Origin of the sequence: Hymenobacter nitidus (genome assembly GCF_020447315.1) — a bacterium.
In the GTDB taxonomy this organism is placed as follows: domain Bacteria; phylum Bacteroidota; class Bacteroidia; order Cytophagales; family Hymenobacteraceae; genus Hymenobacter; species Hymenobacter nitidus.
On the sequence record NZ_JAJADQ010000017.1, the window covers coordinates 1 to 57,671 of the forward strand.

The following is a 57,671-nucleotide window of genomic DNA, read 5'->3' on the forward strand; positions in this document are numbered from 1 at the left end:
GCCCTAAGCCGCTTGAGGCTTCTGTACAATGCATCCCAGCTCCGTCAACCAGCTGTGTAGATCTGTACCCTTGGCATTATGATAGCAGATCCATTCCCAAAGCAGACGCTTGCGACAATTGTTCAAGATCGTTTCGGCCAATGGATGATCTACAGGCCATCCCCGCCGCAGCTGCTTGGCAAAGGAGTCCTGCTGGCCTCGTTTCGCCGACGAGGCTTCACGTGTCTGGCTTATTCGCAGCGACTCTTTCCGCTGCAGCTCTACATACTGCGCTGGCGTTTTAAAGCCCTTGAAGGCGCCTATCTGCTTTAACCAGCCATAGAGCACACTACCTGGATCCAGAATATGGGGAAAACAGCCTGTCACCTTCACTGAGGCCGCTAATGATGTAATCATTGCTATGAAGTCAACCTCACTATTCGGCACGGGCACGTCTTGGGCAGCGGCCTGCCGGAGCTGTATAGCCGCTGCTCGGCACTGCTGCTGATAGCTTTGAAGCCAGTGGCGGATGCTAGGCAAGCTGAGCAGCACAACTTCTTCTACGCGCGTTTTCCATTCTCCCGAAGCACCCCGCCGGAGAGCGAAGCAAATCTCAGGAAACCGAAATGCGGGATACTGCATCAGTATCATCTCGGCAGTAGCCTGGGCTAAGAAGACAATATCTTCCGCAGCGGTGAGCGTGTTGGTATGACCCAGCAACAAAGGCAACCCTGCCAGCGGCTCGACGAGCAGGTAAGTAAGCTTTTCAGCTCCCAGCTCCCGCACCTGGGGCTGGTCATGCTGAGATAGCAATGCTACTGCCTGCTGTACGGCAGGGGAAAGGGGTGTAGGATGTGAAGAAAAAGACGTAGCGGGTAGAAAAGGAGTCACCATATCTTAAATCGGATAGGCTTGAAGGAGCAGCCGGGCATCATGAACATTGCCTTGACGCTTAGCCACCTGTGATATTTTATTGTGTGTTCCGTCGGGGTGGCATGTAATCAGGCCTGTCCTGCTTTTGGCGTCGTTCTGCAAGTAGCGCTGAACGAAGTTGCGCCAACCCGCGGGGGTGCGCAGCGGCATCCCTTCTGTCTGGGTTTTTATCTGTGACAGGTAATAAGGCGCGTAGGCTTGAGGCATCATGAGCTTATGAGCCAAGGCTGTAAAGCCCGCTGTCGTTGCGAACTCCGAATCGGCAAACGCCACCAGGTGTGCCGCGCCCCCCCTAGTGTGCGAAGCCGACGCGTCAGAACTGATATTCAGCGTACTATCCTTTTTTTCTACTGCCTTACCATTCCTCCATTTTTCTTGACTAGCCGAGGAGGAAGGCGTAGCTTCTTCCTCTTTGTTTTTATTCTCTGAACGAGTTTTGTTTTCTTTCTTATAGATGGTGGTGTCAGAAACTGCTCCCTTTACCGCCCCCTTTATCACTTGAAAGAGAGCAGAATCTGCCTCCTTTCTACTTCTGAGAGCAGGCGTAAAGGGAGCAGAATCTACTCCCTTTTCAGAAGCCGTAGGGATCGTGGTCCTCAACTGATAGCAGGTAGCGTCCCCACGACCGTTTCCTCCTCCTTGAAACGAGATGAGACCAGCATTGACAAGCTCCGCTCGGGCTGGCTTCATGGTATTCTTGACCATGCCCAACGCCAAGCAGAGATAGGCATCGGCGAGCGTAAAAGGATTCGTCCACCTCTGGCGGTTACATTCCTGCAGCAGAAAGAAGTACAGACGCGTAGCGCTTGCTCCAAAGTGGCGCTGGGTGTCATACTGCCAGAAGCTGTTGAGAAGAATTATGTAGTTCAGCTTAGGCGGCCCCTGACCAGGCTCTATTGGTGCTCGGGCATTCTGCGAGTGAGATGACATTGTATTTGAGAGGGTTAGTGATAAATAGTTTGAGGCGTTTTCTTGCTGAGGTTGCCTAGCAGCAAAGCGAGTCACGACTCTCAAGAGGGATACCAGCAGCAGTAGAGGCTGTCGGGTATACTGATTTGCGCTTAGCAACGACACAAATGTATTACAAATATCAACAAGTCAACAAAAGTTTTTAGTACATTTGTTTTATGCAACACTTACATGAGAAAGTACGAGCTATCCGTCTGCGTAAAGGCATTACACAAGAGCAGGCAGGCAGCCACCTAAACACGACTAAATCCAATTATAATCGCATGGAAAAGGGGCACGTTGAGGTGAGCCCCTCTAAGCTGATTAAGCTGGCCGAGCTATTTGAGATGACACCAGAGGCCATTGCTTCCTTTCAGACGGAGGAGGCTCAATCAGCGGCGCGCTCTGAGCTTGAACAGCTTCGCGAGCGCGTAGCTCGTCTTGAAGGCTATGTGGCTCAAACCGATCAGCTGCTCACGGAATCGGCCACCTTTTTCCGCTATTTCGAGCGGCTGCTGAATGAGGTCTTTTATCAGGGGAAAGACCAGCCCGCTTCTTTGGAAGACCTAAATCGGGAGTGGGCTAGGCTGGTGAGCTATTCCGGTGAAAACACTGAAGCGGCTCAGAGGGAACGTGCTCAACACCAGATGGAGTCACCTCTCATGGCTGCTAAGCTGAGCCAGCTAGAGATGGTAGTCCAAGCCATGCAATCTGTCTTTCGCTTTTATGAGGCTGGCAAAGCTCAGACGACTTTCCGCCTCTAAGAATATAGATATAGGGTCCCTATAGAACAGGAATAATAGGCGAGGCCACAAGCCCACAAGGACTAGCCAGACGACCTGCTGAGGCTTTGTGCACGCGAGACGGTGCCAGAGAAGCGCTTCTTACCCTAGCAAGCGCCACGACCTGATAACCTGCAAAGCCCTCAATTTGGAAATCGACACCACGATGTCCAAGTTGAGGGCTTCTCTATACTATTTGAATATCTTTCACCAAGAAGAGCTTCTTAACTAGCATCAGCATTTTGCTATAAGCAGCAGGTGGGTCGATACCAGTGATTAATATCCGTTTTACATGTCTCACCCCGTAGACAAGATGATGTACGCCTACTTGACTAGCTCTCAAGATGCAGCGACCAGTGCCTCCCCTAATACCGCTGAGTCAACGACTTCATTCCTTTCTACTAAAAACCCTTATGTCAACTAATAGCCTGCCTTTGATGACGGTGGAAGAGCTCTGGCAGTACCCGGGCTGTGCCGCCTACTCGCGGCCAGAAGCGGAGGGAATCATCCAAAGCTTGTCCCAGTTTGCTCAACTGGCCTATACGGTGCACGCAGATAGCAATCTAACGCTTCCTCCCGCTGAAATTGTAGAGAAAGTCCAAAACGCGCATCAGGTGCTTGCTGATGACCAATAGTGCTTCCTTGTCTATGCTTCCCGTTTCAGGTGACCAGCTGATTGCCACCATCCTGAAGCATGATGCGAAGATCACCAGTTACAAGATAGCCCTATTACGTGCCCTCAACGACGTGGTGCTGCTGTATCCGGGAGTGGCGCAGCGGGGCCAGAGCGTGGCGATTCCATTAGCGCGATTAGCGGAGCTGTGGCTCGCCTATTACTGGCCCTTTGCTGATGCGGAGCGGCCGATCTACCAGGGTGCCCGAGCCCAGCGCGGCGGTGTCGTGCGCAATGACGTCAGCTTCCGGCCTGCGTTGACCCAACTACGCAGCGAGTGGCAACGGACCGTGCAGCTGCCAGCGCAGGCTGCCGATGGCGGAGATGCGAACACCCCGCCGGCGGACCAGCTATGCTCCCTCCCTGCAGCAGGCCTATGATAGAGCCATCGGAGCCATGGTCACAGCCCTGAGAATGCCTATCCAGCATGCGGGTCCAGAAAATGTATTTGCGCTCCCTACAGTATTCGCTCAACTGCCTGATTCAGTCTTGTCGCTACCGGGCACCCGCCCACAGGACACCTGCCTTGTCATTTCTGCCGCACTGTGGGAGTCTTTCCATCGCTTATCGCTTTACGTGGAAGCTTTGTGCCTGCACGAATGGAGCCTATTCACGGAAAGCGTTACCCAAGATCCGGGCGTAGCAGCTACTAGAGGGGCCATCTACGCGCTGCTCACCGCGCGACCAGACAATCGCCGACCCCTGTCCTGGGAACGCAACCAAATTGATCTGCTACTGCTCGAAAACGTGTCCTTCACCTGTCCTTGGACGCAAAAGCAGCTCACTCAACCGCAGCACTACGATTTGGACCATTTGCTGCCGCTGGCCGTCTACCCCATCAACGAGTTGTGGAACTTGCTGCCCGTGGATCGGGCATTCAACCAACAGGTTAAACGTGACAGATTACCCTCGCCGCAGCGCTTGCTGGCCGCTCAGCCATTGGTGCAGGCGGCTTATACGAACTATAGCCATTCTGCCTCCTTATAGAAGGCATTGCACAAGGATCCCTCCCTATGCTTCATAGGTTTAACGAAGTCCTCTTTCTCGGCAGACCTAGCCCTGCAAACGGTTCTTCTTCTGCAGCAAGTCGCCGATGCCCGCTATGGGACGCGCTTTTAGCACTCACGATGCGCACTATAGTGCACGATAACGCTTATACCGCGGTGGATTCGATGCTGGCACTGACATGGAGAAGCATGGGAACGTTGTAGAGTGTTTTTGTTTCACCTTCAGCCCTTCACGTATGGAACTGCTCATCACCACCCTACCCCAACTTGAACAACTACTCTCGCATCTATTAGACAAGCAGCTTCTTGCATTTGAGCAACTCCTTCGCACAAGCTCTAGAGCTACTCCTGCGTTTCCAATTGTCGAGGCGGAGTACTTGTCGACGACCCAGGCCCTCGAATTCCTACATCTTTCGAAGCCGACACTCAATAAGCTGCGTAGGCAAGGCTTAGTGCACAGCTACGCCGCGAGCAATAAACGGGTGCTGTACGCCCGGCAAGAATTGGTGCAGTATCTCCAGAGCCGTGCTCGCTAGCAACTCGTCGTAGGCACCCCTTGGGAGTCAGCCTGGCGGCTGCTTTTATCATCCGCTTTTTTGGCGTAGGAAAACAGTACACGCTACGGAATGTGTGTTTATGGTCGTTTCTCCGTGTGAATGAGCGATTTTTCGGCCCTTTACAACGTTGTTGAGCGCTTTTTTCTATGAAATCGGCCGGTGGAGTCACCGGTGCTCCCACCGGTGGAGTCACCGGTGGAGTCACCGGTTGCTCTCACTTTTCAAGGCGAAAAAGCGAAAACGGCGTTTCCAGCAAACTGACCGGTCTGGCCTAGTGGCCCACGACCTTGATTTATGGCCTAAAAATGCTGTTTCCATTCAACTGGCCGGTGCCGCACCGGTGGTCTGAGCAAACAAGGCTTTTACAGTGCTTCACTTACCTAATCGTACTAATGCAGCTTCTAGTAACCAGCGGCATCTGCGGGAAGCAGATTTTGCTTTTCCAGATGTATAGACCCCAATAGTTAGAAGCTAATTATATTGGCATAATTTATACTAATACAATTAGCATATCGTATACTTGTGGGCACACCTCACTGAGCCCCTATATGCGCAACATCGAATTAATCCAGGTTACGCCCACCCAGACCCCCTTTTTACTGCCTCTGTTCAGCTGTCGGATTCCCGCGGGCTTTCCTTCCCCGGCGGCCGACCATGTTGAGGAGCTGTTTGACTTGAACCGCCTACTGCTACGCCACCCCGATGCGACCTACCTGGTGCGCGTCAGCGGCGAGAGCATGCGCGACGCGGAGATTCACGAAGGCGACCTGTTGGGCGTCGACAAGCAACTCGAAGCCGACCATGGGCATATCGTGGTCGCCATTGTCGAAGGTGAGTGCACCGTCAAGCGCTTGGTCTGCGAGCACGGCACCTGGTGGCTCAAGCCGGAGAACCCCGACTACAAGCCCTGGGAGATTGTCGACGCTGGCGCCATCAAGATCTGGGGCGTGGTCACCCACGTGCTACATGAGATTGTGCCCGGTAAACTCGCGGCCCTGCTGCGCACGCGCGACTAGCCTATGTACGCTTTAGTCGACTGTAACAACTTTTATGTGTCCTGCGAGCGGGTTTTCCAGCCCCGGCTCGAGGGCCGGCCCGTGGTGGTGCTGAGCAACAATGACGGGTGCCTGATTTCCCGCAGTAACGAAGCGAAGGCTTTGGGCCTGCAAATGGGTGACCCCTACTTTCAGGTCAAGCCCTTGCTCGAGCAGCACCAGGTGGCGGTCTTCTCCAGTAACTACGCGCTGTACGGGGATATGTCGCGGCGGGTAATGTGGTATTTAAGCCAGGTGGCGCCCGCGGTGGAAATCTACTCCATCGATGAAGCCTTCCTGGACCTGCACGGGATGGAGCGATTCGTGGTCCGCAGCCTGGACACGTTTGCCCGCACCGTACGTGCCAACGTGCTGGCGCGCACCGGCATCCCTACCTGCGTGGGGGTGGCCCCGACCAAGACACTGGCCAAGCTGGCCAACCGGCTGGCCAAGAAGAACCCGGCGCTGGGGGGCGTGTGCTACCTGGACACGGACGAGCGCCGGCAGTGGGCCCTGGAGCAGGTGGCGGTAGAAGATGTGTGGGGTATTGGCCGGCAGTATGCGCAGAAGCTCTACGTGGTGGGCATCACCACGGCCGCGGGCCTTGCCGGCTGCTCGGAGGCCTACGCGCGCCAACACTTGGGCGGGGTGGTGGGCGCGCGCCTGGTGCGTGAACTGCAGGGCTATCCCTGTCAGGGCCTAGCCCCGAGTGAAGACGGCACGCTGGCGCGCCGCAGCTTATGCTACTCGCGCACGTTTGGACAGCCGCTGAGCGCCTTCCCCGATGTGGTCGGGGCCGTGAGTGCTTTTACCAGCCGCGCGGCCGAGAAGCTACGCCGGCAGGGCGATGCGGCCCATTTGCTGACCGTGTTTGTCAGCAAGAGTCGCTACGGGCTGGAGCCTCCCCCCTACTCGAGTTCGATCGTACTCAGCCTGCCCGTGGCCACCAGCGACACGGTGGAACTGGTGCGCATGGCCCGCGTGGCGCTCAAGCGCCTGTGGCAGCCCAGGCAGCGCTACACCAAAGCCGGGGTGACCCTAGAGGGCTTGGAGCCCGCGGGGCAGGCCCAACTCTCGCTGTTTGAGCCGGGGCCCGAGTCGGAGAAGCGCACGAAGCTGATGGCCGAGCTGGATCAGCTGAACCGCCGTTTTGGCAAAGGCACCGTGCAGCTAGCCGCCTTGCTGCTCCCCGTGGGGCAGTCTGCGCCCTGGCAGGGACAGGCGCAGTGGCGTACACCGCAGTACACCACTCGGCTGGAGGATTTGCTCCTAGTAAGCTAAGTCCCCTTTCCCTACCCTAAGTCACTCTGCTTCTCGGGGAAGCCAAGCAGCCCTAGCTCAACTTTACTAGCCACTCCTCCCCTCCGCGTTGTTCGATTACAAACCCATCTTTCAGATAAACTTGCTGTAGATGCTCCTCAAAAGTTGCTGCTGGTTTAAGATGTTGAGCGTAGGGACCTGGATTCTCATACATGGTGCGAACCTCACTCAGTTTAAAGACGACTGACGGCTGTTGATTACTTAGAGGAGCAAGCGCTTTCTTGAGAGTAGGCTTAGGCTTCTTAGCCAACTGGTAATCTTCCAACAAGTATTTCTCTACCAAAGCTTTATAAATAGCTCCAGCTGGTTTCTTGATTTTACCTTTGCGGAACTGTGCCTCCACAATGCGGACGACAAAGGCAATATAGCCCACATCATATTCCTCATTTTCCAATTGGCGAGCAATAGCAGTTATGCTTCGTTGACTAACCCCCACTTGAGCTAATGCCTCAGCCCATTCCAATGCTCCTGGCAACGTCTTTTTTGTAGCAGATGCGGCCAGTTGCTGAAAGAGAAACTTGATTCTAGCTACCGTTTTGCCTTCTCGTTCCAGCTCATAAGTGAAAGGAATGTCCGTTTCTCCTATCTCGCTTTGGGCCTTGTCTAGTACTCGAGCCTTAAAATTTGAAAAGCGAGGATACTCGTGCTCTTCTATACCTAAGACAAACCGCAGATCCTCTACGCTTATAGTTCGGCGCCCAAAGCCAGCGTATTCCTTCAGTAGCCAATAGATGCGTAGTGATTGGGGGCTTTTGAGCTTAAGCACCTGTTGCATATCCGCAATGGTGAAATTGCCACTCTCCCGCAACTGTAGCAGGTAGGGCATAATCTTCGGGTTGAAACTGGCTGATACGCCTCCCAAATCAGCTCTGTAGCCCGCTTCAGCCATAAGCGGAATATAAGTGTAGCTCGGCTTACGACGACGTTTCCTAGTGTTCTCTTCAAGCTCTTCAATGTAAAGCGTGAATGAGGCTAGACCTTTGCACATCTCATCTACTTGCTCGTAGGCCGACCCCCCTCGACGATCGAAAACCAGTTCTTCTAAGGGGATGAAATGCTCTTTAAAGTCGACATCCTCAAAGTCGATACGTGACAGTAGAGCTACAAATAGCCGCATCTGTAAGGGTACGAAGCTGAATCGAGCATTGATTAAGGCGTTATGCTGGGCAACTCGCTTCTCTGGAATGGCATCCATAAGGGTCAACGTCTTTTTTGTAGCAGATGGCCTCTACTACTCCCTATGAGTCAGCATGATACGGCGCCTGTAATACTCTTATAATGTTAGTAATTAAAAAAAAGACTAGTAGAGTTTTTTTGAACGTCTCTTTTGTAGCAGATAAGGAAGGTCTCAAGAGTCCAAAAAAGTCCATTTTCGCTTCAAAATCGCCGTTTTTATACTTTTTTATACTTTAATTATTAGTGTCGATTATTCGCATCCTCCGAACTTGAACTTACCCCTTTTTTGTAGTCATATGCTTTTGGGTAGCTAACCTATTACTGCTCTTGTATTACTGCTCTTGATTCGCCTTCAATCGGATCTTGAGAGCATATGACTACAAAAAAGGGGTCGTGGTCACACAGTTTAGACTTACCCTTGCATGCGAATCCTTTGTTTACAGCTCGGAAAGCAATTTCCACGAGGCATATGACTACAAAAAAGGGGTCACCCTTTGATGCTTGTTTATCACTCAATGAGCCTTTACAGCGATTATAGGATACTTTCTTTTCTTTTTTCAAAAAAAACGACTCAAGAAACTAGTAGTTTTCTTTGTTTATAAGGTTTACTTAGTTTACAGCTGCTGTAACTGACTGAAAATATGATATATACAAGCACATATGACTACAAAAAAGGGGTTATATGACTACAGAAAAGGGGTGAGTTGCTACAAAAAAGGGGTTATATAACTACAAAAAAGGGGTGTCGATAGCTTTATAGAACTACAAAAAAGGGGTTGTATGACTACATATTAAAAAATATGTAGCATAATATGAGACAGCCGTTTACATTAGCCCTATGAAACATGATGCTTTGGTAAAGGGGGATAACTTGGTCCATCCCCTCGTAGTGCAGCACAATGCCCTGATTAATGCCCGGTTCGAGCTCAATACCACTGAGTCACGTCTGTTTCTAGCGCTGCTCAGTCGAATCGGGCGTGATGACACACAGTTTCAAGTGTGCCAGATCCCGGTTCGGGAGCTGATGGGCCACAGTTCTAGCAATTCCACCTACGACTTGGTTCGCAAAACACTTAAGCATTTTGCTTCACGCACCTTACTGATTGAAAAACTAGATACTTCTGCTCGCCGCAGTAGCAAACCCGATTTTTCCATTCTCCCACTGTTGGCCTTTGCCGAATACAAGCATCGAGATGGCATCGTTGAAGCGCGCTTTAACGATTTGCTCATGCCCTACTTGCTCCAGTTGCGAGAAAATTTCACCAAGGCGCAACTTACCGAGCTATTGAAGCTAAAGAGCAGTAACGCCTATCGCATCTACTTGCTGCTTCGGGAATACGCTGCCTTTGGCAAACGAGTGATGGCAGTAGCCGATTTGAAAGCCATCTTGGGTGTGGAGGAAGAGTATGACCGGTTTACCAACTTTAAAGCCCGCATCCTTGACCGAGCCAAGGCTGAGTTAGCCCAAACTGACATGGCCTTCACTTACGAGTTGGAAAAGCAAGGTCGCACGATTACCCACATCTGTTTTCTATTTAAGCCCACTGGCAGTGCGCTGCCAACTCATCCAGTCCCGGAATCTGACTGGGAAGCTACATTGCTGGAAGTAGGCATTGCCGCTAAAAGCATTGTAGGTATCAAGTCCCAGTTGGAAAGCGGGTACTACGACGAAGGATATGTGTATTTCGTCGTGGCATATGTCCGTCGTCAAGCGGCAGCCGGAAAGGTGAAAAAAGTTGGTGGAGCTATCTATAAGTCCTTGGTAGAGGGATATCTATTAGAAGATTACAGACGGCAGGTACGGAAAGGCGAAGCCAAGGAGTCTAAACGTGTACCCGCAACCCCAGTATTATCGCTGCAAGAACGGCATACACTCGACGATGTACGCGCTATGTATGAGACCATGCGTCAACGCCAGCTCATCTCAGATGAGACGTTTGAGGAAAATCTAGCCCGGGTTTGGCTCTCTGCGGGCTTTCGTCAGGAAATTGACTCACAGGGAGGCCAATGGCTGATTAAACCTTGACCTAACGTTTAGGCTTCACCAGAGTTTATAGCTGTCCTCTCCTCCCGTTTGTGGTTCAACTTACAAATGGGTAGCCATATGGTCACCACTGTTATAATTCCCAAAATTATAACAGTGGTTAGTATTACTGAAATTCCATAAATTATAACAATTGTCACTATAGCAACTGTGGTAAAAGTTGTTTAAATATCTAAAAATTTATACATTGTAACCATGCAAACAATAGTATTCGCTAACCACAAGGGTGGTACTGGCAAAACGACTTCCTGTCTCAATGTCGCCTATGCTTTGGTACAGCAGGGAAAAACGGTCTTACTCATTGATTGCGACTCCCAATGCAATCTGAGTCAGAGCTTCATGCTCGAAGCCAACGGCAAGGACCTCGGCATGGTGCTGCTCGGTCAAGCAAGTCTTTCAGATGTTGTGCAGGAAGTAGGAGAGGGGCTTTACCTGGTGCCTTCAGCTCACGATTTGAGTGAGGCTGAAGACAAGATCAGCAAGAAGCCAGGCGCCGAATTTACCTTGCGAGAGTTGCTGGAGGAAGTAGAAGACATAGACTATTGCCTCATCGACACTCCAGGCGGCCTAGGCAAGCTAACCTACGCCGCTTTGACCGCAGCAACTGCTGTATTCATCCCAGCACAGCCAGAGTACTACGGTATTGAAGGGCTAGTGGGTCTGCTCGACGTATGCCACCACGTACAGAAGCGGCTTAATAAGGAGTTGAAGATTGGCGGGCTTTTCTTCACTCAATACAATAGGAACGACCGTCGACGTGCACAGCGGGATATGGTGACCCTGCTGGAAAGCCATGATGTCTTCGGTCCGTTGGTCATGAGGACCACTATCAGACCCAATGTCTCCTTAGTAGAAGCACAGATCGAAAAGGAGAACGTGTTTGTCTACGCACCAGAATCCAATGGTGCCCACGACTATGAAGCCCTTACCACCGAAATTCTTTCCCGCATATGAGCACCGGCAAACCATCCTTTGGCAAGAAAGTCCTGGCAGCTGTCAACGAACGCATCGAGCCCACAGCGGCTGAGCAGTCCGAACCAGCAGGGGAAGAGACGGTCTGGGTTTCCTTTACCACTGCCGTCACGCGTGACACCTATATGAAGCTGAAGCAAGCCGAGCATTGGGTGCCGGGCTTTCTGATGAAAGAACTCACCGAGACCGCACTAGTGAATGAGCTAAAGAATTACCCCGACGCAGAGAAGCCCTTGCCAGCGGCGGCGCTTGAGAAACTCTTGAAGTCAAGTAAGAAGCTACGCTAATGCAGTGTTTAGTGGAATACAACTATGGCTACTAATAGGAGAGCATCAAAAAGTGTGGGGCAATCGGGCTAAGCGGCTACTTGCATAACTTCCGCAGGGATTAGCCGAAAGCCGAGATGCTCCTGCCGATCACTGCTTAACACCACTGCCCCACACTTTTTGATGCTCTCCAATTTCCTCGACCATCTGGCGCATTTTCAACTCGTGCGCCTGCTTGCGAAACAGGAATAAGTGTTCTATCTGACTGAGATTGATGGTCAACCTATTTTAGGACAAGACATATGTTAAGATGGCCGAAGTGCTTTACACGCATTTGTTGTGCATGCGCAGAAATAGCTATCCTTAGGGCGTATTTATCTGGTAATCTGGCGTTGTACCCCAAAATAGCTGTACAATGCTCCTACAAATAGACCAAACCAAGTAATGCCGAGGGAGCTTATCTCTTTTAGCGCGGGATTTGTTGGAATAATAGGGCCATTCAAGCTGCCTTTGATTAGGCAGAAACCACCTATGAGAAGCCAGGCTATGACATAGCCTGTGGCAGCCCACACAATTGGGTTCGCATTTTCCCCTTCTCCAACCAAGCTTGACCCAATGGCATGGGCGGGCGGCGTGATGGCCAGCAGGGAAATAACTACAGCCGATACTAGGCCAGAGGCAACGCTAAGTACTTGCAGCAGTTGTGGCCAAGGTTGTTCACCAGGTCTAGGTGCAGTATCTGGTATTGTGGGTGGGGGCCCTTGTGCAGGTGGAGCTGGATTGGCTTGGGTTGGTCCAGAAGGTATCGGCGGCTTTGGATGCTCTCGATTATATCTAGCAGTATACTTGTTGGCGAGAGCGTTAAGCTGGTATACGCAGTAGCCATACGGCAGTAACAAAACCCAAGACATGAAAATTAGTACGAGGCTCTTACCTTTCATAATGAAAATGTTAACGTCAGGACGGGTTGGTTGCGTCGGCCAGCAGTGGCGCGACGTCCTGCTCACTCTTGCGGCCTAGCTTGAGGATGGTTTCTTCAGCCAGTTCAAAGTGCATACTGTCCACACTGTCACCTGAGAACTCTGCCCCCCAATACCAGCCGTGCCGGTTGAAATATGGAGCTAACATCAGGTTGCCCCGGTGCGTCAGGGCGGTGCCCTGTGGCAGCACGGCCGGGCCGAAATAGATATCAATGGCCGTGCCCCAGCTATGGTTGGAAAAGCGGGTCGGATTGGTTCGGCGATGGCGCACGCACAATACCCCTGCCGTTTTTACTTGCTGAAACAAGTCAGGCTGCTGTTGCTTGACTTCGGCGAACAGTTGCACGAGGCTTTCCACCGCGAAGTCGAAGCCTTCCACCCTGAACGGCCCTACACTCTTGCTGACCAGACGCCTACGGAGACTATCGGCTGGTTCAGAGCAATCCTTCGAAAGCTTGCCCGGACTTCCCAAGGTTGCGAGCATCGTGGACTCGCGCGCAGCACTCAGCCCGGTATTAATCGTGTCCTTGGGCGGAATAGGTACCCTATCAGAATAACCAGTCATGATGTTTCAGAAGGCTTTTAAAAGAGTTGGCATTTCAGGCACCCCTGAAACCATTTTCAGGGAAGGGTAAACAGCGGTAAATAAATAATATATTATTTATATTTATATTAATGATAATGATTGGAGAAACCCATGCGAAACTTGCTTTTCGATGCATTTAACCCGTATTCAGCTTCGCATGCTCGCCCTGTTTAAACCAAGGGCTGCCACAAGTCTTTGTTAATAGTATATCTGTGACGGCCCCTGCCGAGGCGAGGGGGCAGCCAGGAATGACCTGCACTAAGCTGAAAAACAAACAAGCCCTAAATCAGGTGGTTAGGGTTTGTTGTTCACGAAGTTTCTTATAAGGGGATGGCCCGCAGCCTGCCTTGTATTTGGGCAACAACCCCTTCTTCGGTAGTCACCCACGGCCGATGGGCGTCCGCTCCCGTTCTATCGTGATTTATCGCTACCAGGTCTCCCTTTGCCAGCATTCCATCTGGTTCACGCCCTTGCATAACGCCCGAGCAGAAAAAGGGCATGTCTTCTTCCGCTACGTGAGAGAACAACACCGGCTTCTCGACAATTTCACATTGCGGATACTGCTCCTGTAATGAGGTCTGGGGTTCCATAAGGCAAAATGGGTTTAGGTCCTGAAGTATAAAGAGGAGAGTAGCTTAGTCTATTGTCGCGGAGTAGGTCGTGGCGTTGACTGGTCGCTCAATTGCGAAGGAAAAAACGTGTTCAGCATCGGCATGGGTGCAGATGAGGTCGTCAGTCCAAATGCGCGTAAATGGACCTTCAGGGTCTCGAAAATCAAAAGCCGTTGTCTGTCCGGGCAATATTCCAACCAGCTTATCTATCACTTTAGTGAGCCCCACCCTTGCGTAAACCTTCCCTCCAACTCCAACACCGTGGTTGTTGGTTATCTTCAGCACAACCTGCCACGAGGTCAATGGCAGATTATCGCCATGCTTGACTTCGTTGGTTGTAATAGTGAATCCTGTTTCCACAAGCGTATGTTATCAATAGCTTTGGGATCAATGTGCAGGCGTTGAAGGCTACCACTCAAAATTGAGTTAATTAACCGAGCAACACCTCAGTGCTAGTACTGAATCTTCGCCCGTAAAAAGTCCCAACATACCTGCTGGCCCTACTCAAACTTGCTTCACCAAACTATGCGCTTGCCAAGAGCGTCGTTTGAGGTGGTTTTGAGGTGGTCTAGACAAGGTGAACAGAAGAAGGATGTATATTTCTTCTGTTATGGCAAGCAAAGCAAGCGGGGCGCCGCCCAACAAACGGCGTAAATACGACGAGGCATTTAAGGCTGAAGCGCTGCGCCTGGCCAGCGAGAGCCGCAGCACACAGGCAGCCGCGCGGCAGCTGGGCATTAGCCCCAAGCTGCTCTACCGCTAGCAGCAAGCCCAGCTCGCGGCCGAAGTGGGCAGTGAAGAAGTGGCGCGCGACCCGGAAGTGCGCGCGCTACGCGCCCGTCTGAAACGGACCGAGTAGGAGTTCGATATTCTAAAAAAAGCCTTGGTCATCTTCGGCCAGCCGACCCAGTGAGCACTTATCAGCATATATTGCCCAGCGCGCCGCCCAGGTGCACGTACGCCAGCTCTGCCAGGCGCTGCGCGTGGCCCCGGCTGCGTATTACGCCTAGCGTCACCGCCGGCAACAGCCAGTGGTCGGACCGGCGTGGCAAGTGGCCGTGCGCGAAGCTTTTGCCCACCACAGCCAGCGCTACGGCACCCGCCGGCTGCGGGCGGAAGTGCAGGCCCACGGCCACGCCGTAGGTCGTTGGCGCATCCGCCGCTTGCTGCGCGCCCATGGCCTGCGGGCCCAACAGCCCCACTCGTTCGGGCCCCGCCACCCATTCCAACCCAGCCGTGTGCGCTGCCCCCAACCGCTTGCTCGACCATCCGGCCCCGACCGTCCCCAACCGGGTGTGGGTGGACCACGTCACATGCTTGCCCCGGCAAGGCGGCGGCTGGCTGTACCTGGCCGTCTGGCTCGACCGCAGCTCGCGCAAAATCGTGGGCTGGGACGTGCGTGACACCATGCCTGAAGACCTGGTCAGCGAGGCGCTCCGCCGGGCCCTGGCCGTGCGCCGGCCGGGCTTATTGTGCACTCCGACCAGGGCAGCCAGTACACGGCCACCCGCTTCAGGGACTTACTGGCCCGCAACGGTGCCGTGCAGAGCATGAGCCGGCGCTGCAACTGCTACGATAATGCCCATACCGAATCGTTTTGGAGCCGCTTCAAAGCCGAGCTACTCGACGGCGGCAGCTTCCCGGGCCTGACGGAAGCCCGGCTTGAAATCAGCTACCACATCGCCTATTACAAAGCCGAACGACGTCATTCCGCCCTCGGTTACCGCGCCCCCAACTACTTCGAATCCCAACTCAAAACCACGTCCCAATTGTGTCCGGCTTAGCTAGACCACCTCACATTTAAAATGTAGACACTTTAAAAACAGGACTATAGCTTATTGTTGTAGAATTTTTATCTTTATATTTTACTTTTAATCTGTATGTAAACTGCTCATTTATGATTAGTGTTATAGGCACAGCATTATACCCTAGCTCATTTGTTATAACAGAAGAAGTTATAAATTGAGGACTGTATTCCTCTCCAGTAGATTTAACAACGCTAATATCAATTTTTAAATTTTTAACTGGTTTGAAAAAATTATCAAAATACGTGGCGTAACACCAGAATGAAATAGACTCTCCTGGCTTAAAAGATGGAAATATTTTTTGACGCTCTCTTAAGTAGAATGGAATATTTTCAGGAGTATATTCCATATATTTTGGAGGACTTTTGAACCCTATTATTGCAAAATGCTCAAGCTTATCTGGAAAATTATAATAATTATTAACTTTAGTTGTTTTACAACTTTGGGTCAATACTATAAATATTGAAACAAAAAAAGTTACTGAAACTCGAGTACTTATAGAAGCCATGGTATTATTTCTTGATCAAAAGAAATGAAGCATTGAGCATAATTAAGCGATGAAAATGATTGCCAGTAGTCCTTCCATGCCTATGATTATGCCCATAGCAGCCGATAGGATTTGTCTGAGCGTAATTATTATGAATCGAACTACAATAGGCAAGTTGAGGGAAAAGCGCAATTCATGCATTAGTATCCCACCAGCATAAAGAGTGGTCATTGCAAATTGTCTATTGCGCCATACTGCATGGAAGATTATATAAAATTTTTAGGCCATTATAGGCCTGTTTATGCGCCATTGTCCAGGTCGGTTGATGATACATCAGTCCAATATATTGTAAAGTGACAGAGCTCGCTTCTCTTGACCTTAACCATTGTTCAATGCTGCCTCTTAGCATTTAAGTGTATAACATTTTTCAGTTGCTGAGCACATTCCTACGCAGATATAATCGGTAATACTCCAACACAGGCGACCTTGACATTACCGTAGCCTGTGCTGGGGCATTACCGACTTATTTACAGCCTGCTTTCATGATTGTCTGACCAGCACATATAGCTTCTGTTCCAAAGACCAGACCAACATAGTTGAGTCACTCGCTTATTTGCCATGCAAATGATATAAAACCACTTGTACTAAACGCCAATGTATCAAACCTTCAATCATAAATAATGCCTGAATTAAAATGTACATAGACCATCATAATCAAGGTATTATTCTCAGGTGAAATACAGTTAAATATTAAATAACTCGTCTGTTGTTGTTTCATCTAGTCCAAAGATAAGCGAATCTCCAGAGAATTTAATGCCTTTTGAATTATCTTGTGAAAGGCTCCGAAAAGTCTCTGTTGCATTCAGGTTATCAATTTCAGCTAATATGCGAGCATATTCAGTATGATCAATAGATCCTGCTGTTCTTTGCAACCTAGCATACAAAGGGTCTTTCTTTGCTTCCTCTCTCCTAATCCTATCATTCAAAGCCCGAAGTTTGATATCGGTAATACAAGGTTCGGATGAGTCATTTATATCCTGGAAATGGGAATACGTAGAAGTATTGCAGGCGACTGCCAATGCCATCCCTATTGGCATCTTGGCTTTAAAATTGCCAGTATAAGTAAATGTGTTCTTGTAGTTAATCTTTTGCTTAAACACTGAACTAGTGTAACTAGCGTTGATTGATACAGAAAACCCTGAGAAAAGCCCAAATACTAATGATGATTTAGCTTCTGGATCGGTTATCGGTTCAAATTTAAAAAAACCAGTACCATTTAAAGCAGCAGCATTGATGGCTTCAAATATTTTTTTTGCTTCTTCAAACATCTGTCTTCCATATTGTTCTGTAAATATAGATCCTTCTTTATAATTTGATTTAATAATATTATTTCTATAGAGGTCGCGAACAATGCTTTCGTATTCTCCGGATCCAAGTTTAAACCAACCGAAGCTCGCTGAAGCCGATATATGTGTTCTTGCATAACTCCAGACTTGGGAGATTTCACATTCTATCTCTGCGGTCCACGGCTCTCCTCGAAACTCTGCTTCACCAGTGATATTTATTCCAAATTGAGGATTAACTATCATTCCTTCGCCGCGATTACGCGCTGCCACTACACTAGCAAAACGTGTATTTGCAGCTCCTACTACGAACGTAAATTCATTGCCTATACTCAAGGTATCAGGAAAAACTGCATCACCGCCAGAGTTAATTCCCAACACATTACCCGCAAATGTTGGTTGTACTTTAACATTAATCAAAAAAAGTGGCAATAAACGGGGGTTTTTAATATTGTAATCGTTTTTAATTTTTTTTTCAATTTGTTTCGTTTGATATTCCGTGATCTCTATTTTTGCTTTACCGCCCATAACCCCACCACAGATACTCTGATATTTTCCATCAACTAAATCGTAAAACGAGTCACTTATGCCCCAGTAAGTCACAAGGAAATCGGTTAAATTCTCGCCTAAAGAGGAGTTTATGGATTGTGGAAAGTAATAGAACTGATTTGGATCTTCACTATCCTGGTACGCAACAACACCCGCTGCTCTCGTTCCGTTATTGAATTTTGCTGCCATGTTGTATTAGGTTAAAAAGGCGGTGAAAGATTTAATGCATTTAAATGCCTAAATGTCTACAATCATTCATTGAAGCACATCAGTGCTACCACTGAGTTTGAATCGCCGCTACCCTGGCGAAAGACGACGCGGTGAACTAGGAGAACATCAAAAAATGTGGGGCAGTGGGGTTAAGCGGCCATCGGTAGGGGCTCGGCCAGCAGGGGCCGGAAGCCGGGGTATTGCTGCCGAAAACAGTAGAGAGCATCAAAAAGTGTGGGGCAGTCCAGGTCAGTAGCTTCACCGACTAACTTGGGAGGCCGTACTTGTCGGTGAAGAACATGACCCAGCCACCCGCTACTTCAATTCCTGACCGCCTGGCGGTGGGCTACCAACTCAAGATTCATCTACTGGGTATCAGTCCGCAAATCAGCCGGCGCGTGCTGGTGCGGGGCGATACCACCCTAGCCGAGTTGCATCATATCTTCCAGGTAGTAATGGGCTGGGAAAACGGGCACCTGCACTTCTTTCATCTCTGGGGCAAGGACTACGGCCTGAGCTATGCCGGCGGCACGTGGTATGCCGATGATGCCCGGCGGGTCCACTTGGGCGATTTTGTGTGGCGGGTCAACGACAAGTTCACCTACACCTACGACTTCGGCGACTACTGGCAGCACCAGGTGCGGGTCGAGAAACTACTGCCGCCGACGGCCGTGCCAACCGCTCCGGTTTGCGTGAGTGGCCGCCGCGCCTGCCCACCGGAAGAGGTAGGCGGCCCCAGCGGCTATGACCAGCGGACCCTGGACCAATTCAGCTGGCATTACGAAGCTCAGGACCGCTTGCTGGCCGGCGAGGATATTCGGGAAGACGACGTGCCGACCTGGTTCTGGACTTACCAACCGGAGCACTTTGACAAGGGGCTAGTCAACCAACGGTTGGCCAAAGTGTATCAACTTAAGGGTAATCCCGATTTTCTGCTTTCGCAGGGCGGCTACGACTATTTCTTCGCGGATTTAAAATCCTGAAATATGTATCAGAAAAACCAAGTGGTTTTTCTGATACAGCCCAGATAGTTTTGCGCCATGCAATAGGCCGTCATTTTCGTGCGCGTCTCCAAAAAGGAGCAAGACTACCAGCGGCAGGTGGAAGACCTGCGCGCCGTAGCCCAGAGTCAGGCCGTCCAGGTCGTAGCCGAGATTGCGGAGAAGATTAGTGGAGCGAAAAGGAATCAGGACCGAGAAGGGATTCAGCAGTTATTGGCGCTGAGCCGCCGGGGCACCATCCAGAAAGTATTGGTCAGCGAAGTCTCGCCCCTGGGCCGCTCCACGGTGGAAGTGCTGCAAATCGTCGAGGAGCTGACGCAATTGGGCATCAGCATTTACCGGTATCGAGACACTGAAGAATGGGAAACGTAATCCGGTGGCGCAATTCATGTTCACGCTGCTGGCTGAATTTGCCCGCCTGGAACGCGAGACCCTGCGCGAGTGCATTCTCTCGGGCATGGACGAGGCGCGCCGGCAAGGCGTCACGATTGGCCGGCCGTTGGGCGTGACAGAAGAAAAGGCCGTCTTTCTGAAAAAATATGCGGCCGTCGCCCGGCAGCTGCGCGCGGGCCTGAGCGTCCGTAACACGGCGAAGCTGTGCGACGTGGCCATCAATACGGTGCGTAAAGTGAAAGCCTTGCTGTAATCCTTACCCCCCAGCCCCATGAACTTCAAATTACAACTGGTGGCTTGTGCGTCAGAAGGCGACGAGCCCACCCTCAAAGACGTGTTCACATGGAGCCGGGAGGACCTGAGCTTAGCCAGCGTAGGCCTGACGCTGGCCGAATCGAAAGCGCTGCTGCAACGCCTTCAGCAAAAGATGATTGCGCAGCAGATAGCGACGCGTTTGCAGCTGCAGCATCCCGTCGGCTTACGGAAGAAGGGCAGCTATTCGCTCCAACTGAAAACCTTGTTTGGGAACGTCACCGTCGATAGCCCGCGCTACTATCTGCCGCCTACCGAGGCGGGACCTAAGACCTTCAGCCCGCTCCTGCACCTGTTTCCGCAGCACGTGACGCCGGAGCGGCTGTACCTGGAAACCAAGTAGGCCAGCCTGATTCCCTACCAGAAAACGGCCGATTTGCTCCACGACGTGCTGCCCCTGAGTGCGAAACTCTCGGGCACGACCATTCAGCAGCACTTGCACGTGGTGGTCGAGGCGCAGGAACAGCAGTTGCCCCCGGAGGTGGCCACTTTTCACGGTAGTTATCAACTGGAACGCGAGGACTTGCCGTGCCCGCCCCGCCCGCTGGTGGTCGGCCTCGACGGCGGCTACGTCCGACACTGGCATAAAAAAGGCTGTTTCGAGGTGATAGCTGGCAAAAGCATTCCGGCGGAGGGGCCAGCCAAATGCTTTGGCTTTGTGCAAGAAATAGATGCCAAACCGCGCCGACGCGTATTCGAGGTATTGCGCTCGCAGGGATTACAGGCTAATCAGTCAGTGGAATTTTTCACCGACGGCGCCGCGGTGCTGCGGTCGCTGACCAGTTATTTGAGTGCGGAGTCCATGCATATCTTGGACTGGTTTCACCTGACCATGCGCCTGACGGTGCTGCACCAATACGCGCTTGGCTTCGCTCAGGTCGATGCGGCCGGGGGAAAAGCGCTGCAAGATGTCTTGACCAGCATCAAGTGGCATCTCTGGCACGGCAACGCCGAGCGGGCCCTGGAGAAAATACGGGACTTGGACGACACGCTGACCACGCACCAGGAGAACCCGCTCGTGGCCCGGAAATACAGCAAGTGTAAGCCGTTGGTCCGGCTAATGGCTGATTTTTACACTTACGTTGAGCAGAACAGCGGCTTTATTGTCGATTACGCCGAGCGGTACCGCTACGGCGAACGCGTCTCCACCGGCTTTGTTGAATCAGCGGTCAACCAGGTCCTGGCCAAGCGAATGGTGAAGCGGCAACAAATGCAGTGGACTAAAAAAGGAGCGCACCTGCTTGTGCAGGCCCGCACGAAGGTGCTCAACGAGGAATGGGAAGACTGTTTTCGGAAGCAGTATCCCGGCTTCCTGTCAGTGCCAGCAGAACCGATGCAGATGGCCGCCTAACCCCATTGCCCCACACTTTTTGATGCTCTCCAGGAGTTGGGGTAGCGCTAGAGTAGGAACAGAAACTATCGGTAGGGAAGTCTGAACCGATTTAGAGCATATTGAAATACTCTCAGAAAACGAGAAATAGCAGGTTAACGCACCAGCTTGTCGTCTCAGACGACAAGCTGGTGCGTTGCTGGTTGCACAAGTTCCGCCTCTGCACGAATTAATAGGCGTCGCACCGTAGCCAAGTGGAAGGCTTTGCCGCGGCGGGTGCGGTAGCCGGCCTCGTTAAGTTCGCGGGCAATCTGCGTCAGGTTGTGGCCTTGTAGCTGCAGAAGCGTCGCCACCCGACTCGCCTGTTTATTGGCTTGGTGTTCCCGGGCGTTTTGCTGGCGCACGGCTAAGCCTCGTTGCCGAGCCTCAGCCGTCAGGTTCGCCGGCGTGCCCAATGTGGCCCCACGCGCTTTTTTGGCGGTGAGCGCGTCTTTTGTGCGCTTCGAGATGGTTTCGCGCTCGTGCTGGGCGATGACGGCAAAGAGACCCACAGTGAGTGTATTCGCGTCGGGCATGTCGCAGCAGACAAATTCCACGCCCGCGTCGCGCAGGGTGAAGATAAAGCCCGCGTTGCGTGAGAGCCGGTCCAACTTGGCGATGAGCAGTACCCCGCCCGCCTGCCGGGCCGCGGCGATGGCGGCCAGCAGTTGGGGCCGGTGGTTCTTTTTACCGCTCTCGATTTCCACGAACTCCCCGCGCAGGGCGGCCGGGTCAGCCACGAAGGCCCGGGCCGCCGCCCGTTGCGCCTCCAGGCCTAAGCCCGATGCCCCCTGCTTCTGGGTCGAGACCCGGTAGTAAGCGAAGTAAGGGCGAGTGGACGGGGCAGAAGTACGCATATAGAAGGAGCAAAACCGGGGAATTCGACAAAGCTAACATTTTCCAAACGCTCGTTTATAGAACGTTATATTGGGTATCTTGCGGCGCTTTTCCTCCCCAATCGCCCCCGATGCTGCCGCTGACTCCCGCCAAGAAGTATGTTCCTTACTACCGCGTCTCCACCCAGAAGCAAGGGCAGTCTGGGCTGGGGCTCGAGGCGCAGCGGGCGGCGGTCGTGGCCTTCGCGCCAGCCGGAGGGCTGGTGGGGGAGGAGTTCGTCGAAGTCGAGAGCGGCAAGAAGAACCAGCGGCCCCAGCTGTTAGCTGCTATCGCCGCGGCCCGCCGGCATGGAGCCGTGCTGCTCATTGCCAAGCTCGACCGACTGAGTCGTAATGCGGGGTTTATTTTTGCGCTGCGGGATTCGGGGGTGGAGTTCGTGTGCTGCGATATGCCCGACGCGAATACGCTGACGGTAGGGCTGTTTGCCGTCATCGCCCAGCATGAGCGCGAAACAATTTCCCGCCGCACCAAGGATGCACTCACAGCGAAGAAGGCGCGAGGTGCGCAACTGGGTACGCCGGCGAACATGACCGACCAGGTGCGCGAGCAGGGGCGCGCCGTGCAGCAGCTGAATGCCAAGCAAAGCCAGGCGAACCGGCAGGCTGCCCGACTCGCGTCGCTGTTGCACGCGCAGGGGCATACGCTGCAGCAGATTGCCGGGGAACTGAATGAGGCGGGGTATCGGACGCGGCGGGGGAAGGAGTTCTTTCCCATGACCGTGCAACGCTTATTGCCACGGTCTACGACGGTGGCTGCGTTGCCTTCGGTTCAATAGAACACTACATGTATGCGCCCGAGGACAAACGCTTAGGAATAATGAAGAAGGAGGCACATAATGAGCAGGAAGCGGACACAATGGAATACTAACTATGCTAAAATTTTAGATTCGCCAGTGTGGTGGAGTCTCCAGTCCAAGAAAGCAGAGGCGGAGAAAGCGCCTTAGTGGGCTTCTACGCGCCTCTGCTATACTATGTGGTTATTAAAGGCCTTCTTTGCGCGATTCCGCCGCAGGATGTGTAGCTATCAGCAAGGGCTACAGTGGAACTACGGCGAGGATTTTATGGCAGAATCTGAACTCACGGCCAGCGGAAACCTCAGCATCAAGGCTGCGGCGCAAACTTACCAGTACATCATCCAGCAGCAGAAGCAGGCACCAGAATGGCAACTCTATTGGGCGCGAGCCTATGTCGCTGCTGCCAATAGAGCCATTGTGACTACGTGGAAAACCGTTCGTCACTGCTCGCTCGATGTTTGTATCCTTTCGTAAAGAGAGTGCATCACAGATCAAAGGTTTACCGACAAGCACCTGAATTTGATTGTACAGCGCTACCTTGGGCCTAAGTATTTAGCACATTCCCTATGTGCTTCCTTTGTTACCGTAGCTAAGCTAGCCGGAGCCGATGATTCCGAGGGGATGAACCCGACGAAGCACAAGATGAGTTCAATAATGAAATGTCAACAACCATACACATTGCAATTATTAATTCCTCATGATGCTATTCTATTTATTTCGCTTTGCCTTCTTTAGAATCTTGTACATGATTGAATATAGCGTGATGTTTAAGGAGTGTTTTTGAAGTAATAAATTTACTTCCTTAACGCACAGACAGCAATCAAAATAAGTAAGTCATTCTTCATAGGTGATTTTTATGAACCGGAAAATAATATTCATCAAAGGCTATAGCAAAACTGAAGTTGAGCTTTCTAACGATAGGAATATAATTCAACTATACATTGATTTCTTTTGCAGTAATGCAGGAGGTAGCTATGATTTTGACAGGGATATTGCTATTTGCGAAGAGCCTTCTATTGAACAACTTCAACAATTAATGTTGATACAGGGATGCGATTATATAATTACTGTTTTAGTAGGACATGGCGCGAACCAAGAAGGTGTACAAGTATTTCAATTAAGCGAGACCACTCTTATACATCCAGGGCAAATCCATTTTCAATGTAACAGACAGCTGTACATTATAGAGACCTGTAGAAATACCATTACCACAAATTTAGATATACCACGCCTAAACAATTTAGTGCCGAAGTATAAATACGGTGGAATCGTAAAGTGGCCAAGAACATCTGAAGAAGCGTACAAAGCCTATGAGGGAGCACTAGTAGAGTCTAAGAAAGGATCAGTGTATCTATTCGCTTGTGACTTAGATCAAAGTGCATACAACTATTTTTTTATAAAAACTCTTATCGATGTTTCTGTTTATTTACATGAGTACTATAGGAACAATGTTTATAGTATATTGGAAGTGTTCGAGTTAACGAGGAAACAAGTTCAGAAAATATCAAAGAAAAAGCAAACGCCAATTAGTGTGTCAGATACAGACTTTCCTTTCGTTGTGACTATAATATAATTATTGTTTCCAATGTTTCCAAAATACCCAACCTGTGATTTAAATCAAATTGAATAAAAAAATGAAGAAACCACTAGAGCTTTTAATTTTAGATACAGGCCAGGATGTTCAAGCTGTCGCATATGCTCGATATAACAATAATTCAGCCGTGGAAATAATTCAATGCAATGCTATACCAGCTTTAAATGAATTTCGGATCCGCCTCAATCAAGTCGCGACTGGCGAGGCAGCATCACCACCTACGAAAGAAGAGCTTTCTATATTTGGAAAAAATCTGTTCAATTTCGCATTTAATAAAAAGGTATTAGACGTATACCGACGCCTTCCAAATGAAACTATAAAGATTCAAGTGATAAGTAACCGACCCGATTTCCAATCATTGCCTTGGGAATATTTGCAAGATCCAATGGCAAATATAGGACCTAACAGAAGCAGAGGCATAGTGAGAATTGTACCGACTATAGGAAACGAAATTCCTGAAATACGTAAACTGAAAAATAAATTACGCTTGTTGTTTGTCTATGCTGATCCCACAGATCAAGCATATGTTGCTTGGGAAGATATTCAAAATACAATTGAGCGTGAATTCCTCGGCAGGTTAGAACAAGGCACATTCGAAATGAAAGTTATTGAAGGGTCATCCATTGAACAATTAAATGAAGCACTGATTAGCAATAGTTACGACATTTTGCACTTTAATGGACATGGGTCCATAATAATGCAAGGTGTTGACAAAGGCACTGGTATCCTTGTTTTCAGGGATAGAGTAACTGGAGAATCGCAGGAGGTCCCTGCTTCAAAGCTTGCAATGATCTTAAGCGGCCGAAATCTCCAACTAGTTGTATTAAGCGCTTGTAACTCATCAGCAGGAGATTTTTCTAAAAGCTATGCTGTAGTTGCGCAAGCCCTGGTTGAGAGCGGCATTCCTGCTGTCGTCGCTAATCAGTTTGCAGTAACAAACAGTATAGCGGCTACGTTTTCATCAGGTCTATATAGGGGACTACTAGCAACAGGCGATATAGATGAAGCTGTTGCTGAAGGGCGGCAAGTCTTAGCCTTAGCTGATCACACAACGCTTGAATGGGGCATTCCGACATTATATCGACACGTAGACGCATCAAAGCTTTTCGAGGTATGAAAATCAATAAAAATACAATGGTTCACTTACCATTGCCGAAATCTTTGGAGTCTAAACCTAAACCCGAATCTTTTTCAGTAAGATCTGAAGCCATAAACAAAAGAAGAGGTAAAGCTAAAGTGGTTAGCTTAGGAGACGGAGTATTAGAAGTGAGTATAACGCCTGGCACATCCATAGCAGGCAAGAAGCTTGTGTTAAGTACAGGAGGTGGAAGCAACGTGGAGATACACGGTATAAACAATTTAATAAGTTCAAATGCAAACAGACTGGATGCACTTGCGGTAGAAAGTGGTGATAGTACAAGAATTGATTTTAATCAAACATTAGGTAAGCGCAGCGGCAAGCGCATCATCAGAAAAGTCACTGCGCAATTTAGTGACGATAAGAAATTGATAATAAATGGCCTAAAATATATTAAAAATATAGATTTAAGCAAAACCAGATGGGAAGCAACAAATAAGAGGGATCTAAACAAAACAACTGATTTCAATATTACGCGAAAGCATCGCAAGCCAGCTACTATAGTCATAGGGGTTTGGGATTTAGGGGCGTGGCTAGGAAATTTCCCTGATTTTTTAGAGGCCATGAATAAATCGCAAAATAAATACAAATTTCGGCCGGTTACTGCTACAGTGCCTTCAGGCATGATGCGCAAGCCAGAAGGCGTACTAAGCTGGCTAGAAGAAAATATAGATCATTCTTTGACAGATGAGGAAAAAACACATGTCATGTCTAACACAGTCGCCAACGATTTTTTTGTGGTTGCAGAGAAGATTCGGTTAGATTTAAAAATAGATTATTTAGTTGGGGTGACCCCAAGCATGATTGCGGGTAACGACGAAGGTCAGATATTTTGGAATCATTTCTCGTTTTTTAAAGATCGTTTAATTATAGCCTCTGCTTACGAACTCAGACAATTTGCGAAAGAAACAAAAACTTCTTTCGAAACATTTCTGGCAGGCATTATAACTGCGCAACTGCTTGTGGCTCAGTTTTACGAAAACGGATTAAATTTTCATAAGGATAATAGCGGATGCATTTTTGATTACAATGCAGATAGAAAAAGTTTGATGGGCAAAATCTCAAATTTGCATATCGATGCAGAATGTTTGCTCAAGATACCACTCCCTTTTCGCAAATCAGCTATGCAATTAGTTGGCTTTTTTTCAAAACTCTAAAGCTTCTTTGGGATATGATTCAGGTTGCAGTAATGATTCCTGGGATAATGGGATCTGTGTTAACGCTTGACGATGAAATTGTTTGGCCTGGATCCTTAATAGATCTTAAATTGCCTTATCGCAAAATGGACAAGTTGCTCAATCCCAACTTGGTAGCCGTTGATTGTATTAGAAAATTCTATTTGCCACAGTATAGTGATCTAATTGCTGACCTTGAATTATGTGGATTTTCTGAAAACCTTAATACATTAATTGTATTTCCTTATGATTGGCGAAAGTCAATTGAATCAAGCTCAGAGTTACTTGCCAATCGATTAGACAAAATTTTTGACGACAAAGGGGATGAAGTTGCAATTTACTTAGTCGCACATAGTATGGGCGGCTTAGTTGGTAGATATTATCTGGAAAGTGGATTGTTTAATAACCGACCAGGGTGGCATAAAACAAAAAAAATTATTACTCTAGCAACGCCTCACCGTGGGGCTTCCATTGCCTTGCCGTTGGTTTTAGGCAGTGAGAAAAAATTGTTCCTTAGTGCAAGCCAAGTGGGACAGATTGCCAATGATCCGCGCTATCCAAGTGCGTATCAATTGCTTCCACATAGAGGAGAGGTTATTGCTTGGCAGGAAATCAATTCAATAGATATTTACAACCCAAGTATTAGTAAAAAACTTGGGTTAAATAGTGAAAATCTAAAGTCTGCAGAAGATTTTCACACTAAACTTCAACAAGGTACTAGGCCAAATCATGTACAATATTTCTGCTTTTCAGGCAATCGAGAGAGGACAGTAGCATATTTAAAGATTTTAGCGCGAAGTGGTGGCATCTTAATTCCTGATAAAGTTGGCCAAGAAGACACTGGAGATGGAACTGTTCCCATTTGGAGTAGCACTCTTCCACAATGCCAATTTCTATATGTAGCAGGTGAACATGGAACGATATACAAGAATCAAGAATTGAGAAAGCTCCTCGCTGCTTTGTTAGGAATGCCTGGCGTATTAGCTGCTGGCACTGCAACTGAGATTTCCTTAAATGAAACCGTTGTTGATCCGAATCAAAGGGTTTATGCAACTTTAAAGCTTAGTCGAGGAACTACTTCTTTTGCTGGGGACATTGAGATTGCCTCTCTTAGCAATAGCGTAACGGGTACCATCATTGAAAATTTGGATCAAAAAAACTTTGTCAAATATGAAGGGCCAATTATTGTTTCTTTCTCTATTGCATTAACTGCTCCTTCGGTCAGAGGGCATTATATAGTCTCTTATAAGGACCACAGTGATATAGGGTCATCAGCCTCTGTGGAACTTATTGTACAGGCATAGCACGACATTTATATTTTAATATTTAATTTCGCATTTCTTTGAAAAAGAAAAAAATTAATAATGCCATTACAATTTGTATAATGCTACATGAAGTTAAATAAAAAAACATAGATGCATCAGAAGTAAAACTGAGGTAATCCAGTTAAACCGGATACAAATGGGACCTGGCTTGGAGTTGGGATTAGAAGTGGTTGGGAGCTAAATAGTCCAGGGTGGAATGGTAGCGTTCGGCGATGTAGCAGCTGATTTCGAGTCGGACTCTAGTACGGGAGAGCGGCTGCCGTCGAGCAGTTCGGATTTTAGCCGTCTCCAAAAGGATTCGGCGTGGACACTGTTGTGGCAGTTGTCGCGCCGGCTAATGCTCGACAAGGTCCAGTGGCGAGCCAGTAAGTCCTTGAATCGGGTGGGCGCGTACTGGCTGTCCTGGTCGGAGTCGACGATCAAGCCGGCTGGCGCCTGGCGTAGGGCTCGCACTTCTGGGTCGCGGGCTACTTCCAGACTGCCCACCTCAGCTACGAGCAGCGTTTGCCGCCAGCGGTAGAAAAGCTTGGGCATAACGCCCAACTGCTGCGCGGCAGCCTGCGTGCTTCGGCTTTCCGAGGCAAGGCGCGAGGCTTCAGCCTTAAATGGCTCTTCGCATTTACGCAGTTTGTATGGTGACCACCCGCTTGATCTTGATGCCATAACAGAAGAAATATACGTCCTTCTTCTGTCGTCATTTGATTACCTCATCCAGCTTATAGCCTCACTTTTCGGATTTCCACTTTCTGCCCATCTATTAAGAAAGTGAACTGTGTTGTTGTTTGACCGATTAGACTAGCATTGCCGAAGTGCATCTGACGGTGGTGGTTAGCACATAGAGTAATGAGATTAGCTAGCCCCAAGGCTCCTATGGAGAGGTGCGATACCGGATCGACGTGATGTGTTTCGACGTAAGGAATACCATCAGGCTTTCGAAAACCAATGGCGTTCAATCCCAGTGCTTCACAAACCAGGCATTTATGCTTTGTTAGCACTTTGACTTTGGCGGCAATTGCGCCCCGCTCAATGAAGGTTGACACCCGTTCTTTTAGCTGTGGACGTAACCGCTGCATCTTTTTTTCCAACCGGCCAAGCGCATCCAAGCTATCCGCATTTTGCTTGTCTAGAAACCCCTCAAAGTCCTCCTCGTCTATCACCTCATTGAGATAGCTCATCTGATCGGGAAACTTCTTCAACAAGTTGGCTAACCTAACGTTATCTGGGTTTCTATGAGCTGCCAGCTGGAGGATATGTAAGACATTGTCCGAGTTTAGGTAATTAAAGCCCTGCTTTGAAATCATCTTTCCTTCTGGAAGTAGCTTCTCACGCGCCACGCGGTCATTATTCAGCACAACGGGATTCTGAAAATAAATGATATCCTCCACCTGTGAGCGCACATTCCCAGCATCATATTTCTTAAAAACACGGTGCTTGGCTTTCCTCTCAAACCATCCGAGCTCAGGAAAGCCGTAGAGCCCTACAATGCATTTTCGGTTCTGATTCTGGTAGTCAGAGCTTAAGAAAAAGACCGCACATACATTCTTGGCTTTTTTCTTGTCCGGCAATCGACGCAGCATCGGCGTGTAACCGATGAAGCTGCCATCTGCTTCAGATGGATACTGCTCATGTCCGAAGTTGATGCTTTCGTGGGTGTGCTGGTTGTCCTTGACAAAATCATACTTCGACTGCTTCAGATCTGCATCAGTTGGATCAGCCGTCCAGTCGTTGCTGTTCCACGCAATAGACGCGAGTATGCCGTAGTTTGTAATCAGCTCCATTTTAGTGATGTCTATTGTGTTTTTCTGAGCAAGCGAATTGAATTCGTTCAGAATATTACTCCAAGTAAAGCGCTATTATTTAATCGATTTCTACTCTGCTCGCAGTCTTGGCACCCGAGCTATGATATGCTTTGCCAACGCTTCAGCGTCGGCACCGTGGTGGAACCGTCGATGACAGTTAGGACAGAGCGCCACGGCGTTTGTTACAGTGTCGCTACCACCTTGAGATAGCCATCGCACATGATGAACCTCCAAGTAGGGGACGCCCCCTGCTTTGATAAATGGAGCAGGTAGGCTGCAGGACTCGCAGTCACCGGCGGCGGCTTCTAGCACCCAGGCAACAACTTGTGGGCTGCGCACAAACTGCACCACTTCGCCCGCTACTCGCTTGGGATTGGCATCGCCAGTAGGTATGCCTTTGGGTCCACGACCAACTAAAGCTGCCGCTCGCCTTGCGAGAAGTACTAGGTCAGCCGTTGGCTCGCCTAAATGCCGTCCAAAGTAGCATTTACGCTCGATTACTCCTCTGATAGCGGCCGTAGCAGTCGGCCCCACATTCGATGCTGGCACCAAGCCTCTAACCCAAGGCAAGCCCATGGTGTCTAGCACATGAGATATATTCTGGAAGCGGAACTCATAAGACTTTACAGTGCGCCCATATCGCAGCGACAGTTCCTTATAAACATGCTTCTTGACCACCTGCTCACCTGCTGCCTGACTCTCAAACAGACCCTGGTACGCATCTACGGCTGCTTCTATCTCTTCTTCTGACCAGTTTGCCATAGGTATCTAGCTCTTAAGACTTAAAGATTGTAATGTATTGGCGTACTTCCTGCAGCTGATGGCCGCTAGCTAAAAGGCACAGCGGATGCGGTGGGCCCGCAAAGCATCCACACTGGGACGGTTTGCTTCCAAAGCAGGCAAGAAGATAGCCTTCCCATTGAGAGTTGCATACTCTGAGCCCGCTAAGTCAGGAGATAGCTCGACGACTAAGCTGATGGGATCAATCGCAAGAAGCTGCAAGTCAAATAGGGTATGGATATCGGCCCGCAGTAGCAATCCATTTTGGGTATAGTTGGTGGAGGGCCCTAGATAAGGAATAATGTGGGCTGCCTCCAAGAGTGGCTCTACCTTACAGCCCGTGATGGCACAGGCGCCGGAGTAAGCCTCAAGCAGGCTCTTCCGAAACGCCGACTGACCGCGCCGGCGAACGATGCTTGCCAATACCCACTCGCGCCCGTCGCGCACAGAAGCTGGGTTGAAGGCCGAGTGAGCGTCCTGGTCTGCTTGCACCTCGGCTATGCTTGGCATGCTGCCGCTGCGTGCAAGAATAAAATTGGCAGGGCGCTTTCCGCTGTGGGACTGGTACTCGAAGCGGCCCAGGTAGCGGAAGGCCGCATCGGGATACTGAAGGTGATTCTCGCGGTAGAATACCAGCAGCTCCAAGCCACGCGACTCATGGGTGATGATGAGCTGGTCGGTGCGGCCGGTCGGTTGCCCCGTCCAAGCCAGCGTGCTGTTGTCGGTAAGCTGGCTCTGGATTGTTGACCCACTTCCAGCACGTGCGGTGACGAATAGCCAGACCGAGTTATAGCCGCTGGGACGAAAGACGCCATCATCCAGGGTGGACTCGGTAATCACGAATAGCTGCCGCAGCTGGGCTCTGGTGTAGGGCTGCTCCTCTACTAGCTGGTCTGAGGCCAGGTGGGAATGTAAGCTAGACATGGTAGAGGTGCTGGATTTAGATATCGAGTGTAAGCCCCTACTCCCCTGCCAGCTTTACCATCTCAACGCCCGCGCTAGCTGGCACCCACACTGCGAGCGCAAAGGAGAAGACCCTTGGTCCAGAGTCGTTCTTCACCTCGAGTGAGTGAATCTGGAGCGAGAACTGCTCAAGCTCCCTAATCTCGATATCACCGGGATAGATAAGCTCCCCAGCCCCTTTTTTAGGGTTGCGGCCCTGGAATAGCTGTCTCACCTTTCCATTAACAGCAGCACGTGCTCTCTTTTTCCCTCCCGACATGCGATAGACTACTCCTTCAGCGCTTGCGTTAGCCTTACTGTAAGTTTCCAAGCTATTAGCCAGCATGGCAAAGGTGCTGCTGTCATCGGTCGACAGATAGATGTAGCTGCGCAACAGATCCACCAACTCCATTAAAGGGGCTTGCGCCACCTGGTGCTTCTGGTCAGTGGTACGATCAGCATGGCCCTTATCAACTTGCCACTTAGGCTCTTGGTCGTGCACGAACTGCTCAATGGCGGCCTTGTTGGCACTAAGCTCCGCAGCGCTGCCCAGCACTGCCCTGGTTTGAATCCAGCGTCCGCCGAAGCTATAGCGCTCGATGTCGTCGCTCATTACTGCGGGCCTAGTAAGCTGGGCGAGAGACGACGGCAGCGCTACGCAGCGCTCGAAGTCGTTGAGCATGCGGCCAGCATCGTAGGGCTGGAGGCGGAGGCGCAAGTCCGTCTCGTGTGTCACATAGTCGGTGAATGCCTCTTTCACATCGGAAGTCAGGTAGATGCGGCACAGATGCAAGTACTTCTCCTTATAGCCAAAGAAGCGAGCCCGCTGCTGCAGCGTATCCGCCGTTCCTGTGCCCAGGCCACGAGGCATATAGGTCACGGTGAGCCCTTCGACGGTAAAACCACGGTCCATAGCCTGCCCCCCGACTAGAATGAAAGAGTAGTGGCTATTCCAGTCAATCTGAGGTGCTGAGCCAGGCGCAGCGTTTAACAGCCTTATCTGGGTTGAGGATATAGCATACGGGAGCATCTTAAGATGCTGCTCAAAGGAGGCTATAGCAGGGTTGATGGTGTAGAGCTGCGCGTAGGTCTGCTGAAAGCTTACCACTAGCGCCTGCCTATCAGTATTGCCCTCGGGCTTCGCCAGCAGCTTGGTCCAAGTATCCTTCAAGCCCATCACCCAGCTAAAGTATAGCTGGTGGATATTGGTTAGCTGCGAAGGGTGAACCATCATGGAGCGATTGTTCTCGCTGGTGTTAGCGGCATAGCGCTCCGCTACTCCTAGGAAGAACACGCGCATGGCCTCGGCCAGCATAGCGGGCGGCCCACTTAGCGGGTTGTCGTCACTGTGTATCTGGGCTGCGGGAATAACCTTCACGAGCCTGGAGTCGGAGGAAGATGAGAAGAACCTCTCCCCCCCAGTGTATCCCGCGCCGGGCGTCAGCAGCTTGATAAAGTTGGGGGAGAGCTCATCCTGACGCTCAATGAAGAGCGGTGCCTGGGGCGTTGCCGTGTATTGCACAAAGGTGTGGTGTGGCAGCGCAGCCTTAAGGCTCAGCAGCTGGGCGTGAACGGCACTCAGCTTCTTGTCTAAGCCGCTGGCCACTCGCTTCCTGTTGGGCTTGGCCTGCGTGTTCATCCCCGCCTGGTCGGCCTCGTCGTCCACAATCAGCGTGGGCACCCCCTTGAACTCGTGCTGGAGCTTCTCAACAACCTGAATCAGGCTCTCCAGTCGCTTCTTGTTCTTCATTACGGCAATGACGACCGTGCGCTGCAAAGAGCGAGGAAGCAGGTCCGTCTTGTATTCCTGGAGCGTGGCGCGAATGTCCTCTAAGCCGTTGGCAAGGGTAGGATTCTTTACAATGCGCCACTCGCGAGAGTTAGCCCCGTTAAGCTGTAGGTCCTTTGTCAAGCGGTCCACTGACTGAGCTACTAGCACGTTAGACACCCCAGCTACCACGATGATCACCTGGTAGTCATTGTCGCGGGCCATCGCAATGAGCGAGGTGAAAGACATGGTCTTACCGCTCTGTACAAAACCTAGCGCGAGGCCGGTCTCTGCGCTGGTCTCCTCATATGGAGAGCCGCACAGGCCCATAAGCTCCTTTGTATCCGCCATTAGCTTCTCAGCCGCTGGTGCGGGGAGGCGTAGATGGTCTTTCAGACGGTCGACTTGTTGGCCGAGCTTTACAGACCAGGCCGTGGGAGTAGTGATTGAGGACATAGGCAGATAGAAAAATGGCTTAGGTAAAGCGCTGCTCAAAGACTTAGATTAGGGAGTGATAGCACCTCGCCTAGGTGATCCAGCAGGATGCTGGTATTCGTGGCGCCGCCATCATTTGCCAAGGCCTGAGAGATGGCTAAGCCAACAGCTAGGCTGATCAGTGCCGAATGACCCGTTGAGGGAGACTGCATCTTTTGGCCGAAGCCGTGCGATAGTGCTACCCGTACGCCAAGTAGCCTCTCTCCGGGAGCAGCCTTGGCCCCCGGAGGCAAGAGGTAATCACCGACTTCCATCCACTCGGTATGAGCATGCTCGATGCTCAGCTTAACATGAACCTGCCAGGAAATACTGTTAAAGACTAGCCGCACAACCTTAGCGACACTCTCGGACGCTGACTTCTCGACAGGGGGCTTCCCAGGAGGTGGCCCGATTGGTGGACCAATAGGAGGTTGGCTGACATAAGGTGGCCCGACTGGTGGGCTAACATGGGGCGGACCAACCGGAGGGGCTATGATGGGCTTAGCCTCATTCTTGCGGTACTTCTCTGCCTGGGCCAGTATTGGCATCTTCGGATCAGATAAGGCCTTCTGTAAATGGGCTAGGAATTCCTCCTCGTAGCCGTCCCACTGGAAGCCGTCTTTGGTATGGCTTACTCCAAAGCCGTCTAAGTGCAGCTCACCAAAAAGACGCTGTGAGCGGAAGCTGTTGCCGCGGCCGAATATCTGCTCGGGTCGGTAGCCCTCTTCAGTGCTGCCCTCAATGACACGGCCCCGCCGAAAGAGCGCGAAGCCCGCTTTGGAAGTCGAGCCAGTCTCTCTAATGGCGGCGAAGCCCCGCACGGAGCGGCCCTCTCCGACTGGAAAGTCTACCTCATGACGCCATAGAACGGGCGTGCCTTTATCATCGCTGTGAAGCGGAGCTGTTAGAATCACAGGATGCTCGTGCTCCAGCGTCTCTCCGTTCAGCTGAATTATAACTTCACCAGAGCGGATATACTCCCGGTAGATGCTAGCCAAGTGAGCTTTAATCCTGGCGATGGTCGTCTTGTTCTGGCTTTGAAACACCTGGGCCAGGTTGACTATGGTGTAGTGTGTCTCGACTGGCTTCTCCAGCACCTTGACTTGCAGCTCTTGGGTGCGGTTCTTAACTATGCTAGCCACATCAAACGTGACTGATCGAGCCACCGCCTCGCCTAAGGCCTTGGTTTGAACAGCCCATACTGGTGCAAACCAGCAGCTTGCGGCTTTCATTCCCATGCCAAACTCGGAGAGCTTGGTCTTATCGGGCGGGGCCTCCGCCATTCGAAGCGCGCGCCCCAAATCAGCGGCGCTAATACCAGCGGCGTTGTCTACCACCCGGATGACACGGCTACTAGCATCTATGGTAATGTCAATCTTCAGCTTGTAGCCCGGACCATTAGGCTTGAGTAGTGCCTCCGCCTTTAGCAGGGCCTCTTTATTCTTGAGGTAGCTGTCAATAGAGTTATCAACGTACTCGGCCAATGCGTACCAGGGCTTGTAGTTGAGGTAGCGAAGCACAGATAGCACCCCTACATCGGGGCGAATGCCAATAGTCTCGCTCATAAAACGGCTAGTGTAGGGATAGAGGAAAGGTCGAGCCACTGCTGCGCAGGCTTACTCTGAGATGGGCCTATAAGGCACGCGGCAACTTGTCTAACTACCTCGGCATTAACAGCATTGCCAAGGGCTCGGAATGCTGCCGTGTTATTAGAAGGTAAGCTGATGCCACCAAGTGACTGAAGCTTAGCGCCCTCACTAGCAGTTATGTAGCGATTGAGCCAACCAATTACAGGCACTTGGGTTGTAGTAGAGGAGACTAAAGCCGGGAAATAAGTTGGATGCTTCACTCGAATTCCAGATGGACGGAATTGAAAGAGAAGCTGGTCAAGGTGCCGAGGAGCACCTTGACAGTTCCACTCAAACTTCTGCCAGCTGAAGGGCAGCTTCCGAATCTTCTTCATCACTGGCTTAAGCTCATTCTTGTAACGCTCGAAGAAGGCACGGTTGCTAGCGATAAACTGCTGCTTCCACTTGGGGAAAACCACCTCTCCGCGGGCATAGGTTGGTATACGCTCTTGCTGCTTAGCTTTCTTCCGATCTAGCCTCTTTCCAAAAATGCCCTTATACTTGCCTAGCTGCTCGCGGCTCAGCATATAGGGCACCTCTGTCTCAAAAGGATAAGTCGCCTGGTACTCTGTGGCCCAGATTGGGAAGGAAGGTAGTGGCGCGTCCTCTGGCAGGCAGTCTAGAAACTCCTGCCACACAGCTATGGCATCTATCTCTCGCTGGGTAAGCGCCCGGGTTTCATCAGGAATATCATCCAGGATGCTGCGCACAGATATATCGGGTTGATTTTCTGTCTTGGGCCACGCAAACTGGCTAAGCCCCCCACTGGCGCGGCGAGCGGCCACAATGAACATTCGCTGCCTTAGCTGTGGTACACCAAACTGATGAGGCGAGAGTATCTTGTGGCTTACCTCATAGCCGGTCGCTTCTAGAGTTTCCTTAATTACTCGCCACGTGTTCTGCTTGTCATGCTTTAGCAGATTGGCTACATTCTCAAGCAGTAGGTAGGTAGGCTGGTGGTGCTCAACGATGCGCATGATCTCATAGAAGAGATTTCCTCGCACCTCATCCTTCATTCCTGCTTGGGCACCAGCTTTTGAGAAAGGCTGACAGGGAAAGCCTGCACAGAGCATGTCATGGGCTGGGATATCGTGCACGTTAACCTCCCGGATATCCCCTCTGACAAGCTCATCGGCTAAGCCGTAGTTATGACGATAAAGGGCCCGCAGGTCCTTGTTTAGCTCGGAGGCAAATACGCACTCCATGCCTAGCTGCTCCAACCCTACATGGAAGCCGCCCAGCCCGGCGAACAAATCAATAAATCGCAATCTCATTCGGTGTTAGCTGCTGGTAGCTATTAGTTTCTGAATCTGTAGTACTACCTCTTCAATGGAGGACTTGGTCTGACACTCCCAAACAGTATGAACCCTCCAGCCTAGCTCAGCCAGGCGATCGGCATTGAGGATGTCTCGGCGGGTGTTGCCGGCAAGCTTCTCGCTCCAGTAGGTGGCATTGTGGCGGGGCCGAGCAATGGCGCAGATCGGGCAGCTATGCCAGTAGCAGCCGTGCACAAACACGACGAGCTTCTTGGCCGTGAAAACCAAGTCAGGCTTACCGGGCAGGCCTTTTGAGTGCAGTCGATACCCGCGCACACCAGCCTTCCAGAGGGCTTTCCTGAGCAGAAGCTCGGGCTTAGAGTCCTTGGCCTTATTGCCCTGCATCGTCTTAGTGACGGCTTGGGACTTGGGCATCGGGTAGCCGCTCTCTGGAACTCTGAACTTTATTGCCACCTGTGCCTCATGTTATGGACCTACTCGACAACCTTAGCTATATGCTAATGATTTGAGAGCAGTAGCCCTACTTACAAAGCTACTCTGATGAAGGCAAGCGGACAAGCCCTTTGGCCTAAAGATGGCCTCAGTCAGACTGGAAGCGCCCATCTATATACCTAATGCATCAATGAGAGCTAGGCGACAAGCTAACAGCGACTACCTCTGCTGACTGATAACAAACTTTAGCAAGTAGTCATATAGCTGAGCCGCGAATGGCTCGGCATGCTCACGGTAAACACTAAAGATTAAGTTGTTGGACCCGCCAGCACAAGAGAACTTGTCATTGGGTAGCCTAGTGAAGCGAGCGTAGTGGCGGTAGAGGTCGATAATGAAGTCGGAAGGCTGCTCACGGGAGAGGGCCTTGAGCATTACCATCTCGGAAACATCGAACTCAACCTTGGAGTACTTGAGGGCATGAATGACACGAACGAAGGGTAGATGATGCTGCGCACAATACTGGTAGTGCGCGGAGTAGTCATCCTTCTTATCGACTATGAACTTCTGCATCTGGCTTGCGGAAAAACGTATGTGGCTTACTCCGTCTTTGACTGTGAGGGAGATGAAAACCGCTTACAACGGCTGCGGTAGCAGCGCCCTCAGAGGTAGCATTCAACAATAATGATGAGGACGCGGTACTATGTGGGCCAATACTTGTGATTACTGAAGCCTGATGCACTAGTTATTAACAGTGCTTAGACTCATCTTAATGCCGCTAAACGCCCACACACCACTTCCATCAGTAATCTTAATCTCAGTAGCGCCTTTGGGAATCTTCTCAAAATATACCGAGAAATAGCTGGGCTTACCTGGGTAATAGTAGCTTGGCTTCTGTCGGTCCCCAATTCCTGTAATCAATAGTGAGGCGAACCTCAACCCTGCCCACTCGATATAGGTCGCATCCTGGTCCGAGGGGCTCGGCAAAAAGAGAACAGTTTCTGATGGATTAGAATACGTAAAGTCTACCCTGGTACAATTACCTAGCTGCTCAATCCGACTAATAGAGCTAAACGTAGCCGTAGGGGTAAAGCTTCCTACTGGCGGGTTGAGCGCGACTGCGGTCGATATAGTGCTGGGCACGAAAGCCTCACCACGCATGCTAGATGGGCGCGGCGATGGAGCGGCTATACTTGGTAGACGCGCAGTCACCTTACTGAGACTCTCAAGCAGAGCAATAGCATTGGCATTATCGTGGCCCACTGCGGCCAAAGCGAGATACTCTTTTGCTTTGGCTGTATCGCGAAAGCAGCCCTCGCCTTGGAGCGAGCATAGCCCTAATGCATATAGCGACTTAGAGACCACTGCTGGGACTGCTGACCTAAGAGACTGCTTGTATAGCTCGACGGCGAGTGTGTCATCTACTGAAGTGCCCTTGCCCTTATCATACATATAGGCAAGGTTATACTGCGTAGCGAAGTGATGGCTGGTGTCATTACGGAACTTGACAAGGTTGACAAAGCTGCTATCATACCTACCTTGATCGAACTGCTGCAGCCCCCTGAGCTGATTAGGCTCAAATGGTGTGGTATTGCTGAAGCTTTCAGCCCATGCCCAGCCACCGCCAGCTAGCACACAAAGCCAAAGTACTGCTTTCCATACCCCTCTCTTCTTCGTAACCTGTAGCTGGGGTGATACAGTGGCTATGGGCGCCTTTATAGTCGCCTGTGTAGGAGGCGCTACGGGTGGTTTAACGGGGGCCTGGGCTGGGGGGGCTGTAGGTGCCTTTACAGTAGCCTGGGCACTCGGAGATAATGAAGCTGCTGGTAAAGTGACAACAGGTTGCGCAGCTTGAGCAGGAGGCGCTACGGGTACATTAACAGTAGCCTGAGAAGGGGGGGCTACGGGGGCCTTTACAGTGGCAGTTAAAGTAGGACTCGGCTTTGCGGGTTGTGAGCGGGGAGCTGCAGGTTGCGAGCGGGGAGGAGTAAACGCTGTGGTAGGCTTTGCAGGGCTGGATGGTGTCGCTGCAGGAGAAAACTGCACAAACAAGCTCTCTCTGACCGCTGGGCTGCCAGCGGTTAGCTCAAACTCCACCAGTCCGTTAAAGGTATCAGCATCGAATGACTTAGCCCCAGCCGCTGGTACGGTACCTATATTGGTGATAAATACACTACCCGGTCCAGTAACCTTCCAAGATATAACTGTCTGCTCCCCTTTCTTAACGAAAGTGCTGCTGGCACGAAAAGAGGCGATGTATACTGGAGCTGACCTCTTGCCTGCTGGAGTAGGTGGAGAAGTAGCTGCTGGATGTGGCAGTGATATAAAATCCACAGTAATGGTCTGGCTTACTGTACCTCCAGCAGTAAGAGTATATACCTGCTCCCCAATCAGATCGCTGCTATGCAGGATAAGATAGCTACCCTCTGCAGGTCGTGTTCCTAGCTGACTTATATGAACGCTCGTAACGCCTTCTACTTTCCAAGTAAGCTGGGTTGCTCTACCAGGAGGTACTGACTGCCGGGAGCAGCGAAAGAAGTCTAGCCTTACTGGGGCTGGGGCAGGAGGCGTGAGCGACTGAGGCTTAGGTAGTAGCTCCTTCTGAAAGAACAGGGGCTGCGTGATAAGCATCTCGCTATCTGCCGTTCTATCCAGAATACGCTTGGCAAGCTGATTAGTATAGCCCCCTAGATGGCGATGAACAACTGTTGGAAGCTCCCTAAAAGCTGCGAGCTCGCGAAACTTGACTCCTCTTGGCTTCAGGATGCTAGCAAAATAGACAAGCTTATCAAGCAGAAACACTAGCTGTAGATAGTTTAAGGCAGGACCGGGGATGTCCGTGAAGCTATTTACAGATGGATCAAGATGCGACTTAATATATTGAAGAGAATATATTGCTAGCTCCTGATCAGGAATGTAGCCAGGCTCATTAGGAGTTGGGGTTGGCCGAGTAGCAGCTGGCTCTAAGCTATCGAGGTCTATAAATACGAAGCGTCGCCCACTAGCGCTCACCATTATATTCTTCGCACAAAAGTCAGCATGCCAATAGCCCTGCGCGTGAATAGAGCGAAGACCAGCAGCAAGCGCTTTCGCCAGTAAGCTAACGCTAGGCTTACCGGCCGCTTTATCCTTCATGTGCTCGTGCAGCGTGTCGCCCTCGATCTTCTCCAAAAACAAGTAGTAGACAACGCTTCCATCCTCTTGGGTTGCTACCGCGTCATAGATAGTAGGCAAGCCAGTCTGCTTCTTGCCCTTGCTAACAACCATAAAGTCCCAAGCCCGCGGCCTGCTAGCAAAACGCTTGATAAAGCACTCGGTATCTCCCAGCTTAGCTATTTGGAAGGCGTCACGAAGCTGTACCTTCCACAGCTTGCTTGTGGCCGAGTAGTTAGGGAAATAGGCGACTGCTTCGCCCATGATTATAACATTCATGACATTGCTTCGAAGCTGACCAGCACTAATGCTTTATCATCATAGGTTTTGTTTGGGGTACGGCTGAGCCCATCATGAAACTGACCGTAAGTGCGCTGCCCCAGCATGCGCTGCAGATACTGTTCCGTACCAGGACCAATACCGTCAGAGAAGGCAATAACACGACGTACCCCACTCGCGTGACCACGATGTAGCTGCTCGCTACGATCAGGAGCATAGAGCTCTAAGGTCATTGGCTCCCCGCGGACTAGCCGAGCATAAACGCGTCCTAAGCCGATACTAGCTGGCTTTTGATCGATGGGAGTTGATACTACCTGCTTTGTATCGTCAAAGCAGATAGCCTTGGAGTCGCCGATACGAAACAAGTCAAGCTCACCAGTCTTTGATAGGATTCCCAGCAGCATCGTAGTTGAGACGTCCCAATGAGGCGTCTGCTGCTCTTTCTCTACAAAGCTTTTGAAAACAGCTTGATGCTCTTCAAGATGGTTCCGAAGCTGTTGGATTGCAGCATCAAACGCAGCCTTAGCTAGCTGATGAGTGTCTTCATACCTATGCGCCAGCTGGTGTAAGGCCGCGCTTATGGCTAGGCAGAATAAACGAGACGATAAGAGGTCACGGCCTTGGGAGCTCGAGATTACAACCGTGTCGCTCGTACCGTCTAACACCCAGAAGACAATGCGCTCGGAGGTAAGTACCGTACCTGTTACATCCTCTCCAAGCTCCGTATCGCGCGTGCTCTTGCGGGGGCCTGCACTAAGTAAGAGCTCGGCTTTGGGAAGAAGAGTTAAAGCATGAGGCTCTTCAGAGGGTACATAATGGGCGTTAGTAGGTGCATGCTGTTCTCTTAGATCGCGGCGAGTCGCCTCATCCGATTGTCTAGTCTTTACACGCAGCCTCCTTTGTTTATTTAACACAGCAGTGTAAGCTATTAAAGCAGTGGCGGCGCCAGAGAAGAAAGTGAGCCCAACTTTAGCCATGGAGTATAGTGAGGAAAGCGTAAAAAGAGTCATTACTCCTTGGGTATACAGAGTGGGCAGAAGCCTGATGCTCCAGAGGCCATCCGGAAGAGCTTGCGCAGGTTTGCGACCTTAGAAGGCTGATCAAGCAGGAAAAACTGCTCAAAGTCATGGTTTGGGCACTTGCCGAGTATACTGCGTAACTCATTACAGCCTGCCTCAGAGCTATCGCCGAAGAAAGCACCCATTAGAATATCCGTCTCCCACTCTTTGAACGGACTAGTCAACGCGTCATTCCTCCCATCAAGAAACTGTACGCCATCTGTGTAGAGCAATACCCTCACGTTTGGTACCACACGGCTCTGACCTGCTTTGGTCAGCACGACATGCTCTAAGGGTGTATAGCCTTGAAGGTTGGGAATAGTCCGTGCAGTGAACGACTTTGCGAAGGAGTTAGCGGCCTGCAGGGCACCATTAATATCAGTTAATCCGCCCATCTGCGAGAGCTCATCGTAAAGGTATCCAGCAAAGCTCTTCACTTCGAAGCTATGCTCCTCAAGCAATTCCTTCACGCTCTTGAAGAAGATCTGCTTGATGGTGTTGTCAAACAGCATAGCGCAGATGTATGCATCGTCTGCCTTGCCCATCTGCTGCAGATCGAAGATACCTTGAGCAGCGCTGTTAGCCACAAGCCGTAGCTTACTGAGAGGGCTGCCCGGAAATGCAGGCTGCTCCATGGAGCCGGAAGCATCCATCAGCAGTATGCATAGACCTATCTCACGGTCACCTCCATCCTCTTCCAGCTTGGTATCGACTGCATCGTCAATCAGCAGGCCATCGTAGCCACAATCGGTACAGAAATAATCAGCCGTAGGCTGGGCGTAGCTACGGGCACAGTTGGCGCACTTGTAGGCCATGAGAAGTAATTAGGGAAAATGCCGGAATGTATGTGAATGCCTTTAGAACTGAAACGAGTAGTTCAGTGTGCTAGCTAGGGCAATAGTAGCTTACCAAGCTATTGATAGCATAAGTCTGATTGTCCGTGATATCCTTTGGAAGCCAAGTATGCTTATTATGCAAGACGCTCTCCATATGGGGTGACACGCTCAAGAAGCCTTTGAAATACTTGCCTGCCTTGTTGACGAAATCCTGACGGCCAAGTGAAGCATTCTTGCCCCGGCCTAACAGCACCAGGTTGCCGAGGGTATGCACTAGCTTCTCGCGCTGATCGGGCGTGAAGTCCTTTGTCCACTGGCTACCGTCTTCAGGGTTTTGCGGCAGAATGTGCTCAACAGTAATGGCACGGCTGACATCGAGAGACGTTAATGCATGGTCGAGCTTGAGGTAGCTGAGCTTGAGCAGCGCGTACTTGGTAAATCGCCGACCGTACATCTTGCCCTTTAACACCCACTCCAAATCGCCTTTGTTGACTTCAAATAAAGATTGGTCCTGGGTGACAACAGTGGCCGAGGCGGCTTTCTCAATGGCTTTAAGGATGGTGTTCATATTCTCGATACGGCTCGTGGGAGCAAGACCCGTCATAAGGTCGGCAGACACCTTATTATCAAGCAGGATGAGGAAAGTGAGCAGGCCTTCCATATTGAACTTGTGATAGTAGGCCAATAGCGGTGGAACCCAGTCGGTACCAGGCAGCCCTTCGCGCATGAGGGCAATTAGGTTATCGATTTGCCGACGCTCGGCGCTGCCCCCATGCTTATTAATGAGTAGAAACTGGTAATGGCTGAAATACTTAGCAAGCAAGTCTAGAAAGGGCTGGCCTTCCTCTATCAGCCCAGGCGCGAATACCTTGGTCTTGTACTCAGTTATCAGGTTTTGTCGGGCCTTATCTTTCACCAGAATGGTGCGGACATAGGCGAGGAAGCGGTCGACATCGTCGCCGAGCTCGCTCTCCATCTCCTCCCAATCCTTGGCATAGATTGATTTCTTGTCCTCCTTCACCTTGCCCAGGTTTTGGGCCTTGAGGATGTCGCTATTGCGAAGGGGCATACCACGGTCGTTGAGGATAGTGAACAGACGGAAGGCATCACTCATGTCTTCAGTGGCGACGTAGATGAGCAGCACCTGATTGAGTAGGAAGGCAGTTAGCGCATCCAGCTTGAGGTCGGGGTTCTCGCCGAAGTAGGCCTGTATTTGGAGCACAGACATCGCCATGTTACGGGCGGACTTGTCCTCCTTTTCCACGTCCCACTTCTGCTTAAGCTGCTGGTCGACGGTTCCGCCAGGCTTCTCGATATGATCTTTGAAGAACTGCTGCACGCGGCTGCCGCGGTCGGAGTCGAGGCGGAAGCGACCAGGGGTGTTTAGAATCTTGTTGCCTTCCTGGCAGATGCAGCCCTGGCAGGCGGCAATGATTTGATGCTCAGTGGAATTGTCGCGAATCACGGCCAACAGCAGCAGTAGCGTAGTGAGACGCTGTTGACCGTCGAGCACCTCGTACTCCTCGTAGTCAAGCTTTTTCTCCGTCTGCTTGCGAAGAACGATGGAGCCCAGGAAATACTCGTCGGCGGGGTTCTCGTTTAGGGCGAAAGACAAGTCATCGAGAAGCTCGTAGACTTGGTCTTTGCCCCACACATAGGCCCGCTGGTAGCTGGGGATGCGGAACCACATCTGGAGGAGATTCTTGACGAATATCTTGTCGCTGTAGATTTTGGTGGCCATGAAAAATTTCGTGAAAATTATCGTGAGACTATTTTTTGTCTTCAATCAACAGCTCATCCAGAATTATGAGCTTAGCAATTAAAGCGTTAATGGCTTTATTCTCCTTTCTAAAAAGCAAAGCAACGCCTAATGAATTTTCTATTAACCGTTCAACAAGAGTATATGACATACTGTAAAGCATTGCCTTGACACTACTAGGCAATTTGCTATTTACTATTAGATAGGTGAATATTTCCAATAATAATGAAAGCCGAGTGAAGCGTACCTCATTTAATTTAAAAAAATCGCTGACAATTTTCTTTAATGCCCCCTCACGCCCTTTAATTGAGACAGCATCATACTCATAAATTCCTGCACGTCGAAATAAAAACCTCTCGTCAAGGCTCCCATTAGCCAAATTGGTTCTAAATCCAATTGCCAAACTATTTGTGATATTTACATGGGCGGTTGATGCGCTTTGGCTCAATGCCTTATCATCTGACAGCTTTTCAACCTCTGCCTTTAAGTCGTCCAATAATTTCAGAGCAGTACCAAGCACATTTTCATTATCACTTCTAACTTGGTCCATATCAAAATGTGTTTTCTGCTCAGCCATTGATTTAGCTTGCTCACGCAGTGAGAAATAAACCACTAATAAGCCGACAAAATTGAGTATTGGCCCTGCTACGCCACCAATTGTATCCCCTACTTGACCAGTATCATGGAAATTTACACCTGGCCACTCCCAGTAAAATTGGCTAATTAAAGCAGGTAATATTATAGACAGAAAGGCACCGATACATATTGTCCATACGGCCCACTTTGTATTGGTATTAGGCTTAATCTTTGACCAAAATTCCAATTTTTTAGGTTGGGCTTCCATATTAGACTTTAAAAAATCGGGTGAGCTCTTTGCCGAAATGGCTGATGATGCGGACGGCAATCTACTGGCCGGCTCTGGTGAATTTGATTGGGCGAAATCCACATCTTTTTATCCGTCAAAGTCTTGACGCAGTTCTGCGTCTTTATCTTCCTCTTGGGCTCTTTTGCTGAAATAACCTGCAATCTCCTTTAATACAGTCGCAGTGCGGGGCCAGCGTATCTTAAGTGCTTCTGCGTATCCTGAATATAGCCCAACAAGCTCACGCTCTTGCTCACCGCCTTCAAACGCGCCCCGGGAAGTGGTGCCACGGCTGTTGTGAATTCCAATTTGAAAGCCCGTTTCAATTTCCTCGGATTGCTTGGCTTCAAGTAAATCTCTAACTGACTCATGAGGCCAATTTCCATCTTTACCAACAGGTGAGCCGCTTATTAGCTGACCAAGCTGCTGCTCAGCAATAACCTTATGTCCACTTTCGCTAGTGAGTGCCAGTACTTGCTCTACCCAATCGAAGAAAAAAGCTGCATCAATCTCACCATTAGCCTGCAAGCCAGGCAACGTCCTCCAATGCTCTAACAAGCGCCAGCCACCGATTGCCAGATTAGCATCTCCTGAATCGACTACTTTACTTCCAACTCCTTCAGGACGGAATGCTATTGCAATCAACTGGGAATAGAGGATGGGATTTTTTGATAATTCATCAAACAGAACTTTCGGCTTCTTATCATATGCGAAGGAATAAGATTGAGCCATTAGAAGAAATTCCAGTCGAGCTACCCGTACTCTATCTATATCAGGCATCTCGCCTAACTCCTCAAGCAAATTCTCGATATAATATTTCCGCATTGTTGAGCCATTGTCCGATGAATCAGAGTGTATGGCCCGCTCCAATACATCAAGGAGCAAATCGGTGGGCAGACTCTTCCTGTTGCGCTCATTTTGGCCCAATAGCTCCACAGCTTTAGCAGAAAGATTGAACTGCATAAACAGATTAACTGCTTGCTCAACATCTTTTTCCTCTATGCTGTATGGAGAAACTAGCTTCCAATACTCTTCTTCTACTCCATCGCCTAATAGATGTGCTTTGGCCCAGATATTCGGAGTTGATGGAAGCCAGTACAGCCACGTGGCAAGCTGGATGGGAGCCCAATCTTCTTTGAAGCTATCTACCGCATTAAGTGCCCACTCAGAGCCTTCCTTACGAATCCAAGCGCCAATAATCCCCTGTCCAAAATGGTCTTCAGAATGAGAGTTTGAACCAACATATTTTTTGACTAGCAGCTTTGATTGAGTATCCTCTATGCCTTCGAGAAAGAGCAGCTTCCCAAGCAATTGCGGCGCCCGTACGCTTTGGATAAGCGTTTCAACAATAGCTGTCCCACCCTGCTTGTATATCAAATGCATGGCGGCAGACTGAGCTTGAAATATTGTTTTCTCATATTCCTTAGTCTCTTGCTCTTTGCCTTCTGGCAACGCGGGCCAGGTATCAAAAAGCCAAGCATAGCGCTCAATGATGCCTTGAGGTTCGAATAGGGGCATAACGTCCGCTAAATCGTCAACTGCAGCGGGGCTCATCGCCCATTCCGTATCAGCAAAAGACCGGTGCCGTGCCACCAGCTGGCGCAGCGCGTGCCAAACTGCTGCTTTGTCAGAATCTTCACTTAATACCAAGGTCTTGAGGCGCTGAATTGCCGCCCTAAGCTGATTACCGGATAGGCTTGGCAGCTTTTCAATTAAGTCAACCCACCTACCTACATCAGTGCCGGCATCAGTAAGCAGTCGCTCGTTAATCTGTTCGGCTGCTTCGTACAACGCCATTCTAGACTGACGCTGCGAAGCAGGCACCCAATCTCGCCATTTTGGCTTCGCAGTGCCTGTGCTAACTCCACGACCTTCCAGGATAAGGCTTTTCAATAAAGACCAGGAAACATCCGGCTCCCGTGTGCGGAGCAAGTCAATTACCTCTAGCCTCTGCTGTGCAGTGGCGGCAGTATGAGGCATCCACAATAAGAAAATCTCATACAGTGAGCCAAAAGGCTTATTCCCTCCCACTTTGACGAGACCAAGCCGAACAAGCATGGCCAACACTTGAGTTGCCCTTGAGAGATAGTCAGAATTCCAAGCCAGCACCTCTAGCGCCCACAGTAGCCCAGCATGATCTGATGAAGCATAGAAGAATGTCTCTTGCTCTTCGAATAATTGCTTTACACCAAGTCCTTCTCGCTGTATCCCAGACGAGACCGTATTAAGAAACTCATCTGGAGCTGCTTCTGCTATACTAGGGAGTAGATTGCCAATGGAAGGCCATACCCCTGGAATAGAGTCTGCAATTGCAAACAACTGCCTTACACATTGTTTTGCAACCTCACCAGCAGTGACATCTGCTGAGGGAAGAATCTGCTCCTCATAGGCTCCAAGAAGGGCAAGTGTATTGGTTAGGCTGTCACGAAACAACCCTGAATTAGCTATATCAGCGGCTTTAGCACCTTCACTCGCTTCTGCGGACACTGTTAGAACATAACGACCTAAAGGCTTGGACAGCGCATCAAGTACCGTGGCAGTGAAAGCATCAAGCTGCTCACGCGCTATGGATGCCATCACTAGGTTCCATATATCCTCTTTGTCCACTACATACCAAACCGTACCCACAAGCCTAACAGGCGGGTCGACTGAGTTTGACCATTGCACCAACTTAGACTTTAGCTCGTGGTAGGCTAAATGAGCAACTCGGCTGAGTCCTTCTTTATCAGCTTCATTATTCTCGTCCCAAACCCCAATAAGCAGCGCAGCAATCAGCAGTTGCTGTGACTCTGTCTTTGCCCAGTCGGGAGTATGTAAATAAGGGTTGACAGCAATGGCCCGGCGGAATGCACTAAAGCTGCGTCGCGCAATTCGCGCAAGCTTGCGCGCGCTATCATCACCAATACCTTCTGAAATCAATACACTCTCAGCAGCAAAACGAGACAATCTCGGCACTTCCCTTGCCCCAACAGCCCTTGACTTATCCGTTCTATCTAACGGCAGGAAAACCTTATGCCCACGTCTGTATGCCCCTGCGACAGCGTCTTTATCATCAAATAGGGGAACCAGTGTTAGAGGCTGGCCGACATTGACAAGCTTATGCCATGAATCGACCTCATTTACAACGATACAGCGGCCGAGTTGGGCAAGCCGCTCATCAGAAGGGAGCACCTGGATTGCAGCTGCCAATACTGCGACAGCCTCAGTTCTAGAATCGGCAAGTAGGGAGAATGAGTTTGAATCGCTGCTTAGCCAACCATGAATCTCTTTTACAAGTGATTCACGCCCGGCTGTGACAAGCGAGGCCGTTGTAGCTGGCTCGGTCGAATGGCTCCAATCCAGCCAATAATTGTCAAGGTCAAAAACACCACTCGGTCGTTTACCAATTAATGAGGAAAACCATACTTGAACTGATGGCGCAACGCTCAGCCATGTCTCCAAATCCTTTGCATCATATAGGATGACATCCTTCCAGATGTTCTCATCCTTTTTAGCCTTTACCCATGCCCTTTTATCAGGTGCACCCCAATTTCTGGGTGTAACCAATACGATTGTAGTTTCTGACTGATTCAGCCCCCTACTGTCGCCTGAGCGCTCGGCATAATCAGACTCAGCCTTGTCTTTCTTCTTGCTAGTAGTGCCTAGCTCCCATCCAGACTGGCCTTTCGGAATAAAAGGACTACCGACTTCATCGACAACGATTCCATCCCATCCACCTTCATATGTGGCATCGCCAGATGGAAAGTCGACTTTAGTTAAACTAGTAGAAGTCGCAAGAATTAATCGGCGTACCAATTCAGGGAAAATGCTCTTTGAGGCTATCGTACCCGCCCAGGAATCAATATCCAGCGCGGTGACATCTAAGAAAGAAGCCATAGTTTCGTTTTATTGAGCGTTTGTCTGAAAATAGGACGCCACTGCATCAGAAAATTCGCCTATTTCCTCAACGACAGCTATTAGCCTTTCTTCGGTGCAGCCAAACTTGTCACACCAAAAAGTCACAGATTTGCGATTCTGCAGGTCGATTATCCTTGGCACTATTGTCGGCTTAAAGGTCACACTTCCGCCCTCAATGTCTATGGGGCCAACTACCCAACCATTTGGCAACCATTCTAAGACTTGGCTTTTCTCATCACTCCACCAACCAATATGCTCTCGGGCAGCTTGGGGTAATGACTTGGCTACGACTATTTCTAGATTATGAAAACTGAGAGTGACACTTGAATCTACATCGGACTGCTCCTGGGCCAGAAGTTGAGCCAACGAAGAGTACCCGCTAATAGGACTTCCATTCACTGCCTTTTCAGTGTTCTCAGTTGGCTTACTAGTTGGAATTACTTTTTTTGGCTTTATCTCAGGACGATGATTTTTAAACCAATCAGCCCAAAACTCCAAGTGCTCCCTATCTTCCTGAGTGGTGTCATCTCTAAAATGCATAAGTGCATTTCGAATCTCTCTTACTCTATCCATCATAGCCTTCCAAGCATCTGGGTCGATTTTATAATACACGTTTAGCTTCGACCACACTTTTTGGGCTAACTGTATACTTTCTGCTAAGGTTAATTGGTCCAATCTTGCTCCCTTCCGAATCGGAAAGCTTGCGTCTAATATTGTATTCTTATCCTCCTCTGTGACTGCTAATAACTTATGCGCCTCGCAGAACTCGTCTATTATCTTTTTTACTTTTTCTCTGGCTTCAGTAGCTGGTGTCTTAAGGTTGTCAATAGACATTCTCAATGATATGCTCTCAGTCTCAAGAGAGTCTAGGACTATAGCTATGTGCTGCCTATGAGCCGTCTCTATGTCCTTTATCAAAAGCATATCCAATGCTTGCTGCTGGAAGTATTTGATTGCGTCATGAAACGTAATAACCCCACAAACAACTCCTGAGGCATCATTGATAATAACACCTGGGGTAGATAATAGGTGTTTCAATAATTCGAATAACTCTGTGTCAAAAGGGAATGATGGCTGCCTCCGAATTGCATCTCTAACAACTAAGTCAACTGGGTTTACTTTGCCGAGCCTCATGATTACTCGAGCAATTGAATCGCCGGTAATTAAGCCTACTGACTTCCCTTGCTCATTCAGGACAGGAAGCTGACTATAGTCGTGCTGGACCATAAGAGTGAGGACCTTACTAATTGGCGTAGCCTCATCGACAGAAATGACTTTCTGGCCGCTAACTAATTCGCCTGCGGTAATAGACATACTAAAAAGTAAGCTTTTTGAACTGGAGAGATAATACCTAATCTGTAACCCTACAGCTTCACAACGCGGGTGGACTCTTCGCCAAACTGGCTGATGACACGGACGGCAATCTGCTGGCCGGGACGGGTGAGATTGATGGGACGGGAGCGGTAGCCGTATAGCTCGTCGAAGGCATCCTCGTCGAGCTCGATGCGGAGGGTGTGCTCGGCGCGCTTCTTAGTGCTGAGCTTGGCTAGGTCACTGATGCCGCGTTTCCACTTGTCGAACTCGTCTTGGTCGCCGCCGCAGAAGAAGACTTGCTGGACCACGAAGTTGGAGCCGTCGTAGTCGTCGTCGACCATCCAGTAAGCGATGTCGTTGATGTTGCGGGCTTTCACCTCGTCGCGGATGGGGTCGTAGAGGTCCATGCCGCGGACTTCGACGTGGACGGACTGGCCGGGCTGGGGCTTGGTGAGATCTTTGCCGTCGGCATCGACGAGGGCGACGTCAGGCTCGCCGATGGTGACGAAGGAGGCGGCTTTCTTATCGTTCTTAATGAGGCCAGCCTGCATGAGGTCGTCGTGCATGCGGACGATGTCGACACGGAACTGGCCGAGGCTGGTGGACTGCTGGCCTCCCTGCACATCGGTATCGAACTGGAAGCCAAGAACGACAAGCCAGTCGGCATCGCCGCGCTGGCGGCACTCTTTAATGGAGCCGTTGAGGGCCTGGCGGCTCACCGCGCCGAACTTGGGACCGATGTGGATGTAGGCTTTGCGCTCACCGCCTTCGGCAACGTAGAAGCCTTCGGCGTGGAGGTATCCCTCGGAGGAGATGGCCTCGACGCGGCGGAAGGTTGCTCGCTCGGTGGCGTCGCCATTTTTTATGCCTGCGGAGCGCAGATGCTCGAAGATGCGCTCCTCGAACTGGTCGTCTGTATCGGCGGCTACAGCATCGCTGTTGGCAGCAGCAGGAGCTATGGGGTCAAGGCCTTGAAGTGTTTCGACAGTAAAAGGTCCAGCAACGCGGACTTTCGTTTTGTCAACCTCGGGCTGGTCGTAAAGAGTTTCTGCTTCGGCTGGCTCATCGTTAGCGAGGCTCCTGAGTGTAATATGGGGGACTTTTTTGTAGACAAAACCTTGCCGAATATCGGACTCTGAAATTCGCTTATAGCACGGGAAGGTTGCTGTTGTAAGGCGAGTTTTAGCGATGTTAAGAGCAATTCGGGACGTATCAACTGTTATCCAACGCCTTCCCCATTGTTCAGCTAAATACGCTGTTGTACCGCTGCCGCAGGTAGGGTCAACCACCAGGTCACCCGGGTCAGTAGTCATTAGCATGCACCGCTGAATTACTTTCGATGCAGTTTGAACAATGTAAACTTTATCATCAGTGAAACTACCAGTGCTTGTGTCATCCCAAATATTGCCAATTGGAGTGACTGGAAAGTCATCTGCGTATCTAACATATCTTAGTGTATTTCCAGAGACACCTAATCTATTTTTTTTTGCAAGATTTTCAAGCCCAGCAATTGAAGTTTTCCAATTTTGCTGTTTACCTGGGTCGAATACCTTACCATTATAAGTAAACGGGATAGACGTATTTGTTCTAAACCCTTGCGACACCAGGTTATCAAAAGCAAGAACCCTACTGCCATGAGGCAATTTTTCTTTACCACTTAATTCATCTTGGCTTATTCTCCTTCGACTCCCATCATTCAATTCCAATAGATTGTAACCTGTCGGAAATCCTGACTTCTCTTTATAAGGCTGTCTGTACTTAACTACTTTGACATCCTTAGCATACCAGACAATATAGTCGCACACAGTTGCTAAAAGTTGGTCTGCCTGACCAGTTGTTGTACGAAAAGATATCAAAGAGCAGAAGTTTTCGCTTCCGAATACTTCATCCATCAAATTACGCACAAGATGAATGTTCTCATCTGAAATCTGTACAAAACATGAGCCACTTTCAGCAAGAAGTTCTTTAGCCAATAGGAGCCGTTCACGCAGGTAGGTAAGGTAGCTATGAATGCCTAATTCCCATGTGTCACGAAATGCTTTAATTTGCTCAGGCTCACCACTTATATTTTCGTCTTTTCCATCTTTAACCTCGCGATTATTTAAGCGCATTTGCCAATTAGAGCCATATTTGATACCATAGGGCGGGTCAAAATATACGCATTGCACAGTGCCAGCCATACCCTCGCGCTCAAGCAGCGAGGCCATTACTAACTCAGAGTCTCCCTGGATAAGACGGTTAGTCCAGCCATCAGGCGGCTGCTGATAGTATTCGCTAGCCTTGCTAAGCTCGTCGCGCTCCAGTGCATTGCCAAAGAGGTCATTCAGGGATAGCTGGCCCGAAGCGGAAGCGGCAGTGCGGTAGAGCCCTTTGATGAGGTTCTCAGGCACAATGTGCTCGTGGCGATAGAGGGAGCGAATATCAACGGAGAGACGCTCCTGGAGTCCATCCTTGGCGTATTTATTTAGCCAGAATAACTCTGGGTCTTGACCCCGCGTGGTGACGGGGTTGAGGGGGAGGTCGGTCTGCTGCTTATCCTTGACCTTGGCGTTACCGCGCTCGTAGCCGGCTTCCTCCTGGGAAGGAATGTGGGCGCGGGTATCGGAGTGGGTGGTGGACTTGATGTAGGAATCAGACATAGTGGGTAGGACCTCATCCCTGCGGCTTAGCTTAAGAGAGCGAGCCTGCCAGTTGGCAGCGCTTTGGCGCGGGACGGTTGATGAAAGATTGGGGAGGCTAGAGAGAGATGGTGACGGAGTCGACGGTGCCGGCGTACTCAAACTCCAACTCGTCGAGGGTGGCCCGCAGCTGCTGGCGGATGCCTCGGATGTCGTTGGCTACCTCGGCGAAGTGCCAGGGGTCGAGCCCAAGCTGGGCAGCGACGCTGTTGACGGCCGGTAGCCAGCGCTCCTGCACGTACCAGCGCTTGTCGTTCTTGGCTTCGGCGCTGCCGCTAATCTCGAGCACGATATTGACCCGCCGACCATTGGGGAAGCGGCAGCGCACGATGAAGTCGGGAAAGTAGAGGCGCTGCTTGCCCTTGCTGACATAGGGGATGCTGAAGCCGAGGAAGTCGTTTTTGACGTAGGCCTCGACCTCGGGCATGTCTTCGATGCCCTCTAGCTCCTTGGCGGCGATGCCCTCCCAGTCGCTATCCATGACCACGAAATTGACGTGGCTCTTGGTGGTGGAGTACACGTCGCGGCTGGTGGCGCCGCGCACTCCGGCGGTAGAGCCGATGGCATCGTTGTAGCGGGAGAAGACCGGACGAATCTGGTCGGTGCTGCGGGGCTCGACGCGAATGCCGCGGCTGATGTGCTCGAGCACGGCTGCGTCGTCGTAGAACAGCAGCATGCCGGGGAAGGCGCCGCCGCGGCAAGTGACGCGGGTGCGCAGCCACTCTCCCACTGCCTCGCGCACGGGGCCGAACCAATAGGTACGCGGCTTGCCCTCGGAGTCGGCGAGGTAGCCAGCCAGCAGCAGGCGGGTGTAGTAGTACTCTAGCTGCTGCAGGCGCACGCTGCGGACGCTGTCGAGGTTAAGCTCCTGCTGGGTCTCGGTGAAGGCCGAGCTCATGCGAGTGCGGGTGGGCAGCCGGTCGCCTTCTACCACGAAGGGGTCAACGCTGGAGAAGTCGAAGCTCAGCACATCGCCGCCGGTCTCGAGGCGGTAGCCCTGCACCAGGGGGAAGCGAATCTCTAGCTCGGCCTGGCGGTCGGGCAGCGCGCGCACCTGGGTAAGCGGCTTGGGCGGCTCGGGAGGAGTAATAGCGCCTTTGCGAAAGAGCTTGAAGGGCACGCCGATGATGTGGGCGTATTCAGGCGGGAACTTGTACTCGACGATGCGGCGCTTGTCTTTGGTGGGCTGACCCTCCTTGTCGTAGCCGACGAGGTTGTAGGACTGGCGACGCAGGGCGCGGCCGGCAACTTGCTCGCAGAGCAGCTGCGAGCCAAAGGCACGCAGGCCCATGATGTGGGTGACGGTGTTGGCATCCCACCCTTCAGTAAGCATGCTCACGCTGACCACGCAGCGAACGTGCGAGCCCAGGGCGCCGGTCTTGCCGACGGTGTTGACTACTTCGCGTAGCAGGTCGGCATCGGTCAGATTCTCGACTGAGCGGCCGGGGTGCATGATGCGGTAGTCCTGCTTGAAACGCTCAATTTCGGGACCGAATACGCGCTTAAACTGCTCGTCGACCTGGTTGGAGCTATCGAGGGCGCTGGAGTCGATGATGAGCGTGGGCGGCTTCTGGCGGGGCAGGCGGGTGACCCGGTCGAAGTTGGTGAGCAGCTCGAAATGGCCCGGCTCGATGAAGGTCTCCCCTTCCGCGGTGGTGTTCTCGTAGCCGGCAATGTACTTAAACACCTCAGAGGAGACGTTGGTGTTGTTGCAGACCAGGATGAGCACGGGGGGCGTGGAGAAGAGGCCGCCGAGACGGTGAAACTCCTTCTCGTAGTGCTCATAGAACTGGTGCAGGGCCGTCTTAACCAGCGTGGGTAGCTCGGGCTTGCCCTCTAGCTTCTGGGTGCGGGCACCCCGGCGCGGCAGCTCGTCTTTAACGTGGGCGTAGATGTCGCGCAGCTTGGCCTCGTGCAAGTCATGGGTGTCGTCGGACTCAGGCAGGTAGGGAATCTTGACTAGGCCGCTCTCAATGGCCTCGATGAGGCCAAAATCGGAGCATACCCAGCCGAAGAGGCTGTAGGGCGCGTAGCCCGAGCCGCTGAGGTAGTAGGGCGTAGCGGAGAGGTCGTAGACCTGCTGGAGCTTGAAGCGGCGACCAATCTCAACTAGGCCGTTGTACCAGACCGCCGCGCGCTCGTTCTCCTGCTTGATGTCGGTGCCATCCTCAGCCTTGGCTTTCTTTGACTTGGGCAGGTAGCAGTGGTGGGCCTCGTCGTTGAGCACGAGCAGGCGGCTGCCGGCGCGAAAGCCGCTAAGCAGGCGACGAATGACCTGGCTGAAGTCTTCCTTGGCTTCGACCTTAAGGCCGGTGACGGGGTCTTTCTTGCCGTCGAAGGGGCTGCGCTTGTTTCCCTGCAGTTGCTTGGGCTCAAAAGCGTGGTAGTTGGTGAGGACCAGGCGGGCGTTGAGGCCAGCCAGGCGCAGGTGCAGGTGCGGTGGCACAAGGCCACGCTGGCGGTAGTAGTCCTTAGCGTCGGTGGCATTGTGGGCCTGGGTGTCGACGTAGAGTACGCCGAGGCGGTCACGGATGGTGACACCAGGCGTGACGAAGAGGAAGTAGTCGGCGAAGCGGGTGTCTTGGCGGTACTCCTGGCGGTTAAAGTAGTGGTAGAGGGTGAGCATGGCCATCACCACTGTCTTGCCGGTGCCGGTAGCCATCTTGAAGGCCAAGCGGGGCAGGTTGAAGTCGGTATTGTCGCTAACCTGCCAGGCGGCAGCTAGCTCGGCTAGCAGGCTGGTACCGCGGTTCTCGGCGCGGGAGGGAGCTACCTCATTGAGCCATACGGCCGTCTCGAGGGCTTCGCGCTGGGCGAAGAATAGCTGCTGGGTGACGAGGCGCTCGGGGTTCTCGAACCAAAAGGTGAGCAGCTCGCGGGTGACGCGGGTGGTGTGAGGGTAGCCGTCGGCGCGCCACTGGCCGACCTCCTTGCGGAGGCGGTTGATGAGGTGATCTTGGGTAGCGGGTAGGTCGGAAATATCGTAAAGCTCCTTCTGCTTGCCGACTTTCTTGGGAAGTACCTGGACGTCGGCGGTGTAGGGCCGGCGGCCGACTTTGATGACGCTGTAGTCGAGGCTGCCGTCGAGTGCGGTTTGGTAATACTTGCGCGGCTCGTCGTAGGGGTTGTTGAGGATTGGATTGTCGGCAGGCGCGGTAGAGATAGAGTCGATAGACATGAAATTTAGCAGAAGCGAAAAAAGGGAAAGAAAGGTAGTGTATTCGTGATAGCAAGACAAGACTGCCAATATATAAACCTACATAGCCTTCCGAGTAATTAGGGAATAGAGGCGCAGCTATGCTAAGCTGTCTAAACCACACTCTTTGAAGCATCGGCAGGTATCTGGGACTCTACACAGCTACTTATAGCAATATATCAAGCATGTATAAACAACGTTATGCTTTTCCGCATGGCTACTTTGGATGAAGAGGCTAGCTTTGTCGAGATGCTGGGCTAATGCTTTAGCCAGTAAGGCAATCCAGATACTATTTTCCTGATCTACAGCTTAATTGATCATCCACAGCTTATGGATCGAAATAAAATTCTCTCTCTAGGGCACAGGTACCATCCGAAGCATTCTTTAATGCTTCCCTGTCACAAGGAGCATAAGGCGACGCCACATCTAGGCGGCAGAGTTATCAAGGATGACTCTGAAGATATGTGCGTGCTAGTGAAGTGCTGCTCTTGCAGTACTGAGTCACTCTTTTCTGCTGCCCACTTGCCAGAAGGCTATCGAGTCTATCAAGCTCGCATAACGGGGGAGGATGGATCTCACCTCCCCGATGAGCTGCGGCCTTTGCCATACCTTGAAGAGTCCTTTGGCATAGTAGCTAGCTCGCTTCAGGATGCCCACGAGCGAGCTGAATATGCACATTCACTAGCTTTCTCTGGCCACCGCGTAACGTACTACATTGACGGGAGCCCACATTTTGATGATCGGTTCTGATAGAAGCACATGTTAGGCTTAGATGGCTGTGGAAGAGCTACGATCTTCCACAGCCATCTATCCCAAAAGGGCCAGGTTTGCTGGTAATGTTGGTATAGCAGCCTGATCAGCTTGCTTGCGAAGCTTATCTAGCTCCCCGTTCTTCCACTGATCTATCATCACCTGAGCTATCTCCAACTGGGCCTCATTTATCTGGGCAAGCAAGGCCTGATTGCCTTGTAGCTGAGTATGTACCGCTTGCTCATTCTCACCGAGATAAATCTGGATATTGCGGTTGACCTCCTCATTAAGCTGGGAGACAGCCTCAATCTCTCTGGCTTTCACCTTCTTCTCTATACTGTCCAGCTTAACATCATAGGGACCCTCTGGCGTTAGCACCTTAACAAGTACTGGAGCAATCTCAATAACGATAAAGAGGAACATGATGGCTCGGCTTCCCCACTTCATGGTGTCTTTCTGTGTCAGCAGCCCTAGCGCATCGATTCGAGCCAGCAATCCATCAGGAGAGTGCCGCTTGCTCAGTTCTTTACTGA

52 protein-coding genes (1 of these 52 running past the window's edge) are annotated in these 57,671 nt (G+C 50.8%); 24 read left to right on the top strand and 28 right to left on the bottom strand.

Annotation, left to right across the window (positions count from 1 at the left end; all coding sequences use genetic code 11):
- Nucleotides 1–3 precede the first annotated feature (3 nt).
- Nucleotides 4–873 (bottom strand): hypothetical protein, encoded by an 870-nt coding sequence (locus LGH70_RS22610; protein ID WP_226190300.1) that lies wholly within the window; start codon nt 871–873, stop codon nt 4–6.
- Nucleotides 874–876: 3 nt separating this feature from the next.
- The gene (locus tag LGH70_RS22615) at nt 877–1,917 is read right to left on the bottom strand and encodes a hypothetical protein (protein WP_226190302.1); all 1,041 of its coding nucleotides are present in this window, start codon (nt 1,915–1,917) and stop codon (nt 877–879) included.
- Nucleotides 1,918–2,039: 122 nt separating this feature from the next.
- Here LGH70_RS22615 and LGH70_RS22620 point away from each other — a divergent pair, with 122 nt between their 5' ends.
- The 6 genes from LGH70_RS22620 to LGH70_RS22645 all read left to right on the top strand — a co-directional run bounded on the left by LGH70_RS22620 (nt 2,040) and on the right by LGH70_RS22645 (nt 7,194).
- Complete coding sequence (locus LGH70_RS22620) at nt 2,040–2,624, top strand: helix-turn-helix domain-containing protein (protein WP_226190304.1); 585 nt, start codon at nt 2,040–2,042, stop codon at nt 2,622–2,624.
- Nucleotides 2,625–3,290: 666 nt separating this feature from the next.
- Nucleotides 3,291–3,695: a DUF8808 domain-containing protein gene (locus LGH70_RS22625; RefSeq protein ID WP_226190306.1), complete on the top strand. Its 405-nt coding sequence runs from the start codon at nt 3,291–3,293 to the stop codon at nt 3,693–3,695.
- On the top strand, nt 3,640–4,302 hold the full coding sequence (locus LGH70_RS22630; protein ID WP_489146046.1) for a DUF8808 domain-containing protein: 663 nt from the start codon (nt 3,640–3,642) through the stop codon (nt 4,300–4,302). The genes LGH70_RS22625 and LGH70_RS22630 overlap by 56 nt, the downstream gene beginning before the upstream one ends.
- A gap of 256 nt (nt 4,303–4,558) precedes the next feature.
- Entirely contained in the window at nt 4,559–4,858 is a 300-nt protein-coding gene (locus LGH70_RS22635) for a helix-turn-helix domain-containing protein (protein ID WP_226190310.1), read from the top strand.
- A 569-nt stretch (nt 4,859–5,427) separates the two neighbouring features.
- The gene (locus tag LGH70_RS22640) at nt 5,428–5,895 is read left to right on the top strand and encodes a LexA family protein (RefSeq protein WP_226190312.1); all 468 of its coding nucleotides are present in this window, start codon (nt 5,428–5,430) and stop codon (nt 5,893–5,895) included.
- A 3-nt stretch (nt 5,896–5,898) separates the two neighbouring features.
- Entirely contained in the window at nt 5,899–7,194 is a 1,296-nt protein-coding gene (locus tag LGH70_RS22645) for a Y-family DNA polymerase (protein ID WP_226190314.1), read from the top strand.
- A gap of 52 nt (nt 7,195–7,246) precedes the next feature.
- Here LGH70_RS22645 and LGH70_RS22650 read toward each other — a convergent pair whose 3' ends face one another.
- The gene (locus tag LGH70_RS22650) at nt 7,247–8,428 is read right to left on the bottom strand and encodes a replication initiation protein (protein WP_226190316.1); all 1,182 of its coding nucleotides are present in this window, start codon (nt 8,426–8,428) and stop codon (nt 7,247–7,249) included.
- Nucleotides 8,429–9,247: 819 nt separating this feature from the next.
- On the opposite strand from LGH70_RS22650, the gene LGH70_RS22655 reads away from it, so the two are divergent.
- The 3 genes from LGH70_RS22655 (at nt 9,248) to LGH70_RS22665 (ending at nt 11,712) form a co-directional block, all read left to right on the top strand.
- The gene (locus LGH70_RS22655; RefSeq protein ID WP_226190318.1) at nt 9,248–10,435 is read left to right on the top strand and encodes a replication initiation protein; all 1,188 of its coding nucleotides are present in this window, start codon (nt 9,248–9,250) and stop codon (nt 10,433–10,435) included.
- A 213-nt stretch (nt 10,436–10,648) separates the two neighbouring features.
- Nucleotides 10,649–11,407 carry a ParA family protein gene (locus LGH70_RS22660; protein ID WP_226190320.1) on the top strand — a complete coding sequence of 253 codons (759 nt, stop codon included), beginning with the start codon at nt 10,649–10,651 and terminating at the stop codon, nt 11,405–11,407.
- Nucleotides 11,404–11,712, top strand: coding sequence for a hypothetical protein (locus LGH70_RS22665; RefSeq protein WP_226190321.1), 309 nt, complete (start codon nt 11,404–11,406; stop codon nt 11,710–11,712). Before LGH70_RS22660 ends, LGH70_RS22665 begins: the two co-directional genes overlap by 4 nt.
- Nucleotides 11,713–12,648: 936 nt before the next feature.
- Here the strand turns inward: LGH70_RS22665 and LGH70_RS22670 are convergent.
- Together LGH70_RS22670 and LGH70_RS22675 are read right to left on the bottom strand one after the other, a co-directional pair.
- Nucleotides 12,649–13,236 (bottom strand): M15 family metallopeptidase, encoded by a 588-nt coding sequence (locus LGH70_RS22670; protein ID WP_226190323.1) that lies wholly within the window; start codon nt 13,234–13,236, stop codon nt 12,649–12,651.
- A gap of 656 nt (nt 13,237–13,892) precedes the next feature.
- Nucleotides 13,893–14,228 (bottom strand): hypothetical protein, encoded by a 336-nt coding sequence (locus LGH70_RS22675; protein WP_226190325.1) that lies wholly within the window; start codon nt 14,226–14,228, stop codon nt 13,893–13,895.
- A 250-nt stretch (nt 14,229–14,478) separates the two neighbouring features.
- Between LGH70_RS22675 and LGH70_RS22680 the strand changes: the two genes are divergently transcribed.
- Nucleotides 14,479–14,631: a transposase gene (locus LGH70_RS22680; protein WP_226190337.1), complete on the top strand. Its 153-nt coding sequence runs from the start codon at nt 14,479–14,481 to the stop codon at nt 14,629–14,631.
- 157 nt (nt 14,632–14,788) lie between these two features.
- Here LGH70_RS22680 and LGH70_RS22685 read toward each other — a convergent pair whose 3' ends face one another.
- Nucleotides 14,789–15,046 carry a hypothetical protein gene (locus LGH70_RS22685; RefSeq protein ID WP_226190460.1) on the bottom strand — a complete coding sequence of 86 codons (258 nt, stop codon included), beginning with the start codon at nt 15,044–15,046 and terminating at the stop codon, nt 14,789–14,791.
- Here LGH70_RS22685 and LGH70_RS23940 point away from each other — a divergent pair.
- Genes LGH70_RS23940 through LGH70_RS22700 form a run of 3 tightly spaced genes read left to right on the top strand, consistent with a single transcriptional unit; the run spans nt 14,927 to nt 15,652 of the window.
- A complete protein-coding gene (locus tag LGH70_RS23940; RefSeq protein ID WP_226190339.1) occupies nt 14,927–15,271 on the top strand; it encodes an IS3 family transposase in 345 nt (114 codons plus the stop codon). The genes LGH70_RS22685 and LGH70_RS23940 overlap by 120 nt on opposite strands.
- On the top strand, nt 15,162–15,422 hold the full coding sequence (locus LGH70_RS23945; RefSeq protein ID WP_489146047.1) for a DDE-type integrase/transposase/recombinase: 261 nt from the start codon (nt 15,162–15,164) through the stop codon (nt 15,420–15,422). The genes LGH70_RS23940 and LGH70_RS23945 overlap by 110 nt, the downstream gene beginning before the upstream one ends.
- The gene (locus LGH70_RS22700; protein WP_226190343.1) at nt 15,341–15,652 is read left to right on the top strand and encodes an integrase core domain-containing protein; all 312 of its coding nucleotides are present in this window, start codon (nt 15,341–15,343) and stop codon (nt 15,650–15,652) included. The genes LGH70_RS23945 and LGH70_RS22700 overlap by 82 nt, the downstream gene beginning before the upstream one ends.
- Before the next feature lie 16 nt (nt 15,653–15,668).
- Here LGH70_RS22700 and LGH70_RS22705 read toward each other — a convergent pair whose 3' ends face one another.
- Entirely contained in the window at nt 15,669–16,181 is a 513-nt protein-coding gene (locus LGH70_RS22705) for a hypothetical protein (RefSeq protein WP_226190345.1), read from the bottom strand.
- A gap of 722 nt (nt 16,182–16,903) precedes the next feature.
- Nucleotides 16,904–18,241 (bottom strand): hypothetical protein, encoded by a 1,338-nt coding sequence (locus LGH70_RS22710; protein ID WP_226190362.1) that lies wholly within the window; start codon nt 18,239–18,241, stop codon nt 16,904–16,906.
- A gap of 320 nt (nt 18,242–18,561) precedes the next feature.
- Here LGH70_RS22710 and LGH70_RS22715 point away from each other — a divergent pair, with 320 nt between their 5' ends.
- The 5 genes from LGH70_RS22715 (at nt 18,562) to LGH70_RS22735 (ending at nt 21,319) form a co-directional block, all read left to right on the top strand.
- Nucleotides 18,562–19,245 (top strand): plasmid pRiA4b ORF-3 family protein, encoded by a 684-nt coding sequence (locus LGH70_RS22715; RefSeq protein ID WP_226190364.1) that lies wholly within the window; start codon nt 18,562–18,564, stop codon nt 19,243–19,245.
- A 78-nt stretch (nt 19,246–19,323) separates the two neighbouring features.
- Nucleotides 19,324–19,635: a recombinase family protein gene (locus LGH70_RS22720; RefSeq protein ID WP_226190366.1), complete on the top strand. Its 312-nt coding sequence runs from the start codon at nt 19,324–19,326 to the stop codon at nt 19,633–19,635.
- Between the two features lie 16 nt (nt 19,636–19,651).
- Nucleotides 19,652–19,909 carry a hypothetical protein gene (locus tag LGH70_RS22725; RefSeq protein ID WP_226190368.1) on the top strand — a complete coding sequence of 86 codons (258 nt, stop codon included), beginning with the start codon at nt 19,652–19,654 and terminating at the stop codon, nt 19,907–19,909.
- A gap of 18 nt (nt 19,910–19,927) precedes the next feature.
- Nucleotides 19,928–20,311 (top strand): hypothetical protein, encoded by a 384-nt coding sequence (locus LGH70_RS22730; RefSeq protein ID WP_226190370.1) that lies wholly within the window; start codon nt 19,928–19,930, stop codon nt 20,309–20,311.
- A 9-nt stretch (nt 20,312–20,320) separates the two neighbouring features.
- The gene (locus LGH70_RS22735) at nt 20,321–21,319 is read left to right on the top strand and encodes an ISKra4 family transposase (RefSeq protein ID WP_226190456.1); all 999 of its coding nucleotides are present in this window, start codon (nt 20,321–20,323) and stop codon (nt 21,317–21,319) included.
- A gap of 155 nt (nt 21,320–21,474) precedes the next feature.
- Here LGH70_RS22735 and LGH70_RS22740 read toward each other — a convergent pair whose 3' ends face one another.
- Nucleotides 21,475–22,194: a recombinase family protein gene (locus LGH70_RS22740; RefSeq protein ID WP_226190371.1), complete on the bottom strand. Its 720-nt coding sequence runs from the start codon at nt 22,192–22,194 to the stop codon at nt 21,475–21,477.
- A gap of 110 nt (nt 22,195–22,304) precedes the next feature.
- Between LGH70_RS22740 and LGH70_RS22745 the strand changes: the two genes are divergently transcribed.
- From LGH70_RS22745 to LGH70_RS22770, 6 genes are all read left to right on the top strand, one after another.
- Entirely contained in the window at nt 22,305–23,009 is a 705-nt protein-coding gene (locus LGH70_RS22745) for a recombinase family protein (RefSeq protein ID WP_226190373.1), read from the top strand.
- A 195-nt stretch (nt 23,010–23,204) separates the two neighbouring features.
- The gene (locus tag LGH70_RS22750) at nt 23,205–23,501 is read left to right on the top strand and encodes a hypothetical protein (RefSeq protein ID WP_226190375.1); all 297 of its coding nucleotides are present in this window, start codon (nt 23,205–23,207) and stop codon (nt 23,499–23,501) included.
- Between the two features lie 382 nt (nt 23,502–23,883).
- On the top strand, nt 23,884–24,600 hold the full coding sequence (locus LGH70_RS22755) for a hypothetical protein (RefSeq protein ID WP_226190377.1): 717 nt from the start codon (nt 23,884–23,886) through the stop codon (nt 24,598–24,600).
- A gap of 61 nt (nt 24,601–24,661) precedes the next feature.
- Nucleotides 24,662–25,738 carry a CHAT domain-containing protein gene (locus LGH70_RS22760; protein WP_226190379.1) on the top strand — a complete coding sequence of 359 codons (1,077 nt, stop codon included), beginning with the start codon at nt 24,662–24,664 and terminating at the stop codon, nt 25,736–25,738.
- Nucleotides 25,735–26,916, top strand: coding sequence for a hypothetical protein (locus LGH70_RS22765; RefSeq protein ID WP_226190381.1), 1,182 nt, complete (start codon nt 25,735–25,737; stop codon nt 26,914–26,916). The genes LGH70_RS22760 and LGH70_RS22765 overlap by 4 nt, the downstream gene beginning before the upstream one ends.
- Entirely contained in the window at nt 26,844–28,238 is a 1,395-nt protein-coding gene (locus LGH70_RS22770) for an esterase/lipase family protein (RefSeq protein WP_226190383.1), read from the top strand. Before LGH70_RS22765 ends, LGH70_RS22770 begins: the two co-directional genes overlap by 73 nt.
- A gap of 198 nt (nt 28,239–28,436) precedes the next feature.
- On the opposite strand, the gene LGH70_RS22775 is transcribed toward LGH70_RS22770, so the two are convergent.
- The 19 genes from LGH70_RS22775 to LGH70_RS22865 all read right to left on the bottom strand — a co-directional run.
- Nucleotides 28,437–28,922 (bottom strand): transposase, encoded by a 486-nt coding sequence (locus LGH70_RS22775; RefSeq protein ID WP_226190392.1) that lies wholly within the window; start codon nt 28,920–28,922, stop codon nt 28,437–28,439.
- Nucleotides 28,923–28,975: 53 nt separating this feature from the next.
- Complete coding sequence (locus LGH70_RS22780) at nt 28,976–30,037, bottom strand: HNH endonuclease signature motif containing protein (protein ID WP_226190394.1); 1,062 nt, start codon at nt 30,035–30,037, stop codon at nt 28,976–28,978.
- Between the two features lie 90 nt (nt 30,038–30,127).
- A complete protein-coding gene (locus LGH70_RS22785) occupies nt 30,128–30,820 on the bottom strand; it encodes an HNH endonuclease (RefSeq protein WP_348533757.1) in 693 nt (230 codons plus the stop codon).
- Nucleotides 30,821–30,889: 69 nt separating this feature from the next.
- A complete protein-coding gene (locus LGH70_RS23895; RefSeq protein WP_226190396.1) occupies nt 30,890–31,678 on the bottom strand; it encodes an HNH endonuclease in 789 nt (262 codons plus the stop codon).
- Nucleotides 31,679–31,799: 121 nt separating this feature from the next.
- Nucleotides 31,800–34,004: a Z1 domain-containing protein gene (locus tag LGH70_RS22795; RefSeq protein WP_226190412.1), complete on the bottom strand. Its 2,205-nt coding sequence runs from the start codon at nt 34,002–34,004 to the stop codon at nt 31,800–31,802.
- A 35-nt stretch (nt 34,005–34,039) separates the two neighbouring features.
- A complete protein-coding gene (locus LGH70_RS22800) occupies nt 34,040–35,587 on the bottom strand; it encodes an ATP-binding protein (RefSeq protein ID WP_226190415.1) in 1,548 nt (515 codons plus the stop codon).
- Complete coding sequence (locus LGH70_RS22805; RefSeq protein WP_226190424.1) at nt 35,584–36,918, bottom strand: DNA cytosine methyltransferase; 1,335 nt, start codon at nt 36,916–36,918, stop codon at nt 35,584–35,586. The genes LGH70_RS22800 and LGH70_RS22805 overlap by 4 nt, the downstream gene beginning before the upstream one ends.
- A gap of 12 nt (nt 36,919–36,930) precedes the next feature.
- Nucleotides 36,931–37,341, bottom strand: coding sequence for a very short patch repair endonuclease (locus tag LGH70_RS22810; RefSeq protein WP_226190426.1), 411 nt, complete (start codon nt 37,339–37,341; stop codon nt 36,931–36,933).
- Between the two features lie 237 nt (nt 37,342–37,578).
- Entirely contained in the window at nt 37,579–37,929 is a 351-nt protein-coding gene (locus LGH70_RS22815) for a hypothetical protein (protein ID WP_226190427.1), read from the bottom strand.
- A 168-nt stretch (nt 37,930–38,097) separates the two neighbouring features.
- Nucleotides 38,098–40,788, bottom strand: a complete 2,691-nt coding sequence (locus tag LGH70_RS22820; protein WP_226190429.1) for a tetratricopeptide repeat protein — start codon at nt 40,786–40,788, stop codon at nt 38,098–38,100.
- Nucleotides 40,785–41,798 carry a protein phosphatase 2C domain-containing protein gene (locus tag LGH70_RS22825; protein WP_226190431.1) on the bottom strand — a complete coding sequence of 338 codons (1,014 nt, stop codon included), beginning with the start codon at nt 41,796–41,798 and terminating at the stop codon, nt 40,785–40,787. The genes LGH70_RS22820 and LGH70_RS22825 overlap by 4 nt, the downstream gene beginning before the upstream one ends.
- Complete coding sequence (locus LGH70_RS22830; RefSeq protein WP_226190433.1) at nt 41,798–42,661, bottom strand: vWA domain-containing protein; 864 nt, start codon at nt 42,659–42,661, stop codon at nt 41,798–41,800. The genes LGH70_RS22825 and LGH70_RS22830 overlap by 1 nt, the downstream gene beginning before the upstream one ends.
- A gap of 70 nt (nt 42,662–42,731) precedes the next feature.
- Nucleotides 42,732–44,423 carry a DUF262 domain-containing protein gene (locus LGH70_RS22835; RefSeq protein WP_226190435.1) on the bottom strand — a complete coding sequence of 564 codons (1,692 nt, stop codon included), beginning with the start codon at nt 44,421–44,423 and terminating at the stop codon, nt 42,732–42,734.
- 28 nt (nt 44,424–44,451) lie between these two features.
- On the bottom strand, nt 44,452–45,285 hold the full coding sequence (locus LGH70_RS22840; RefSeq protein WP_226190437.1) for a hypothetical protein: 834 nt from the start codon (nt 45,283–45,285) through the stop codon (nt 44,452–44,454).
- A 108-nt stretch (nt 45,286–45,393) separates the two neighbouring features.
- A complete protein-coding gene (locus tag LGH70_RS22845) occupies nt 45,394–49,179 on the bottom strand; it encodes a hypothetical protein (RefSeq protein ID WP_226190439.1) in 3,786 nt (1,261 codons plus the stop codon).
- A gap of 9 nt (nt 49,180–49,188) precedes the next feature.
- The gene (locus tag LGH70_RS22850; protein ID WP_226190445.1) at nt 49,189–50,514 is read right to left on the bottom strand and encodes a CBS domain-containing protein; all 1,326 of its coding nucleotides are present in this window, start codon (nt 50,512–50,514) and stop codon (nt 49,189–49,191) included.
- A gap of 50 nt (nt 50,515–50,564) precedes the next feature.
- Complete coding sequence (locus LGH70_RS22855) at nt 50,565–53,153, bottom strand: site-specific DNA-methyltransferase (protein ID WP_226190447.1); 2,589 nt, start codon at nt 53,151–53,153, stop codon at nt 50,565–50,567.
- Between the two features lie 97 nt (nt 53,154–53,250).
- Nucleotides 53,251–56,370: a BPTD_3080 family restriction endonuclease gene (locus LGH70_RS22860; protein ID WP_226190448.1), complete on the bottom strand. Its 3,120-nt coding sequence runs from the start codon at nt 56,368–56,370 to the stop codon at nt 53,251–53,253.
- A gap of 825 nt (nt 56,371–57,195) precedes the next feature.
- A protein-coding gene (locus tag LGH70_RS22865) for a DUF4407 domain-containing protein (RefSeq protein ID WP_226190450.1) crosses the window boundary here: on the bottom strand, nt 57,196–57,671 show its 3' end. The gene runs 724 nt beyond the window's last position; the window shows 476 of its 1,200 coding nt (coding positions 725–1,200); the start codon falls outside the window, past its right edge; its stop codon occupies nt 57,196–57,198.

Coding starts and splice junctions, on each gene's coding strand:
- LGH70_RS22610 (WP_226190300.1), bottom strand. CDS start 873: ATGGTGACTCCTTTTCTACCCGCTACGTCTTTTTCTTCACATCCTACA.
- LGH70_RS22620 (WP_226190304.1), top strand. CDS start 2,040: ATGCAACACTTACATGAGAAAGTACGAGCTATCCGTCTGCGTAAAGGC.
- LGH70_RS22625 (WP_226190306.1), top strand. CDS start 3,291: ATGCTTCCCGTTTCAGGTGACCAGCTGATTGCCACCATCCTGAAGCAT.
- LGH70_RS22630 (WP_489146046.1), top strand. CDS start 3,640: ATGCGAACACCCCGCCGGCGGACCAGCTATGCTCCCTCCCTGCAGCAG.
- LGH70_RS22635 (WP_226190310.1), top strand. CDS start 4,559: ATGGAACTGCTCATCACCACCCTACCCCAACTTGAACAACTACTCTCG.
- LGH70_RS22640 (WP_226190312.1), top strand. CDS start 5,428: ATGCGCAACATCGAATTAATCCAGGTTACGCCCACCCAGACCCCCTTT.
- LGH70_RS22645 (WP_226190314.1), top strand. CDS start 5,899: ATGTACGCTTTAGTCGACTGTAACAACTTTTATGTGTCCTGCGAGCGG.
- LGH70_RS22650 (WP_226190316.1), bottom strand. CDS start 8,428: ATGGATGCCATTCCAGAGAAGCGAGTTGCCCAGCATAACGCCTTAATC.
- LGH70_RS22655 (WP_226190318.1), top strand. CDS start 9,248: ATGAAACATGATGCTTTGGTAAAGGGGGATAACTTGGTCCATCCCCTC.
- LGH70_RS22660 (WP_226190320.1), top strand. CDS start 10,649: ATGCAAACAATAGTATTCGCTAACCACAAGGGTGGTACTGGCAAAACG.
- LGH70_RS22665 (WP_226190321.1), top strand. CDS start 11,404: ATGAGCACCGGCAAACCATCCTTTGGCAAGAAAGTCCTGGCAGCTGTC.
- LGH70_RS22670 (WP_226190323.1), bottom strand. CDS start 13,236: ATGACTGGTTATTCTGATAGGGTACCTATTCCGCCCAAGGACACGATT.
- LGH70_RS22680 (WP_226190337.1), top strand. CDS start 14,479: ATGGCAAGCAAAGCAAGCGGGGCGCCGCCCAACAAACGGCGTAAATAC.
- LGH70_RS22685 (WP_226190460.1), bottom strand. CDS start 15,046: ATGGGCGCGCAGCAAGCGGCGGATGCGCCAACGACCTACGGCGTGGCC.
- LGH70_RS22705 (WP_226190345.1), bottom strand. CDS start 16,181: ATGGCTTCTATAAGTACTCGAGTTTCAGTAACTTTTTTTGTTTCAATA.
- LGH70_RS22710 (WP_226190362.1), bottom strand. CDS start 18,241: ATGGCAGCAAAATTCAATAACGGAACGAGAGCAGCGGGTGTTGTTGCG.
- LGH70_RS22715 (WP_226190364.1), top strand. CDS start 18,562: ATGACCCAGCCACCCGCTACTTCAATTCCTGACCGCCTGGCGGTGGGC.
- LGH70_RS22725 (WP_226190368.1), top strand. CDS start 19,652: ATGTTCACGCTGCTGGCTGAATTTGCCCGCCTGGAACGCGAGACCCTG.
- LGH70_RS22730 (WP_226190370.1), top strand. CDS start 19,928: ATGAACTTCAAATTACAACTGGTGGCTTGTGCGTCAGAAGGCGACGAG.
- LGH70_RS22740 (WP_226190371.1), bottom strand. CDS start 22,194: ATGCGTACTTCTGCCCCGTCCACTCGCCCTTACTTCGCTTACTACCGG.
- LGH70_RS22745 (WP_226190373.1), top strand. CDS start 22,305: ATGCTGCCGCTGACTCCCGCCAAGAAGTATGTTCCTTACTACCGCGTC.
- LGH70_RS22750 (WP_226190375.1), top strand. CDS start 23,205: ATGTGGTTATTAAAGGCCTTCTTTGCGCGATTCCGCCGCAGGATGTGT.
- LGH70_RS22755 (WP_226190377.1), top strand. CDS start 23,884: ATGAACCGGAAAATAATATTCATCAAAGGCTATAGCAAAACTGAAGTT.
- LGH70_RS22760 (WP_226190379.1), top strand. CDS start 24,662: ATGAAGAAACCACTAGAGCTTTTAATTTTAGATACAGGCCAGGATGTT.
- LGH70_RS22765 (WP_226190381.1), top strand. CDS start 25,735: ATGAAAATCAATAAAAATACAATGGTTCACTTACCATTGCCGAAATCT.
- LGH70_RS22770 (WP_226190383.1), top strand. CDS start 26,844: ATGTTTGCTCAAGATACCACTCCCTTTTCGCAAATCAGCTATGCAATT.
- LGH70_RS22775 (WP_226190392.1), bottom strand. CDS start 28,922: ATGGCATCAAGATCAAGCGGGTGGTCACCATACAAACTGCGTAAATGC.
- LGH70_RS22780 (WP_226190394.1), bottom strand. CDS start 30,037: ATGGAGCTGATTACAAACTACGGCATACTCGCGTCTATTGCGTGGAAC.
- LGH70_RS22785 (WP_348533757.1), bottom strand. CDS start 30,820: ATGGCAAACTGGTCAGAAGAAGAGATAGAAGCAGCCGTAGATGCGTAC.
- LGH70_RS22795 (WP_226190412.1), bottom strand. CDS start 34,004: ATGTCCTCAATCACTACTCCCACGGCCTGGTCTGTAAAGCTCGGCCAA.
- LGH70_RS22800 (WP_226190415.1), bottom strand. CDS start 35,587: ATGAGCGAGACTATTGGCATTCGCCCCGATGTAGGGGTGCTATCTGTG.
- LGH70_RS22810 (WP_226190426.1), bottom strand. CDS start 37,341: ATGCCCAAGTCCCAAGCCGTCACTAAGACGATGCAGGGCAATAAGGCC.
- LGH70_RS22815 (WP_226190427.1), bottom strand. CDS start 37,929: ATGCAGAAGTTCATAGTCGATAAGAAGGATGACTACTCCGCGCACTAC.
- LGH70_RS22820 (WP_226190429.1), bottom strand. CDS start 40,788: ATGAATGTTATAATCATGGGCGAAGCAGTCGCCTATTTCCCTAACTAC.
- LGH70_RS22825 (WP_226190431.1), bottom strand. CDS start 41,798: ATGACTCTTTTTACGCTTTCCTCACTATACTCCATGGCTAAAGTTGGG.
- LGH70_RS22830 (WP_226190433.1), bottom strand. CDS start 42,661: ATGGCCTACAAGTGCGCCAACTGTGCCCGTAGCTACGCCCAGCCTACG.
- LGH70_RS22835 (WP_226190435.1), bottom strand. CDS start 44,423: ATGGCCACCAAAATCTACAGCGACAAGATATTCGTCAAGAATCTCCTC.
- LGH70_RS22840 (WP_226190437.1), bottom strand. CDS start 45,285: ATGGAAGCCCAACCTAAAAAATTGGAATTTTGGTCAAAGATTAAGCCT.
- LGH70_RS22845 (WP_226190439.1), bottom strand. CDS start 49,179: ATGGCTTCTTTCTTAGATGTCACCGCGCTGGATATTGATTCCTGGGCG.
- LGH70_RS22850 (WP_226190445.1), bottom strand. CDS start 50,514: ATGTCTATTACCGCAGGCGAATTAGTTAGCGGCCAGAAAGTCATTTCT.
- LGH70_RS22855 (WP_226190447.1), bottom strand. CDS start 53,153: ATGTCTGATTCCTACATCAAGTCCACCACCCACTCCGATACCCGCGCC.
- LGH70_RS22860 (WP_226190448.1), bottom strand. CDS start 56,370: ATGTCTATCGACTCTATCTCTACCGCGCCTGCCGACAATCCAATCCTC.